The organism is Streptomyces virginiae (assembly GCF_000720455.1).
Classification (GTDB): Bacteria; Actinomycetota; Actinomycetes; order Streptomycetales; family Streptomycetaceae; genus Streptomyces; species Streptomyces virginiae.
On sequence record NZ_JOAK01000017.1, the window covers coordinates 1 to 57671 of the forward strand.

Here is a 57671-nt window from a genome sequence, read left to right on the forward strand (position 1 = left end):
TGGACATAAGCCGCCATCGATCGCTGCCCGCTCCTCCATCACGCGTCCGCAAGCCGTCCGGGGCTGGTCGCAAGCCGCAGAAACCTTCCGCCACCCCCCGTGGACGGCGTCCGGCCCCTGCGTGGGGAGGGAAAGCGTCAGATGACGGCTGGGGCGATGCCAATCCATGTCTGGGTGAGTGTGCGCCTCAAAGAGCCCTCAATATGACCCAATTGCCCCTGTCTGTACCGGGGGGTGGGGTCTCACCGTGGTCTTGATGGGGGTTGGCATCGGCTGAGCCGATGGATGCCCCCTCCGCGTCCCTCGTATCGCCCTTCTCAGCCCCAGACGGGGGCCGGACGCGGTCGTCGAGAAGCGCGTAGCGATTGGTGGCGGCCTATGCCCGGCCCAGGGGGCTCGCAGGCGCCGTCCGGCAGGAGCGCGTAGCGATTTGGGGCGCCCCGGGCTCCGGCCGCGCATCGCTGGCCGCCCGTCCCTGAATCTGGAACCGGCCCGTTCCTTTGGGGGTTTCCCGGCTGTCCTCGTATGTCCGTGGCGGGGCGGGCGGTCAAGGGTGGCCGAAGGCCATCGCGTAGCGACGCGACGAAGGAGCGCCCTTGAGGGGCCGGCCCGACGCGGAGAGACGATGGGACTGACGGGAAACCCCCAGGACTTCTCTGACCGCCGAGTCTGTGCATCCCGCCCCCCGAAGCCCCCCCGCGGGTCTTGGGCATGGGGGTGCCCCCGGGGTTCTCCCGTGGCCGTGGCCGTGGCCGTGGTCGTGGCTCGGGAAGCCCGCTCCTTTCACCCAGCTCGGCTGCATTTCGCAGGAATTGACATCCAATGGTCGGCGAGGCCGCGGCCGTGCGTGTCCTTGAGCGGTGAACTCGCCCTCCAGGGGCCCCAGTCGAGACGTCCGTGCAGCAGGACACGCCTCGGAAACAATTCTGCAATCTCTTGCGCAAAGTCTTGCAGGGCTCCTACCTGGCACCTACGGTCGCTCCAATCCCCACCTCTCCCCCCAGGAGGACCCCGCATGCCTGCCAGGGCCGTCAGAGCTGCAACCCTTTTCAGTACCGCCGCCGCACTCGCCACCGCCGCCACGCTCACCGCCGTCGCGCCGCAGGCCGCCGCCACGCCACCCGGCGACAAGGACGTGACGGCCGTCCTCTTCGAGTGGCGCTTCGACTCCGTGGCCAAGGCCTGCACCGGCAGCCTCGGCCCCGCCGGGTACGGGTACGTCCAGGTGTCGCCCCCGCAGGAGCACGTGCAGGGCAGCCAGTGGTGGACCTCGTACCAGCCCGTCAGCTACAAGATCGCCGGCCGGCTGGGTGACCGTACGGCCTTCAAGGCCATGGTCGACACCTGTCACGCCGCGGGCGTCAAGGTCGTCGTCGACTCGGTCGTCAACCACATGGCGGGCCCGGCGGACGCGGGCGCCACCTTCACGGGGACGGGCGGGAGTTCGTACACGAAGTACAACTACCCGGGGATCTACTCCGGTTCCGACCTGGACGACTGCCGGGCGGCGATCTCCAACTACCAGGACCGCGGCAACGTCCAGAACTGCGAGCTCGTGCAGCTCGCGGACCTGGACACGGGCGAGGACTACGTGCGGGGCCGGATCGCCGGCTACCTCAACGACCTGCTGTCGCTGGGCGTCGACGGCTTCCGCATCGACGCCGCCAAGCACATGCCCGCCGCCGACCTCGCCAACATCAAGTCCAGGCTGACCAACCCCGGGGTCTACTGGAAGCAGGAGGCGATATACGGGGCCGGGGAAGCCGTCCAGCCGAGCGAGTACCTCGGCAGCGGTGACGTGCAGGAGTTCCGGTACGCCCGGGACCTCAAGCGCGTCTTCCAGAACGAGAACCTGGCCCACCTGAAGAACTTCGGCGAGGCCTGGGGGTACATGCCCTCCGCCCAGAGCGGCGTCTTCGTCGACAACCACGACACAGAGCGCGGCGGGGACACGCTGACCTACAAGGACGGGTCCGCCTACACCCTCGCCAGCGTCTTCACGCTGGCCTGGCCCTACGGCTCCCCCGACGTGCACTCCGGCTACGAGTGGACCGACAAGGACGCCGGCCCGCCGAACGGCGGCACGGTCAACGCCTGCTACACCGACGGATGGAAGTGCCAGCACGCCTGGCGGGAGATCTCCTCGATGGTCGGCTTCCGCAACGCGGCGCGCGGTCAGGGCGTCGTGAACTGGTGGGACAACGGCGGCGACCAGATCGCCTTCGGGCGCGGCTCCAAGGCCTACGTCGCGATCAACCACGAGGGATCGGCCCTGACGAGGACCTTCCAGACCTCGCTCCCCGCCGGCGACTACTGCGACGTGCAGAGCGGGCGCACCGTCACCGTCGGCTCCGGCGGCCAGTTCACCGCCACGCTCGGCGCCGGGACCGCCCTCGCCCTGCACGTCAACGCCCGTACGTGCGCCGGTACCCCCGCGGGCCCCGGCGGCGCCGCCTTCGCCGTCAACGCCACCACCGTGCCGGGCCAGAACATCTACGTCACCGGCGACCGCGCCGAGCTCGGCGGCTGGAACACCGGCGCCGCGCTCAAGTTGGACCCGGCCGCCTACCCCGTGTGGAAGCTCGACGTCTCCCTCCCGGCCGGCACGTCGTTCGCGTACAAGTACGTCCGCAAGGACGCCGCCGGGAACGTCACCTGGGAGAGCGGCGCGAACCGTACGGCCACCGTCCCCGCGAGCGGCAAGGTCACGCTGAGCGACACCTGGCGCAACTGAACCCGCCCCACAGACCAGGGCCGCCCGGCACCACCTGCCCCGCCCCCGCCGGGCGGCCCTCATCCATGCGACACGTACACAAGGAGACCCGCCTTGATACGCCCTGCCGCAGGAGTGCTCGCCGCCGCGCTGGCCGTGACGCTCCTGCCCGCCCTCCCCGCCGCGGCCGCCGAGGCCAAGGTGCCCGCCCCGCCGTCGGACGCGAAACTGGCCGGCGAACCGGCCCGCAACGACCTGACCCGCGAGCAGTTCTACTTCGTGCTCCCGGACCGGTTCGCGAACGGTGATCCGCGCAACGACCGGGGCGGACTGACCGGCTCCCGCCTGGAGACCGGTCTGGACCCCACCGACAAGGGCTTCTACCAGGGCGGCGACCTCAAGGGGCTCACCGACCGGCTCGACTACATCAAGGGGCTCGGCACCACGGCCATCTGGATGGCGCCGATCTTCAAGAACCAGCCGGTGCAGGGCAAGGGCGACGACGTCTCCGCCGGTTACCACGGCTACTGGATCACCGACTTCACGCAGGTCGACCCGCACTTCGGCACCAACGCGGACCTGGAGCGGCTGATCGACAAGGCGCACGCGAAGGGGATGAAGGTCTTCTTCGACGTCATCACCAACCACACCGCCGACGTCGTGGACTACCGGGAGGCCTCCTACTCGTACCTGTCGAAGGGGGCGTTCCCCTACCTGACGAAGGACGGGGTGCCGTTCGACGACAAGGACTATGCCGACGGGAAGGGGAAGTTCCCCAAGGTGGACGGAGAGTCCTTCCCGAGGACCCCGTTCGTGCCGGCCGCGAAGAAGAACCTCAAGGTGCCCGGCTGGCTCAACGACCCGACGATGTACCACAACCGGGGTGACTCCACCTTCGCCGGCGAGTCCTCCGAGCAGGGCGACTTCTTCGGCCTGGACGACCTGTGGACCGAGCGTCCCGAGGTCGTCAGCGGGATGGAGAAGATCTACGAGAAGTGGGTCAAGGACTTCCGGATCGACGGCTTCCGCATCGACACGGTCAAGCACGTCAACACGGAGTTCTGGACCCAGTGGGCGACGGCCCTCGACGCGTACGCGGCCGAGCGCGGACGCGACGACTTCTTCATGTTCGGCGAGGTCTACTCCGCCGACACCGCCGTCACCTCGCCGTACGTGACGCGCGGCCGCCTGGACGCCACCCTGGACTTCCCGCTCCAGGACGCGATCCGCGCGTACGCCTCCCAGGGCGCGGCGGCCTCCCGGCTGGGCTCCGTCCTCGCCGACGACTACCGCTACACCTCGGGCAAGGCCAACGCCTACGAGCAGGTGACCTTCCTCGGCAACCACGACATGGGCCGCTTCGGTGCCTTCCTGAAGCAGGACCGGCCCGGCGCCGCCGAGCAGGAGCTGCTGGGCCGCTACCGGCTCGCCAACGAGCTGATGTTCTTCTCCCGGGGCAACCCGGTGGTCTACTCCGGTGACGAGCAGGGCTTCACCGGCGCGGGCGGCGACAAGGACTCGCGCCAGCCGCTGTTCGCCTCGAAGGTCGCCGACTACCTGGACGACGACCAGCTCGGAACGGCGCGCACGCACGCGAGCGACGCCTACGATCCGGAGCACCCTCTCTACAAGGAGATCAGTGCTCTCTCGAAGCTGACCAAGGCCCACCCGGCGCTGCGCGACGGCATCCAGAGTGAACGATTCTCCGATGGCTCCGTGTACGCCTTCGCCCGTACCGACGCCCGTACCCGTACCGAGTACCTGGTGGCCGCCAACAACGGCGCCGAGTCCCGCACCGTCGAGATCGACGCCCCGGCCGGCACCCAGTACCGAACCCTGTACGGCGGCACCGCCCTGATCCGCGCCTCCGCCGCGGGCAAGCTCACCGTCGTCGTCCCCGCCCTCGGCTCGGTCGTCCTCCGGGCCGTCGCCCCCCTCGCCGCCCCCACCGCCAAGCCCGCCCTGACCCTCAAGGCCCCGGCCCCCGGCGCCGCCGGCACCGTCGAGCTGTCGGCCGACGTCAGCGGCGGCGGCCTGAACCGGGTCGTCTTCGCCGCGCAGACCGGCAACGAGAAGTGGCAGGTCCTCGGCTCCGCCGACCACGCCCCCTACAAGGTCACCCAGCACGTCACCGCGCCCGCCGGGACCCCGCTGCGCTACAAGGCCGTCGTCGTCGACTCCGCCGGCCGCACCGCGAGCGCCCTCGCCGCGTCCGTCGCCGGCCAGGCCCCGCCCGTCGAGGTGCCCACCGCCACCCAGCGCGACTACGCGGTCGTCCACTACAACCGGCCCGACGGCGACTACACCGACTGGCGGCTGTACGCCTGGGGCGACATCGCGGACGGCGAGGCCACCCCGTGGCCGGCCGGCCACGGCTTCACCGGCCGCGACGCCTACGGCGCCTTCGCGTACGTCAGGCTCAAGCCCGGTGCCTCCTCCGTCGGTTACCTCGTCATCGACAAGGACGGCAACAAGGACGTCGCCGCCGACCGCACCATCGACGTGACGAAGACCGGCGAGATCTGGCTGGAGCAGGGCAAGGAGCCCGCCCGCACCGACCGCCCCGCGTACCCGCCGCAGGACCAGGGCAAGGCCGTCCTGCACCACCGGCGCCCCGACGGCGCCTACGACGGCTGGGGCCTGCACGTCTGGACCGGGGCCGCGACCCCGACCGACTGGTCCAAGCCGCTGCTCCCGGCCCGTACCGACGCCTACGGCGCGGTCTACGAGGTCCCCCTCGCGGCCGGCGCCACCAGCCTCAGCTACATCCTGCACAAGGGCGACGAGAAGGACCTGCCCACCGACCAGTCCCTGGACCTGAAGGCCACCGGCCACGAGGTGTGGATGCTGGGCGGCCAGGAGAAGTACCTCCTGCCGCAGCCCGCCGGCTCCTCCGCCGCCCTCGACCTCACCAAGTCCCAGGCCGTCTGGATCGACCGCGACACCGTCGCCTGGAACGCCCCCGCGGCCGCCGCGTCCGTCCAGCTCCTCGCCTCCCGCGACGGCGCCGTCAAGGCGGAGAACGGCACGCTGACCGGCCCGGCCCAGTGGCTGCGCCTCGGCCGCTCCGAACTGACCGCCGCCCAGAAGCAGAAGTTCCCGCACCTCGCCGCGTACGCCGCGTTCAGCGTGGACCCGCGCGACCGCGACCGCGTACGGGAGGCCCTGCGCGGACAGCTCGTCGCCTCCGCCCGCGCCGCGAACGGCGCCGTGCTCGCCGCCACCGGCGTCCAGCTCGCCGGCGTCCTCGACGACCTGTACGCGACGACCGCCGCCCTCGGCCCGGTCTTCAAGGACGGCCGCCCCACCCTCTCCGTCTGGGCGCCCACCGCCCAGCAGGTGTCCCTCGAACTCGACGGCCGCACCGTCGCCATGCGCCGCGACGACACCACCGGCGTCTGGTCGGTGCGCGGCGAGCGCTCCTGGACCGGGAAGCCGTACCGCTACGCGGTGACCGTGTGGGCCCCCAGCACCCGCCAGGTGGTCCGCAACCTCGTCACCGACCCCTACTCCACCGCCCTGACCGCCGACTCCACCCACAGCCTGGCCGTCGACCTCGCCGACCCCAAGCTCGCCCCGCCCGGCTGGAAGACCCTGCGCAAGCCCGCGGCCGTGCCCTTCACCTCCGCGCAGATCCAGGAGCTGCACATCCGCGACTTCTCCGTCGCGGACCGCACCAGCGGCCACCCCGGCCAGTACCTGGCCTTCACCGACACCGCCTCGGCGGGCATGCGCCACCTGCGCGACCTCGCCACCGCCGGCACCTCCTACGTCCACCTCCTGCCCGCCTTCGACATCGGCACCATCCCGGAGAAGGCCGCGGACCGCACCGAGCCCGCCTGTGACCTCACGGTGTACGCGCCGGACTCGCAGGAGCAGCAGGCGTGCGTGGCGGCCGCCGCCGCGAAGGACTCCTACAACTGGGGCTACGACCCGCTGCACTACACCGTTCCCGAGGGCAGCTACGCCAGTGACCCGAACGGCACGGCCCGCACCGTCGAGTTCCGCAGGATGGTCCAGTCCCTGAACGGGTCCGGGCTGCGCACGGTGATGGACGTCGTCTACAACCACACCGTCGCCGCCGGGCAGTCGGACAAGTCCGTCCTCGACCGCATCGTCCCCGGCTACTACCAGCGCCTGCTGGCCGACGGCAGCGTCGCCACCTCCACCTGCTGCGCGAACACCGCCCCCGAGAACGCCATGATGGGCCGCCTCGTCGTGGACTCCGTCGTCACCTGGGCGAAGGAGTACAAGGTCGACGGCTTCCGCTTCGACCTGATGGGCCACCACCCGAAGGCCAACATCCTGGCGGTCCGGGCCGCCCTGGACGCCCTGACGCCCGCCAAGGACGGCGTCGACGGGAAGAAGATCGTCCTCTACGGGGAGGGCTGGAACTTCGGCGAGATCGCCGACGACGCCCGCTTCGTGCAGGCCACGCAGAAGAACATGGCCGGGACGGGCATCGCCACCTTCTCCGACCGGGCGCGCGACGCGGTCCGCGGCGGCGGCCCCTTCGACGAGGACCCGCGCGTCCAGGGCTTCGCGTCGGGCCTGTTCACCGCCCCGAACGACTCGCCGGCCAACGGCACCCCCGAGCAGCAGAAGGCCCGCCTCCTGCACGCCCAGGACCTGATCAAGGTCGGCCTCTCCGGCAACCTCGCCTCGTACGCCTTCACCGACACCTCCGGGCGCCGGGTCAAGGGCTCCGAGGTCGACTACAACGGCGCCCCCGCCGGCTACGCGGCCGCCCCCGGCGACGCCCTCGCCTACGCGGACGCCCACGACAACGAGACCCTCGCCGACGCCCTGACCTTCAAGCTCCCGCCCGCCACCGCCCACGCCGACAAGGCCCGCATGCAGGTCCTGGCCATGGCGACGGCCACCCTCTCCCAGGGCCCGTCCCTGTCCCAGGCCGGCACGGACCTGCTGCGCTCGAAGTCCCTGGACCGCAACTCCTACGACAGCGGCGACTGGTTCAACGCCATCCAGTGGGACTGCCGCGCCGGCAACGGCTTCGGCCGCGGTCTGCCCCCGGCCGCCGACAACGCCCCGAAGTGGCCCTACGCGAAGCCGCTCCTGACGGGACCGGCGCCCACCTGCACCGACATCAACGCCACCGCGGCGGCCCACCGCGACCTGCTGAAGATCCGCACCACCGAGCCGGAGTTCGCCCTCGCCACGGCGGAGGCCGTCCAGTCCCGGCTGGCGTTCCCGCTCTCGGGCCGGGAGGAGACCCCGGGCGTGATCACCATGACCCTGGGCGACCTGGTGGTGGTCTTCAACGCCACCCCCACCGCCCGGCCCCAGCGCGTCAGCGCCCTCGCGGGCACCGCCTACCGCCTGCACCCGGTGCAGGCGGCGGGCTCCGACGCCACCGTCAGGCAGTCCGCCTACGACGTGACGACAGGAGAGTTCACCGTCCCGGCGCGCACCGTGGCCGTCTTCACACGACGGTGAGCCGGTCGAGCCGCTTCTCCAGCAGGATCACCCCGTAGGTCCTGCCGTCCTTCCCCCGCTTGTCGGGGAGCTCCCCGACCACCCGGTAGCCCGCGTCCAGGTAGTACGCGAGCAGCCGGGGGTTGGTGGAGACGCAGTCCAGTCGCGCCCGCTCCCGCCCGGTCCTGGCCGTCCGCCGCTCGGCATGTTCGAGCAGCCGGCGCCCCGCCCCGGCGGGAGCGGTCTCGCGCGACACCATCAGCCGGTGCACGTAGCCCGCCACGGGCGGCTGGATCCCCCAGGCCTCCTCGTCGGACCACCACAACTCGTAGGCCCCGCACACCCGCCCGTCGGCATCGCCGGCGAGCCACACCTCTCCGTCGTGCATCTTCGACCGGAAGTGCGCGGCGTCCTTGTCGCCGGGCTTCCACTGCTCGATCCCGTGCTTCACCATCCAGCGGGCGGCCTCGTCGTACAGCCGCACCAGGGTGCCGGCGTCCTTCTCCACGGCCGGCCGGAACAAGATCCCGTCGTCAATGATCACGCGGGCATTATCGGTGATCACCACCGGTCGTGATCAAGAGAGGGCGCGGTATGCGCGCCCCTTCACACGACGGGGGCCGCGCCACCCGGAACGAGCCCCACCAGACGCCCGACCAGCTCCCCGAAGGGCCCCTCGGCGGGCTCGTCGGCCAGGATCCGTACGAGGATCCCCGCCATCTCCGCGTCGTAGGCGGCGCTCACCGCGGCCAGCGCCGCGAAGTCGTGCACCAGCTGCAGCTCCAGCTCGCCCCGCGGGATCCGGCGCCCGTCCAGCCAGATCAGCGCCGTGGACTCGGCGAGCGACACCCAGGAGCGCACCACGAGTTCGAGCCGGGCCGGCACCTCGTCGAGTCCGATCCCCAGGTGCGTGAGGATCTGCTCGTACGCCGCCTGCCGGACCTCGTCGATCATCGCGTTGGCTCGGCTGCTGCCGGCGGCGGGACCGCCCCGCATCAGAGCCGAGAAGCCCGGCCCGTGGTCCTCGACGAACGCGAAGAACCGCCCCATCACCCGCAGCAGGCGCGCCCCGAGGGGCCCCTCCCGCGGCTCCACGAACCGCTGCGCCAGCTCGTCGGCGGCCCGCCGCAGCGCCGCCTCGTACAGGCTGAGCTTGCCGGGGAAGTAGTGGTAGACCAGCGGCCGGGATATCCCCGCGGCCGCCGCGATCTCGTCGATCGACACATCGTCGGGCGACCGGTGGCTGAACAGCTCCAGGGCAACCCCGATCAGCTGTTGCCGCCGCTCCTCGACACCCATCCTGCGCCGCACTCCGGTCGTCATGCGGACACCCTACTGGGGAGCGTTCACAGGTCCAGGGCGAGGCGGTCCCCCTTCGCGCGCGAGACGCACAGCAGCATCGACTCCCCGCGCTCCTGGTCGGTGAGCAGGTCGTCGCGGTGGTCCACCTCGCCCGCGAGGACCCGGTGTTGGCAGGTCCCGCAGAAACCCTGCTCGCACGAGTACGGGGTGTCCGGCAGCTCCCTGCGCACCGCGGCGAGCGTGCTCTCCCCGGCGCCGACCTCGACGGCCCGTCCCGAGCGGCGCAGTTCGACCGTGAAGGCCCGCGCCGGACCGGGCGCGGCCGACGGTGCGAAGCGTTCCAGGTGCACGGCCGCCGGATCGTGGGCGGCCTCCGTGACGGCCCGCATCAGGGGTTCCGGCCCGCAGCAGTAGACCAGGGTGCCGGGCGCCGCCCCGGCGAGCGGGGTCAGGTCCGGCAGGCCCACCTCGTCCTCGGGATGGACCGTGACCCGGTCCCCGTAGGCCGCGAGGTCGTCCAGGAAGGGCATCGAGTCGAGGGAGCGGCCCCCGTACAGGAGGGTCCAGTCGGCGCCCGCGGCGGTGGCCGCGCGGAGCATCGGCAGGATCGGGGTGATGCCGATGCCGCCCGCGACGAACGCGTACGACGGCGCCGGGAGCAGCTCGAAGCGGTTGCGCGGAGGGCGCAACTCCAGCTCCGCGCCCTCGACGAGCTGTGCGTGCGCCTCGCGGGAGCCGCCGCGGCCGTCCTCGACCAGCCGGATCGCGAGCCGGTAGCGGCCCTCGTCCGCCGGGTCGCCGCACAGCGAGTACTGGCGCACCAGTCCCGAGGGCAGGGTGACGTCCACGTGCGCGCCCGGCGTCCACGCGGGCAGCTCCGGGGATTCCAGGGTCAGTTCCAGAACGTCCTGCGCGGGCTGTGTACGGGAGACGATCAGCGCACGCAGTGCGCGGCGCGGGGAGTGGCCCGAGACCGGGACCTCCAGGGCCGGCAGCGGCCACAGCGGGGATCGCCCGATGCGGCGGTTCAGGGCCCGCCGCGCCGCCCAGGCCGCACCCGCGACCGCCGTGGCCGTCGTGACCGCGAGGGCGCGCCTCATGCCCGCACCCCGCCGTTCGCGCCGGGGGAGGAGGCGAGGTAGGCCACCGCCTGGGCGGTCGAGCCCTCCTGCGAGGGGTGGTACGTACGGGAGAGGTACTTCGGGATGGACCTCAGCATGGAGCCCGTCGACGGGAGTACGCCCTGCCGCCCGGCGAGGAAGAACTGCCCGAAGGAGGCCTTGCCGCCGACGAGGTGGGGGTCGTTCTCCATGAAGAAGCGCACCCCGCGCTGCCAGAGGAAGACCAGCGCCGAGAAGGCGGTCGCCCAGGTCCGGGCCCGGCGCCGGTAGCCGCCGTCGAGGTGCATGAAGAGGTCGAAGGCCACCGAGCGGTGCTCGACCTCCTCCGCGCCGTGCCAGCGCAGCAGGTCCAGCATGGTGGGGTCGGCGCCCCGCCGGTCGAGGGCGTCGGCGTTGAGTACCCAGTCGCCCAGGAACGCCGTGTAGTGCTCGATCGCCGCGATCATCGCGACCCGCTCCATCAGCCACCAGTGCCGGGCCCGGCCCGGCGGCAGGGTCCGGTCCCCGAGCAGCTTCTCGAACAGCCAGTCCACCTGGGCGGTGTAGGGCGTCGGGTCGAGCCCCAGCCGCTTCAGGTGCGGGAGGACGTCGTCGTGGGCGGCGGCGTGCATGGCCTCCTGGCCGATGAAGCCGACGACGTCCTCCCGCAGCCGCTCGTCCTCGATGTAGGGGAGCGCCTGCTTGTAGACGTGCACGAACCACCGCTCGCCGGCGGGCAGCAGCAGGTGCAGCACGTTGATCATGTGCCCGGCGAAGGGTTCGCCGGGCAGCCAGTGCAGCGGGGTGTCCTCCCAGCCGAAGGACACGTTCCGGGGCCTGAGGTCCACGTGTTCCGACGCCACGGGGGCGGGCGCGAGCGGCGTATTAGACATGGCGTCAATGTACTGATGGGTACAGGGGGTGAGAAGACCCCTGCGCCGACTTCTCGCGCCCGCCGCGGTCCGGTCCGGCGGGTGGACCCGTCCGGCTACCGCCCGGTGCTGCCGCTCGCGAGTGCCCACTCGCGGTTCAGGGCGCCCAGCGGGATCCTGCGCTCGAAGGCGGGCGTGCCGAACAGGGAGAGCTGCAGCTGGAGCTGGCCGCTCAGGTCGAACCCGCCGTACAGCGCCCAGGCCCCGCTGACGGAGGCCTTGCCGTCGCTGGACGCGGTCGCCTTCACGTCGGCCTCGCCGCGCAGGTACGGGGCGAAGTCGCCGGTGACGCCGACGGCACCGTAGAGGCCGACGGACGCCTCGGCGCCGAGCGCGCCCTTGACCTTCCCGGCGGCGGTGACGGTCGCCTGGACCGGCGTGCTCTTCACGTTCGAGGAGCTGACCGGGGTCCAGCCCTTGCCGAAGGCGTAGCTGCCGCCGACCTTGAAGTCGCCCTTGACGTCCTGCTGGACGTCGAGGGTGACCTTGCCGTCGGCCTCCACCTGGATGTAGCAGGTCAGGCCGAGGTTGACGACGACCGGCACCGGGCCGACCTGGATGACCGGGGAGCTGTGCAGCTTGGCGAAGGGGATCCGCTTGGGTGCCCCGGTGCTCGCGGCGGCGCGGCCCTGGAGCTTCCACTGCGAGGACCAGTCGCCGCTCATCCCGAGGAACGCGCCGCGCGGGCCGGAGCCGCCGCCCTGGGTGCCGTCGTACTGGAACTCGACCTGCGGGGCGAGCTGGACGAAGCCGGAGACGGAGGCGCCGGCCGAGGCGGGCGCGTCCGGGGCGGTGTCGACGGAGGCGTTCACGTCGAGCCGGAGGTTCCCGAGCGGAAGCTTGGCGCCCTCGGGACCGAACTTCAGGCCGTCGCCCTTGGCCCAGGAGAAGGTGACGCCCTTCATCAGGGGCTCGACGACGACCGACGACGGGTCGACGGGGACCTTGCCGTCGGCCTTGTCGTCGTTGAGGACGGCGGCCAGTGTCGTCGAGGCGGTCTTGACCTCGGTGCCGCGGTCGGTCTTGCCGACGACCTCGGTCACCTTGGCGAGCAGGCCGTTCGGGGCGCCGGGCGCCGGGGCGCTGGCGATGACGTCGCCCGCCGCGACGGGCTTGTCGGCCTCGGGTGACTTGTCCTTCGAGGGTGCTTCGGAGGGCCCCTTCGGCGGGGCCTTGGCTATGACGGCCCGTCCGGTGGCCGCGTCGTACGAGGCGACCTTCAGCGTGGACTTCTCCGTCCGGCCCTTGGGGCCGCCGCGGGCGACGGCCGCGGGGGTGGGCTCGCCCTGGGGCGCGGCGGCCACGTCCAGCTGCTGCGACGTGCCGTCGGCGGACGGGGTGAGGGGGGCGGGCGCGGCCGGTTCGGCGGCGCCGGTGTGGGATGTCGAGGCGCAGCCGGTGGCGGTGAGCGCGAGGGCGGTCAGACCGGGGAGGAGGAGGCTGCGGGCAAGCGTGCGCACGTGGTGGACCTTCAAAAGGGGCAGGGATGTGGGGGATTACCGAGCGGTAACCGGAATCCGATCATGCCATGTGTGCGCAGTGGCCGTCATGCCCGGATCCCGCCAACTCCCTTCAGCCGCTTGGTCGTTGAATCTTCACACGACTTCGCGGCTGTTCCGCCCCGGCCCCGGCCGTCAGCGCAGCACGCCCGCCTTCGTCCCGTCCGTGAGCTTCCCCGACAGGTCGACCTGAGCACCCGCAGGCGCCTTGACCGCCAGCCGGTTGCCGTTCGCCGAACCGTTCACCCCGCCGCCCGACACCGACAGCGAGGCGAACTGCGCGCTGCCCGCCGCCAGGACGTACCACTGGCCCGCCCGCGACTTCCACAGCACGCCCGCCAGCACCCGCGGCTCCCGGGGCCCGCAGGCGGCGGCCCCTTCCGCGGCCGCCGCCTGCGCCGCCGCGGCCGAGCCAGGCGCCAGGAACTGGGCCTGCACGCGGTCCGCCGCGCCCTGCCAGGTCTCGGCCCGCGTACAGAGCCAGGTCGCCGTCCCGTCGCCCTCCGGCAGCGGCTGCTTCGCGTACGTCCAGGCGTTGACCGTACGGACCCCGTGCGAGCGGACCGACGGCAGCAGGCAGGCGATCCTCGACCAGTCCGCGAGCTCCGCGGCCTCCGTCACGTTCCGCTCGGCCCCCGGCGCCCCCGAGGTGAGCCGGGCCGGGGTCAGCTCGCCCAGGTCGGTGATCAGCCGGGTGGCTCCGTCCCCGGTCAGCGACAGGGCGTTCCAGCTCGTGCAGTCGCCCGTCGGCGCCGGACCCGGCACCGGCGGGGTCACGCCGTCCTGGGTCGGCTTCAGCGCCGTCGCCGGGCCGCCGGGCTTGAGCAGGTCCCGCAGGGCCGCCCCCGTCACCCAGGGCGCGGTCAGATAGCGGACGTTGCCGTCGACCCGGCTCACGACCAGCGCGGTCGCGGTGTCCGCGGAGGCGCCGTCGGTCCGGGCGAAGTCCAGGGCCGCGCCCGCCGATCCGGAGCGCGGTTCGGCGTAGCGGACCACGCGCAGACCGTCGTACAGCAGGACCACCACGGCCTGGTCGACGGCACCCGCGAACAGCAGCTGCGCCGGCCCCATCGGCGGCCCGGACGGGGTCCCCGGGGTGGCCGAGACGACCACGGACGTGCCGGGCCGCGCCCAGACGGCCAGCGCCCGGCGCAGCAGCGCGGTGTCGTCCGCGCGGTCCCCGCGGGCCGGCCAGGTCGAGAAGTCCGTACGGGAGGACGTGTGCCAGAGCGCGGGCGCGGCCCGGACCAGCTTCGCCGGATCCAGGGCCAGTTCGGCCGCGGCGTTGCGCGCGTACGGCGGAGCGGCGGCCCCGTCCGCGCCCCAGCCCCCGCCGGGCAGCGCGAGCAGCGCCCCGCACACGGCGAGGGCGGCCGCGGCGGCCAGCGCGGCCCGCGTCAGGCGGCGGCGCCGCAGTAGGTCGGTGGGCCGGGCCTGGAGCACGCACGGGTCGAACTCGGGGGAGGCGAACAGCGCGTCGTTCGCCGGATCCCCGGACTCCCGGACCGCCGCGGCCGGGTCCGGGACACCGGCCTCGTCGAGCACCCGGAGCACCTCCGGCTCGGACAGCCGCTCCAGGGCCCGCAGCACGCAGGCGGCCCGGCCGGGGCCGTCGAGGGTGGCCAGCCACTGGTCGAGGGCGAGTTCCTCGGCCCCGCCCGAGCGGGGGAACAGCCGCAGGCCCCACACCTGGGGCAGCGCCGGGGGGAGCTGCGCACGCCGGGGCAGCGCCCGGAACGTCAGCGGGAGCCCCGCCTCCAGGGCGGCGCGGAGCACCCGCAGCCGGACGTACGCGTACCCGGAGTCCTCGGGCCCGCCCCGCTGCCCCGGGACCCCGCCCTGTACGGCCGCGGCGCCTGCCGCCGCGTCCCGCCGCCCGCGCGGCAGTGCCCGCTGGACCAGGGAGTGCGCGGTGAGCACCCGCCGGTTGCGGCCGAGGGTGGGGGGCAGTACCAGATAGGCGAGCCGCACCAGCCGCGGGTAGTGCTCGACGATGGCGGCCTCGGCCTGCTCGACGTCCGGCGGCACGGGAGCCACGGGGGGCAGGGGGCGGGTGGCGGTATCCGGCGCAGTCACGTTCAGCAGAACGAGCGAATCGTCGGATGGTCACCCCCCTGCCCGCCTGCGGCGGGCTCAGCCCACCAGGCGGGCCCGGAGCGCCTCGACCGTCTCGTCCGGGACACCGAGTCCCTCGCGCACGTACTTCTCCATGGAGCCGTAGCGCGTCTCGACCTCGTCGAGGGCGGCCTCCAGGTAGGAGGGGAAGACCCCGATCAGCGCGAGCGCGATGTCCGGGTCGCCGCCGGCCGCGGTGAAGCCCTCGATCATCGGGGCGAAGGCCTGCTTGACCGCCGGGTTCACGGAGAGGTACTCGGCCATCAGGGTGTCGTCGTCCGCGCCGAGCAGCGCCAGGATGACGGTCGCGCCCCAGCCGGTGCGGTCCTTGCCGGCCGTGCAGTGGAAGAGCAGCGGGCCCGCCTGCGGGTCGGCGGCCTCGGTGAGCAGCATGCGGTAGGCGGCCTGCGCCGAGCCGGAGTGCACGAAGGACCGGTAGGTGTCGGCGAAGAGGGCCTGCGCCTTGCCGCCGCCCAGGTGCTCCTCGGCCACCACCGGGTCGGAGAGCAGGTCCTTGAGCTGCGCGGCGGCGGGCTTCTTGCCGGCGGCCCGCAGCTTGTCCGCGAGGACGTCGCCGACGAGGAGCCGGGCCCCGGCCGGTATGCGGTCGGGGTGGTCGGCGCGCTCCGCGTCGGTGCGGAAGTCGATGACCGTACGCACGCCCAGCGCCGCCACCACCGGGTCGGCGTCGAGGTCGAGCCGGTCGAGCTGGCCGGAGCGCAGGACCAGGCCGGGGCGGACGGTGCGGCCGCCGGAGAGCGGGGTGCCGCCGAGGTCGCGGAGGTTGGCGACGGTGGTGGACGGGGTGGCGGTCATCGTGGCGGCTCCAGCGGTGTTCGAGTTACTCGTGTCATGCGGTGATGCGGTGACGCGGTCGTGGTCGTGCGGTCGTGGTCGTGCGGTTTGTGTGCGTGGTGTGCGGCGCGGCGGTGTGTCGATTCAGGCTATTTTCTGATGTTTCGTACCGGGGAGGCAATCGAGGGCCAGTGAGACCCCCATGCCGATCCCGAGCGCCGCGAGGTGCCCCGCGTCGGTGAAGGTCCGGCCCCGCTTGAGGACCGGCGCCGCCGCGAGCGCCAGCAATCCGGCCCGGGCGGCCGTGCGGACGGCCCCGCGGGGCAGGGCGGAGGTCAGCGCGCCGAGGACGGCGTTGAACCCGTAGCTCGTCCCCACGTCCAGGGCGCGCCGGGTCGCGGAATCGGCGCGCCCGCGCAGCGCCCCGTACACGAGGAGGGTCGCCGCGGCGTGCCCGAAGAGGAACACCGCGGCCGTCCACCAGGCCCCGTACGCGTATTCGGCGTAGCCGAGCACCGCGACCAGCAGCAGCGCGTACGGCAGGGGCATCGGTTCTTCGACGACGAGAGCGCTGCTCAGCAGCGTCTCCCAGCGCCCGGCGGCGAGATTGTCGACGTTCGTCGAGCAGTCCCGGAGCAGCCGCTCCCGATCGGCCGGTCCGGTGCGCTCCAGGGCGTACGCCCCGAGCTGGACTCCGCCGGCGTACACCGCGCCCCATGGAATTGGATTCACATGCTCATGATCGGATAAGCCTCTGGCGGAAGCCAAGGGGCGTCGTGCGAACATGTCCCGGCCATGTTCGAATCCTTCGCGCCATTGCGTGCCACCCGAGCCGCCATGTTCGCGGCGGTGTGCGTCGCCCTGGGCGCGGTGGGGCATTCGTACATGTCCGGCACTGACATCCCCTTCTTCGGCCTTCTGGGTGCTTTCGCGGTGACCCTCGGCCTCGCCTGGCTCGCCGCCGGACGACGGCGGGGACCCGTGGGGATCACCCTGGCGGTACTCGCCGTACAGGGCGTGCTGCACCTCCTCTTCTCCGGCAGCCAGGCGGCGAAGAACGCCACCGGGCCCGCCGCGATGCAGCAGCACCACCACGTGCCCGCGGCCGACGCGGGCCTGACCGCCGCCGAGGCCCCCGGTGTCGCCGACATGGCCGGTATGGCCGGCCACGGCGGCCTCGGCATGATCGCCGCGCACGTGCTGGCCGGGCTGCTCTGCGCCGCCTGGCTCGCGCGGGGCGAGGCCGCGGTCTTCCGGCTGGCACGGGTCCTGGGCGCCGCAGCCCTGCACGCCGCCCGGCCGCTGGCCCGCGCGCTCGACCTGGTGCGGGCCCGGGCGGCGGCGGTACCGGCCCCGCCCGCTTTCCGCGCCCGGCACCCCCGTCGGCGGGCGCGCCGGCTGCGCGGAGCGGTCCACGCCCACGCCGTGGTGCGCCGCGGGCCGCCCCGGGGCGGCAGCGCACACCGTTTCACGGCCCCCGGCCGTCCTGCCCGCGCCTGATCCGGCGCACCTCCACGGCGCAACCGTGCGAGGGAGGCGAGGTCCGGGGCCGCAGTCCCCATGCCTTCGCCAACCCCGAGGACCGACATGTCCCTTGACGAGGTTCAGGACGTCCGCACCCCGGACTCCGACCCGCCCGCCACCTCCAAGAGCCGCGGCGGCAACTGGGCGGCCATACGCCCGCTGCTCCTGCGCATGCACTTCTACGCGGGCCTGCTCATCGCCCCGCTGCTGTTCCTCGCCGCCGCCACCGGGCTGCTGTACGCCGCCTCCTGGCAGGCCGAGAAGATCGTCTACGCCGACGAACTGACCGTCGCCCGCGTCGGCGACGGCGCCCTGCCCCTCAGCGCCCAGATCGAGGCCGCCAAGGGCGCCGCGCCGGAGGGCGAGGTCGTGTCCGTCTGGCCCGGCCCCGACGCCGAGGCCACCACCCGTGTGATCATGGAGAGTTCGGGCCTCGCGGAGGGCGAGACCCTCACCGTGTTCGTCGACCCCTACACCGCCGAGGTGCGCGGGCAGCTGACCACCGTCGGCGACGCCCTGCCGCTGCGGGCCTGGCTGAGCACGTTCCACTCCAACCTCCAGCTCGGCGAGTTCGGCCGCAACTACAGCGAGATGGCCGCCAGCTGGATGTGGGTGGTCGCGCTCGGCGGCCTCGCCCTGTGGATCGGCCGCCGCCGCAAGCGCAAGGCGCAGCTCGTCCTCCCGGACCGGGGGGCCACCGGGCGGCGCCGGACCCTGTCCTGGCACGGAGTCGTCGGCCTCTGGTCCGTCGCCGGCCTCGTCGTGCTCTCCGCCACCGGCCTGACCTGGTCGAAGTACGCCGGTGAGAACATCGGGCAGCTCCAGGACGGCCTCGGCGGGGCCACTCCCGCCGTCTCCGCCAAGCTGAACCCGGGCGCGGAGGCCGGCGGCGCCGACGAGCACGCGGGCCACCACATGCCCGGGGGCGCGCAGACACCCCCGCCCGCGCCCACCGCCGACGTCGGCATCGACCGGGCCGTGGCCGCCGCCCGTGACGCCGGCGTCACCGAGGCGATCCGCGTGACCCTGCCCGCCAAGGGCAAGGGATACGTGATCAAGGAGCAGGACAAGCAGGTGCCGGTGCACTTCGACACGGTCGCCGTCGACCCCGCCGACGCCCGCATCATGGACGAACTGCGCTTCGCCGACTACCCCGTCCTCGCCAAGATGACCCGCTTCGGCATCGACCTGCACATGGGCCAGACCTTCGGCCTCGTCAACCAGATCGTGCTCGCCGCGCTGGCCGTCGCCCTGATGTTCCTCGTCTTCTGGGGTTACCGCATGTGGTGGCTGCGCCGGCCGACGAAGGACCGCACGCTGTCGGTGGGCCGCGCGCAGCCGCGCGGCGCCTGGCGGAAGCTGCCCGTGACCGTGGTGCTGCCGCTGGCCGCGGTCACCGCCCTGGTGGGCTGGTTCATCCCGCTGCTCGGGATCAGCCTGGCCGCCTTCCTGGTGGTGGACCTGCTGCTCGGTTTCGTGGCACGGCGTCGGGCGGCGGCGGCCGCGGCCGCGTAGCCCGGGACCGGTGAACGCGGTGGGCCCGTACTCCCCGGGGGAGTACGGGCCCACCGTCGTCTTCGGGTCGGTCCGGGGCCGGGCGTCAGGGGGCGTACTTGTAGCCCACCCGGCGCACGGTCTGGATCGCACCGCGGTGGGACCCGCCCAGCTTGCGCCGCAGCCGGGCGATGTGGACGTCCACGGTCCGGCCGTCGCCGACATGGCCGTAGCCCCAGACCGTGGTGACCAGCTGGTCCCGGCTGTGCACCCGGTGCGGGTGCTGCACGAGGTGGGCCAGCAGCTCGAACTCCAGGTACGTCAGGTCGAGTACGCGCCCGTCGACCTCGGCCGTGCGCTGCGCCGCGTCGATCCGGATCAGGGCGTCGTCGTCCTGGTCGGGGGTTCCGGCCGGGCCGGGGACGGGCTGCACCGGGGCGGCCACGGCCTGCGGCGCGAAGGCGATCGGAGGCTGCTGGTCCGCCGGTACGAGGACCAGGTAGCCGACCATCGGCGGCTGGCCCGGCAGCGCCGGAAGGGTGTGCTGGGGCGCGGGCAGCCAGGTGGCACCGGGCGGGAGGAAGTCCACGACCCGGGCCACCTCGTCCCGGTCCACGGCGCGCAGCCGGTGGCGGGGACTGGGCGGATAGGCCGGGGAGGTGGCGGTCGCAGCGGAGGTCAGGGAGCGGGTGTTCGCCATGAGTGGTCAGCTCTTTCACGCGGAGTGGTCGGCAGGAGACGTACGTGCGTCATCGATGTCGTACCGCGCAGACCGAAGGCCTCGGGGAAACCCGGAGGAGAGGTCCCGGAGGCTTTAGAGGGCCGGCGCGTTCTTCGCGCGGCAACACTCACGATCGAAGTCGTGGTCCTGACGGGACGGCCAGAACGGCTCGAGGTCGCTGCGACCTGACGAGGTGTGCGGGTGGCTGGCCATGGCCCCATTCAAGCAGAAGTGCCGGCTCCGGGGCAGGCCGTGTCTCGTATCGCGGACCAATGTCTCACCATCCGGTCCTCCTGCCCGGCAAACCGGGACAATCCATCAACTCGCCAACCGCTTCCGCCAGTCCGGTCCCGTCACCCGTATCGCATCGTGGGCGGAGTCTCCCCACGCCCTCCCCGCGCCCACCCCGGCCCCCGAGCGGGTGTCGTGACGACCTCCCGGCCGTCGTGGCCGCAGCGCCGCCGTCCGCGGACCGCCTCCGTCAACTCCCCTTCACCTGCGGATCGAGCGGCGGTGCGTCGGCGGGCTCCGGCTCCGGCGGGAAGTCGAGGCGCTCCCAGTGGGGACCGGTGTCCCAGTCCTTCTCCCCGCGGGCCCAGCGGGCCATGTAGGCCGCCACCTCGGCCGCCGTGGGCAGATACGTCCGGAAGTGCCGGTCGGCGGAGCCGGCGCGGTGCTCCAGTTGGTAGTCCTCGCCCTCGTCGTGCCACACCTGTACGTACTCGTCCGGATCCGCCGTCAGCCGCTCGACGATGACGAAGTGGTCCCCGTCCGCGCCGATGCGCGCCACGAGTTCGGAAAGAAAGCCGAGCGCGGGCCGTTCGCGGGACTCGCCGCGCTCCGTGTGGATCCTGATCGCCAACATGGGTCCACCGTGCCACCCGGCACTGACAACGCCCGCCGGGCCTCGGGAGGCTCGACGGGCGTCGGTGTCGGTGTCGGGCGCGGTCGTCAGACCAGGCCGTCCTTCTCCAGGCCGGTGCAGCAGGTGTCCGTGATGAGGCGGGTCACCACGTACGGGTCCACGTTCGCGTTCGGGCGGCGGTCCTCGATGTAGCCCTTGCCGTCCTTCTCCACCTGCCACGGGATGCGGACCGAGGCGCCGCGGTCCGAGACGCCGTAGCTGAACTCGTTCCAGGGGGCGGTCTCGTGCAGGCCCGTCAGGCGCTCGTCGATGCCGGCGCCGTAGTTCTTGACGTGGTCGAGCGGCTTGCTGCCCTCGCCCAGCGCCTCGCACGCGGAGATGATCGCGCGGTAGTCCTCGCGCATCGCCTTCGTGGAGAAGTTGGTGTGCGCGCCCGCGCCGTTCCAGTCGCCCTTGACCGGCTTCGGGTTCAGCGTCGCGGAGACGTTGAAGTCCTCGGCGGTGCGGTAGAGCAGCCAGCGCGCGATCCACAGCTGGTCGGACACCTCCAGCGGGCCGACGGGGCCGACCTGGAACTCCCACTGGCCGGGCATGACCTCGGCGTTGATGCCGGAGATGCTCAGGCCCGCCGCGAGGCAGTGGTCCAGGTGCTTCTCGACGATCTCGCGGCCGAAGATCTCGTCCGAGCCGACACCGCAGTAGTAGCCGCCCTGCGCGGCCGGGAAGCCGCCCACCGGGAAGCCCAGCGGACGGGCGCCGTCGAAGAAGGTGTACTCCTGCTCGATGCCGAAGATCGGCTCCTGGCCCGCGAACTTCTCGGCGACCGGACGCAGCAGCGCGCGGGCGTTCGACTCGTGCGGGGTCATGTCGATGTTCAGGACCTCGCACAGCACCAGGACGTTCTCCCCGCCGCGGATGGGGTCCGGGCAGGAGAACACCGGCTGCAGGACCCGGTCGGACGCGTGACCCTCGGCCTGGTTGGTGCTCGATCCGTCGAAGCCCCAGATCGGCAGCTCGGCGCCGTCGGCCAGGATCTTCGTCTTGGAGCGAAGCTTCGCCGTCGGCTCGGTGCCGTCGATCCAGATGTATTCAGCCTTGTAGCTCACGGGCCCCATCCTCAGACTCTGCGGGTGCTGCTGGACGCTGCTTCATCGCTGCGGTGTTGACCGCAGCGTGCCCGCCCGCGATTTCTCTTCCGTTGCCCGTGTGTGAACCCCGTGTTACCGAGGTTTACGCCGCTGGTCGGGCGGCATGTGCGGGTTGGCGGTCGAGCACCCGTCCGGGTGGGGCAGACTGACCGCGTGAGCATTTCGTCTGATTTGAGCCCCGCCGGAGACCGTGCCGGAGATCCCGCCGGGTCCGCCGCCGAGACCATCGCCGCGACCGCCGCCGGTCAGGCCCCCGTAGGTTCCCGCCCCCGGGTCGGGCTGCTGGGCACCGGCCCCTGGGCGCACCGCACCCATGCCCCCGCCCTCGCCGCCCACGCCGGCTCCGAGTTCGCCGGAGTGTGGGGGCGCCGGCCCGAAGCCGCTGCGGAGCTGGCGCACGAGTACGGCGTGAAGGTGTACGAAGACCCCGACGCGCTGTTCGCCGACTGTGACGTCGTCGCCTTCGCCCTGCCGCCCGACGTCCAGGCCCCGCTCGCCGTGCGCGCGGCCGCCGCCGGATGTCACCTGTTGCTCGACAAGCCCGTCGCGACGACGCCCCGGGACGCCCGGGCCGTCGCCGACGCGGTCGACCGCCACCAGGTCGCCTCCGTCGTCTTCCTCACCCTGCGCTTCGCCGAGCCCACCGCGGGCTGGGTCGCCGAGCAGGCCGCCCGCACCGGCTGGTTCACGGCGGCCGCGCACTGGCTCGGCGCCGTCTTCCCGCCCGACGGCACGCCCAGCGCCTACGCCGACTCGCCCTGGCGCAAGGCCAAGGGCGGGCTGTGGGACGTCGGGCCGCACGCCCTGTCGGTCCTGATCCCGATCCTCGGGGACGTCACCGGGGTCAGCGCCACCCGCGGCCCCTCCGACGTCGTCCAGCTGGCGCTGCGCCACGCCTCCGGCGCGGCCAGTACCGCCGTGCTCAGCCTGGGCGCGCCGCGCGCGGCCGCCGGGGTGGGGCTGGAACTGCGCGGCACCGAGGGCGTGCACGAACTGCCCGGCTGGAGCGACGTGCCGGGTGCCTACGGGCGGGCCCTCGACGCGCTGCTCACCGCCGCCCGGACGGGCGTGCCCGATCCGCGCGGAGCGGAGTTCGGGGCGCGGCTGACGGAGATCCTGGCGCAGGCGGAGGCGCAGCTCCCCGTGTGAGGTCCGGCCCGCTATTTGATGAGGGCGTTGGCGACGATGATGGCGAGGCCGATGGTGGCGTCGGCCAAGCCGATCAGCAGGGCCGAACCGGGCCGGTAGCCCACGCGGAGCGCCACGACCGAACCCCAGGCGAACAGCAGGGCGGTGTTCAGGCCGAGGCCGACGGCCGTCACCCCGTACGAGTCCCAGTCGAAGATCCCGGAGACGATCAGCAGCAGGACGGTGGGCAGGGCGGCCACGATCAGCGGCCACTCGTTCCACAGCGCCACGGCCAGGAGTCGCCACCGGTGCCCGGCCGAGCCCTCCTCGTGGGACGCCATGTGGTGGGCGTAGCCGTGGGCGAGCCCGGCCGTGGCCGCCGTGACGAGCACCCAGCTGGCGTCGTAGTACGGGGTGAAGTCCCCGCCCTTCTGGTCGAGCGCGGCCAGTAGCCCGCTGGCCAGGACCGTCCCGTACACCCCGCCGAACATCCAGTCGACCCCCCGCCGGGACGGGGGGAACGGGTGCGCGCCGGGGGCGGTTTCCTGCGGCTGCTGCTCGGTCACGGCGAGTCCTTTGGTGCGGTACGTCCCACTTCGGTGCTCCGGGCCACCCTACGAGGTGCGAGGTGGGGGCGAGATGAAGGCGACCGACCGGGCCGCCCCCGGAGTGCCGGCTTCCGGCTACCGGCCCGCCGCCGCTCGGCGGGCCACCTCCGCCAGGGCGTCCAGGGCGCGGCCGAAAGCGGAGTCCGGGGGCGCCGCGTAGCCGACGACGAGACCCTCGCGGGGCGGGTTCCGGTCGGCGGGGTGCCGGTAGGAGGAGAGGCCGTCCAGGGCCAGCCCGGCGGCGCCGGAGGCCGTGAGTGCCCGGGCCTCACAACCCGGCGGGAGTTCCACCACGGCGTGCAGGCCGGCCGAGATGCCGGTGACCCGGACCTGCGGGGCGCGCGTGGCCAAGACGGAGACCAGCTGGTCGCGGCGGCCGCGGTAGCGCAGGCGCATCCGCCGCACGTGCCGGTCGTACGCCCCGCAGTCGATGAAGTCGGCGAGGGCCAGCTGGTCCAGCGCGCTCGCCCACGACTCCCGCAGCCCCTTCGCCGCCACGACCTGCCCGACCAGGTGGTCCGGGAGGACCAGCCAGCCCAGGCGGAGCGCGGGGGAGAGGCTCTTGCTGAGCGAGCCCGCGTAGACCACGTGCTCCGGGGCCAGCCCCTGCACCGCGCCGACCGGTTTGCGGTCGTAGCGGAACTCCCCGTCGTAGTCGTCCTCCACGATCACGCCGCCGGTGCTGCGGGCCCACTCCACGGCGGCGGCGCGCCGGGCGGGCAGCAGGCGGCCCCCGGTCGGGAACTGGTGCGCCGGAGTGAGCAGCAACGTGCGCGCCCGCAGGGGGAGTTCCTGGGTCCGGGCGCCGTCCTCGTCGACCGCGACGGGGTGCGGCCGGACCCCGGCGGCGTCGAGGATGCCGTGGTGGAAGGGGAGTCCGTACGACTCCACGGCCCAGTCCCGGGGGCGCAGGGACGCGAGGAGCCGCAGCCCGTTGGCGAAGCCGGAGCAGATCACGATGTTCTCGGGGCCGGTGCGCACGCCCCGCGTCCGGGACAGGTAGCCGGCCAGAGCCCGCCGCAGCTCGGGGCGGCCCCGTGGATCGCCGGGCCCGAAGGCCTCGGTGGGCGCCTCGGCCAGGGCCCGCCGGGCGCTGGTGGCCCAGGGGCCCCGCGGGAAGGAGGCCGGATCCGGTTTGCCCTGGAGCAGGTCGTGCCGGGGCGGTTCGGGCGGCGGTCCGGTCCCGGCGGCCGGCGCGGGCGGACTCGCCACCCCTTCCGCGACCCGGGTGCCGGAGCCCTGCCGGGCCGTGAACCAGCCCTCGGCGACCAGTTCGGCGTAGGCGTCGGCGACCGCGTTGCGGGCCAGCCCGAGGTCGGCGGCCAGCGCCCGGTACGGAGGCAGCCGCGTCCCGCCGGCCAGCCGTCCGCTGCGCACGGCGGCGCGCAGGGCCTGGGCGAGGGCGGTGCGCCGGGGGCCCTCGGCGGGCAGATCCAGGTGCAGGTCGGCGCCCGAGCCGGACTCGGGGTCGGGGGTGGGGGCGGTCACGGGCGCGGCTCCGACGCGAAGACGGCGCGGGCGGACGTCAGGAAGCGGCGGACGGTGTCCCGTTCGGAGGGGTCGAAGGAGTCCAGCACCCTCAGCACCCCGTCGATCAGCGGCCCGAAGAACTCCCGGCCCAGGCGGACCGCCCCCGGCTCCACCCGCAGCAGGATCCGGCGCCGGTCCTGGTCGTCCCGGATCCGGGCCACGTGGCCGAGCCGCTCCAGCCGGTCGATCACGGCGGTGGTGCCCGCCGAGTTGAGGCCGAGCCGGGCGCCGAGCAGGCCCGCCGTGGCCGGCTCGGCCGCGCGGTCCGCGTCCAACAGGCAGATCAGGGCCCGTACGTCGGTGGGGTGCATGCCGTTGCGGGCGGCGAACTCCGCCTGGCGCAGGCCGAAGTCGACGGTCACCGCCCGCAGCAGGTGCACCAGCTGAAGGTTGTCCGGCTCGCGGCCGAGTGGACCGGGACCACCCGGCTCGTGGTTGTCGTGCACATCGCCTCCCACGTAATATCTCGTTCAGCGAGATTATCGCCCGGCGAGACATAGGAGCAGCCCGTGTCCTCTCCCCACTGCTCCTCTTCTTTCCGTGCCGCCTACGACGAGGTGCTCGCCGGATGGCCCGGCCCCGTCGAGGCCGTCGACCTGCCGACCCCCTACGGGACCACCCGCGTCACCAGCTGCGGCCCGGCCGACGCCCCGCCGCTGGTCCTGCTGCCGGGCGGCGGGGCCACCTCCGCGGTGTGGGGCGCCTGCGCCGCCGCCGGAGCCGCCCGCACCCACCGCGTGCACGCCGTGGACCTGCTGGGCGAACCGGGGCTCAGCGTCCCGGAGCCCGGGCGGGCCCCGCGGACCGCCGAGGACCTGACCGACTGGCTCGACGCGGTGCTCGACGGGCTCGCCCCGCACGGACCGGTGACCCTCGGCGGGCACTCGTACGGGGCCTGGATCGCCGCCCACCACGCCGCCCGGCGGCCCGCCCGGCTCGGCCGCCTCGTCCTGCTCGACCCGACCCAGGTCTTCGCGGGACTGCGCCCCGGCTACGTCCTGCGCGCCCTGCCCGTGCTGCTGCGGCCCACCCCGCGGCGGATCCGCTCCTTCCTCGCCTGGGAGACCCGCGGGGCGGCCCTCGATCCGGCCTGGCTCCGGCTCCAGGACGAGACCGCCCGCTTCCCGACCGGCCGGCCCGTCACCGGACCGCGCCCCGACCTCGGCGCGCTCGCGAAGCCGCCCGGTGGGCGGGCGGGGGTCCGGGTGGACGTCCTCTTCGCCGGGCGGGCGCGCTGCCACGATGCCGTCCGGGCGGCCCGCGCCGCCCGCGAGGCGCTGCCGGGTGCGCGGGTCGACGTACTGCCCGGGGTCTCGCACCATGGCCTGCCCCTGACGGCCGCCGCCGAGATCGCCCGCCTGCTCGCCGACCAGGAACCCGCGCGTCAGCGGCGCATCGACCCGTAGAGTCGCTATTTTCCTGATATGTCCGCCGGTCAGGCCCTAGCGGCCACTTCCGCCACCGTCCCGCTCGCGTCCCCCCAGCCGCGCCTGCTGTACGACGCCTGCCCGCTCTGCTCCGACGCCGGCATCTCCGTCCTGAGGACCGGGGACTGCTCGCGGCACCCGCTCTACAAGCCCGTCGTCGCACCGGTCATGACCTGGATGCGCTGCGCCGCCTGCGGGCACGTCTTCACCGACGGCTACTTCTCGGACGAGGTCTCGGCCGAGATCTTCTCCGCGACCAACCCGAACCAGCAGCCCGGTGCGGGCTTCGAGCAGAACCGCTACACCTCGGCGCGCATCGTCGAACGCGTCGCGCGCTTCGCGGCGGACGGCCGCTGGCTCGACGTCGGCTTCGGCAACGGATCACTGCTGTTCACCGCCGAGGAGTGGGGCTTCGAGCCGCACGGCCTCGATCTGCGGCCGTCGACGGCGGAGGGGCTGCGCCGGCTCGGCATCGAAGCGCACTGCGCCGACCTCACGGCACTCGACGCCCCCGGCCGGTACTCCGTGATCAGCCTGGCCGACGTGCTGGAGCACATGCCGTACCCCGGCGAGGGCCTGGCCGCAGCGCACCGTCTGCTGCGCGACGGCGGCGTGATCTTCGCGTCGATGCCCAATTACGACTGCTCGGTCTGGCGCCTGCTCGACGCGGGCGAGGCCAACCCCTACTGGGGGGAGCTGGAGCACTTCCACAACTTCAGCCGCCGGCGCCTCTACGAGCTGATGGAGGAGCACGGCTTCGAGCCCCTCCACTACGCGGTCAGCGAGCGCTACCGCGCCTGCATGGAAGTCATCGCCCGCCGCGTCTAGACCGTGTCCGCAACGCCCCGCCTGCCCGGCGGGGTCCGGCTACTTTGCGGACACTGGCTAGCCATTGCGGGACAGGGCGTCGCGGACGGCCTCTTCGGAGCGGGCGACCACGGCCGTGCCGTCCTCGGCGGTGATGATCGGGCGCTGGATGAGCTTCGGGTGCGCGGCCAGGTGGGCGATCCACCGGGCCCGCGCCGCGTCCGACTCCTCGCGCGGCAGGTCCCGCACGCCGGTCTCCTTGGCCAGCGGGTCCGAGGTGCGCGTGATGTCCCACGGCTCCAGCCCGAGACGGCCCAGCACCTCGCGGATCTCGTCCTGCGACGGCACGTCCTCCAGGTAGCGGCGCACGGTGTAGTCGGCGCCCTCGGCGTCCAGCAGGGTGAGCGCGCTGCGGCACTTGGAACAGGCGGGGTTGATCCAGATCTCCATGGCCCCAACCCTACCCAGGGCCCGTCTGGCCAGGGGCTTTTGTCAGTGGTCCCCGGTAAAATCGAGGGAGAACGACAGGAAGCCAACTACCGTTTGGGAGGCTGTAGATGGCCACTGCCAGCACCGTCCGGCCCGTCCAGAAGAAGCCGCTGCCGGCGGGCCTGCCCCGCGAGTGGTACGAGAGCCACAACCGCCGTCTGAAGGCGATGCGGCTGGCGATATCCCTGCTCGACTCGGGGACGTATGACGCCAGGCGCGCCACCAACCGGAAGATCCGGACGATGGCCGTCCGGACGGGGATCCACCGCCCGTCCAACGTCACCTGCAAGATGGTGCGCGCGTTCATCAAGGAATCGTGACGGCTCGTCACCGCATGCCCCGGCCCCGCCCCGCCCCTGACCTCGGGCGGGGCGGGGTCCGGGCCGGTCACGGGCGGCCGTCGGGGGAGAGCAGCAGCAGGGCCACGTCGTCGCCCGGTCCGCCGTTCGTGAAGGCCGACAGGTCCCGCCACACCGCCCCGACCAGGCCCACCGGGTCCCGGGACAGGACGGGCACCCGGGTCGCCAGAGGGTAGAAGTGCCCCGCCGCGTCCCGGGCCTCGGTCGCGCCGTCGGTGTGCAGCAGGAACTGGTCCCCGGGCAGCACCGGCAGCTCCACCACCTTCGGCGGATCAGGTCCCGCGAGCCCCAGGCCCAGCGGAGGGCCCGGCTCCACCGTCACCTCGTCCACCGCCGCCCCGCGCAGCCTCAGCGCCGGCGGATGCCCGCACGACACGAACCGTACGAGGTCCAGCCCCGGCGGGAACTCCACCAGCACCGCCGTCGCGAACAGTTCCGGATGGTCCACATGGGCGTCCGCCGCGTCCGCCAGCAGCCGCCGGTCCAGCCGCACCGCCACCGCCGCCAGCTCCGCGTCGTCGAGCACGGCCTCGCGGAAGGCCCCGAGCAGCGCCGCCACCGTGGCCACCGCCGCCAGGCCGTGCCCCTGCACGTCCGCGACCAGCGCCCGTACCCCGTACGGCCCCACCCGTACGTCGTACAGGTCGCCGCCCACCAGGGTGCCGCGCTGCGCCGCCCGGTAGAGGCCCGAGCAGCGCACCGCACCCACCCGGTCCGGCACCGGCGGCAGCACCGCCAGCTGGGCCGCCTCCGCGACGGTCCGCACGCTGACCAGCTGTTCGTCCCGGCGCTGGCGGACCCAGGCGATGACCACGCTCAGCAGCCCGACGACGGCCACCGTCGCCAGGTCCGTGCCCCGGGCATGGGCGACGCCGATGTCGTGCACCCCCAGCAGCAGCAGGACGATGGCGGCGAAGGCCGCGGTCCCGGCCGCCCCGTACGCGAACGCGGCCACCGGCGGCAGACCCGCCAGGAAGAAGCCCAGCTCCACGTCGGTGGTGAGCGCCTGCGCCAGGACGAGGGCCACCAGAGCCGCCGCGGGCGCGATCCGGGCCCAGCGCGGCGGTGGCTCGCCGCGCAGCCCGCCCGGCTCATCGCGTCCGCGTCTCACCCCTCCACCCTGGTACGGGGGCCGGGCCCGCGCACCCCGGACCGGCCCGCCGGGTGGCTTCGTACGCTCCGCGCGGCCACAGTGGTGGCGTGACGGGAAACGAAGGCCCCGGGCGGGCGCCCGGCCGTGCCCACGTCGAGGCGCACGGCGCCGGTGACGGGGCGGCGAGCGCACAGATGAGCACGCGGCTCAACTGGCTGCGCGCGGGGGTGCTCGGCGCCAACGACGGGATCATCTCCACCGCGGGTCTCGTGGTCGGTGTGGCCGGGTCCACCACCTCGCGCGCGACGATCCTGGCGGCGGGCGTCGCCGGGCTGCTGGCGGGCTCGCTGTCGATGGCGGCGGGGGAGTACGTCTCCGTCAGCTCCCAGCGCGACTCCGAACGGGCCGCCCTCGACATGGAACGCCGGGAGCTGGCCGAGGAGCCCGAGGCGGAGCTGGAGGAGCTCACCGACCTCCTGGTGGAGCGGGGCCTGAGCCGGGGCGTCGCCCGGGAGGCCGCCGAGCAGCTCACGGAACGGGACGCGCTGCGCGCCCACGCCCGGGTGGAACTGGGGATCAACCCGGACGAGCTGGCCAACCCGTGGCACGCGGCCTTCGCGAGCCTCATCGCCTTCACGGTGGGGGCGCTGCTGCCGCTGCTGGCCATCATCCTGCCGGGGCCGTCGTCGCGGGTGCCGGTGACGGTGGTGGCGGTCCTGGCGGCGCTCACGCTGTGCGGGGTGCTCAGCGCACGGCTGGGCGGTGCGCCGGTACCGCGCGCCGTCGCCCGCAACGTGGCCGGCGGCGCGCTGGCCATGGCCGTCACCTACGCGGTCGGCACCTGGCTCGGCACCGCCACCGCCTGACGGACCGGGCTCCGGAAAGCAGCCCCGCCGGCGTTCGGGGCGCGGGCGCGGAGCGCCGTGTCGTGACGCCCGACGGGCGCGCCCGTCCGGCGAAGGACGACGACGCGCCCCGAACAGCCCGAACACAGCGCAGCGACCCGGCAGGATGGGGACATGCGCATCGCAGTCACCGGGTCGACCGGGCTCATCGGCAGTGCACTCGTGCGGTCCCTGCGGACCGACGGCCACGAGGTGGTGCGGTTCGTGCGGCGGGAGCCGGCCGGCGCGGACGAGGCGCGGTGGGATCCGGAGCGCGGCCACGTCGACCGGGCCGCCCTGGCCGGCTGCGGCGCCGTCGTGCACCTGGCCGGGGCAGGGATCGGCGACCACCGGTGGACCGCCGAGTACAAGCGGAAGATCCGCGACAGCCGGGTGCTCGGCACGGCCGCGCTCGCGAACGCGCTCGCCGGACTCGACGCACCGCCCGGCGTCCTGGTCAGCGGCTCCGCCGTCGGCTACTACGGGGACACCGGCGACCGCGTCGTGGACGAGGACGCCCCCGCCGGGCACGGCTTCCTGCCCTCCGTCTGCCTGGAGTGGGAGGCCGCCGCCGCCCCGGCCCAGGAGGCCGGGATCCGCACCGCGTTCGCCCGTACCGGACTGGTCGTCGCCAAGGAGGGCGGGGCCTGGGGCCGGATGTTCCCCCTCTTCCGGGCCGGCGTCGGCGGCCGGCTCGGCGACGGCCGCCAGTACTGGCCGTTCATCTCCCTCCACGACGAGGTCGCGGCCCTGCGCCACATCATCGACACCCCGGCCCTCAGCGGCCCCGTCAACCTCACCGCCCCCGAACCGCTGACCAACCGCCAGGTCACCGCCGCCATGGCCCGGGTGCTGCGCCGGCCGGCGGTGCTGCCCGTACCGGCCGTGGCCCTGCGCGTCGTGCTCGGGGAGTTCTCCGAGGACGTGCTGGGCGGTCAGCGGGCCCGCCCCGCCCGGCTGCTGGGGTCCGGCTTCGTCTTCCGCGATCCCGGCATCGAGCAAGCCATCCGAGCCGCACTCCGATAGTCGGCGTGCGACCGTGTGCGACCGTTCGTGACCCGGATGCGACCGTCGTGCGACCGGAGTTGTCCGTAATACCCGGCCGAACTCGGGTTCCCCCGCAGCCGGTTGAGGGAAGGAGGATCCCCACACAGCCGCGCCGACCTCGGGGAGGGGCACGTGCTCAGCAGCGCACCCAATGCCGCACACCATGCGGACGTCGTCATCGTAGGAGCCGGAGTCTCAGGACTCGCGGCCGCGCACCACCTGATCGCAGCCGGGGTCACGGTCACCGTCCTGGAGGCCGCGGACGACCCCGGCGGGCGGATGGCCACCGAAACGGCCGACGGGTTCCGGCTCGACCGGACGGCCCAGTTGCTCAACACCGCGTACAGCGAACTCGAACGCACCCACGCACTGCGCGCCCTGGTCCTGCGCCCCTTCACACCGGGGGTCCTCGTCCACACCGACGGCAGGCAGCTGCGGGCCGGGTCCCTCACCCCCGCCCGCGCCCTGGCCAGCGGATCCCTCGACCAGGCCCGGCTCAGCGCCGCCCTCGGCAGGCTCGCCGCGCTGCCCGAGGACAAGCTGCTCGCCCGGCCCGAACGCACCGCCTCCGCCGCCCTGCGCACCCGCGGCCTGCCGCAGCGCACCCTGGGCGGCGTGCTGAGGCCACTGCTCGCCGCCCTGCTCCGGGACCCGGAACTCACCACGTCGAGCCGGGTCGCCGACCTCGCCCTGCGCACCTTCGCCCGCGGCCGCCTCGCCGTGCCCGAGGGCGGCGCCGCGGCCCTGCCCGACCTGCTCGCCTCCGGGCTGCCGCCCGGCACCGTACGGACCGGCATCAGGGTCCGGTCGGTGGCCACCAACCTGGTCACCACCGAGGAGCACGGCGACTTCCGCTGCCGCTCCGTCCTGCTGGCCACCGGCGCCCGCGCCGCCGCCGAGCTCCTGCCCGGCCTGCGCGTGCCCGCGTTCCACGAGGTCACCGTCCTGCACCACGCCACCGCCACCCCCCTGCCACGGGACGGCTCGCTGATCCTGGACGGGGACCCCCACTGGCCCGTCTGCCACACCGCCGTCATGAGCGCGGTCGACCCGACGCGGGCCCCCGCCGGCCGCAGCCTGGTCACCACGACCGTGCTCGGACCGCCGCCGCCCGTGCGCACCGTCGCCTCGCGCCTCGCCCGCCTCTACGACACCCCCACCCGCGAATGGGAGCTGCTGGCCGTCCACCACACCCCGGAGGCCGTCCCCGCCATGCCCCCGCCGCACGACCGGCGCCGCCCGGTCCGGGTCCTGGCCGGGCTCTACGTGTGCGGTGACCACCGCGACACCAACACCGTCCAGGGGGCCCTGCACTCGGCCCGCCGCGCCGGCGGCGCGATCCTGCGCGACTTCGGCATCCCGCTCCCGGTCGCCCCGGAGCCCGCACTCCCGGTGGCGGCCTGAGAACCACAGAGGCCACAGGGGCCCGGTCCACCGCCTCGGGACCGGGCCCCTGTCACGCCCCGGCGGGGCCGGTCCCGCTAGGACAGCGCCGCCACCCGGTCCCGGTACGTCCGCACGGCCGCCGCGTCCCGGTACGGCTCCAACCGCCGCTCGAAGTCCCGTACGTACTCCACCGCCCGCACCGACCGCATCTCCATCGCCTGCTGCGCCGCCTCCGCACCCAGCGCGCACGCCTGGTCCAGCTCGCCCAGCCCCAGCCGGGCCGTGGCCAGCACCACCCGGCAGAACAGCCGCGACCGCGCGAACCCCGGCGCCCTCAGCTGCAGGGACCGCTCCGCGTGCTGCGCCGAGGCCCGGTACTGCTGCAGGTCCCGGTGACAGTGCCCGAACTCGTCCGCCAGCTGCGCCTCGTCGTACAGGCGCGCCCAGTGCGGTACGTCGTCCCCCGGACGGGCGGCGCCGAGCGCACGCTCGGCCCGCACCAGCGAGGCCGTCGCCGCCCGGACCTCGCCGAGGACCGCGTGCCCCCGTGCCTCCGCCGCGTGCAGCATCGCCTGCACCACCGGCGGCGGGCCGGAGCCGACGCCCTGCTGGGCCACCCGGGCCAGCTGCACCGCCTCCCGGCCGTGCCCGAGGTAGACCGCCTGCCGGCTCATGGTGATCAGCACGTACGAGCCGTAGGGGCGGTCCCCGGCCGCCTGCGCCAGCCGCAGGGCCTGTACGAAGTACCGCTGTGCGAGCCCGTGCGCGGCGATGTCGTACGAGGTCCAGCCCGCGAGCCGGGTCAGGTCCGCGGCGGCCGCGAACAGCCGCCGCCCCGTGGTCTCGCCGTAGGTGCCCCGGAGCATCGGCTCGGCCTCGTGCTCCAGGTACCGCACGAGCGCCTGGCGGGCGTGCCCGCCGCCGTAGGCCTGGTCCAGGGTCCGGAAGAGGTCGCTCACCGATCTCAGCGCGGCGATGTCGCCGGCCGTCACGCGCTGCCCGGGGCCACGGTCGATCTGCCGCTGCCGCGGCACCGTGGCCCGGCCCTGGAGCGGGATCCGGGCGGCCGCCGGCTCCGCGCCGCGGGCCACGCGCTCGTCGGGCCGCCCGATCAGCCAGTCCCGGCTGGGGACGACCAGGCCGGCCGGGGTGAAGGCGATCTTCCGGAGTTCGGCGTGGGATCCGGAGTCCTTGCGCCACAGGCCGCTCGCGATGTCCACGGCCTCCTCGGGGGTGGCCGCGAACTCCAGCCCCGCGTAGACCGGGGCGCAGGCGTCCAGACCCAGGTCCTGCGCGGAGAGCCGGCGGCCCAGCCGCCGGGTGAAGACCTCGGCGATCAGCGCGGGGGTGGTTCCGCGGGGTTGCTGGCCGCGCAGCCAGCGGGTCACGGACGTCTTGTCGTACCGCAGGTCGAGACCGTGTTCCAGGCCGAGCTGGTCGACGCGTCGGGCGAGCCCGGCGTTGGAGAACCCGGCTTCCGCGATCAGCGCCGCGAGCTGCCGGTTGGGGACACGCTGGGCAGGTCGTTCCGTCATCGGCTCCACGGTTTCCTGACGTGACGGACCGGAGTCCCGGCCCTTGAACGGCGTGAATGTAGCGGCGAACTCCGCTCATGCCGCCCTCTCTGCCCCACATTCATCCGATCGTGTGCAGAATCGGTAGGGCTCTTTACGGACTCGCCCCCTCCGCCCGCGTACGCTGCGGGCCATGACCCGCCGGCCCCACCGGTCGCACCTCCCCGAGGAGCGGCCCGATTCCACCGCTCCGCTGCCCGCGCCCGAGCTCACCGAGGCCGAGTGCCGGCGCTGCGGCACCTACATCGCGGGGCTCGACGGGCGCTACGCGTGCGGCGTGTGCGGCTGGGTGAACGACCACTCGGAGGGCCACCGGCGGCTGCCGCGCGCGGACGAGGACCCGGACCGCCCGCCGAAGGGCCGCCGACGGCCGAAGCAGCTGCCGTGGCGCATGCCGGAGCCCGGGCCGGAGTCATGGCCGGAAGCCGGGCCGGAGGCCCGCCCGGAGCCCCGGCCGCGGCCGGACACGGGGCCCTGAAGGGGCCCGTACGGGCAGCCGTACCCTTGCTCAGTGAAGTACGTGCACACAGCAGGTTCAATGAGGAGGCGCTGCGGTGGCTGAGCTTGGGTTTGTCCGTCTGGGCTTCGGAGCTGAATCCGTCGAGTACACCCGGGCCTGGGAAGAGCAGCGCAGGGTGCACGCGGCCCGCTTCGCGGACGAGATCGAGGACACCTGCCTGCTGCTGGAGCACCTGCCGGTCTACACGGCGGGACGGCGCACCGACCCCAGTGAGCGCCCTTTGGACGGCACCCCCGTCGTGGACGTCGACCGCGGCGGCAAGATCACCTGGCACGGCCCCGGCCAGCTGGTCGGCTACCCGATCATGAAGCTGCCCCGCCCGGTGGACGTCGTGGCCCACGTCCGCCGTCTGGAGGAGGCGCTGATCCGCACCGCCGCCGAGTTCGGCCTGGAGACCACCCGGGTCGAGGGCCGTTCCGGCGTCTGGGTGCTCGGCGACCCGGTGGAGGAGCGCCCGAAGATCGGCGGACTCTCCCTGGAGCTGGACCCCCGCCTGCACGACGAGGAGTTCGACCCCCGCCTCAACGGCCCCGAGTACGCCCCGTCCAACGCCGGCCAGCGCCGCGAGGACCGCAAGCTCGCCGCCATCGGGATCCGGGTCGCCAAGGGCGTCACGATGCACGGCTTCGCGATCAACGTGAACCCGGACAGCACCTGGTTCGACCGGATCATCCCCTGCGGGATCCGGGACGCCGGTGTGACCTCGCTCTCGTACGAACTGGGCCGCGAGATCACCATCGCCGAGGTGCTCCCGGTCGCCGAGCGCCACCTGAAGGACGTACTGGAGCACGCCGAGTTGCGGCCCCGCGAGATCGAGACCGCCTAGCCGTCCGGGAAGCCCCGGGAGCCCCCGGGAATGCGTCCGGCCGCTCGCAGGTTGGGCGACGTAAGAGCGTACGAAATTACGGGCGTACCCTGGTGGGCGCCCGAACAATCGAAGTCACAGGGAGCCGGTCGTGTCCGCAGTCGCACCCGACGGACGCAAGATGCTGCGCCTGGAGGTCCGGAATGCCCAGACCCCCATCGAGCGCAAGCCCGAGTGGATCAAGACGCGGGCGAAGATGGGTCCCGAGTACACCAAGATGCAGGCCCTGGTGAAGGGCGAAGGACTGCACACGGTGTGCCAGGAGGCCGGATGTCCCAACATCTACGAATGCTGGGAGGACCGCGAGGCCACCTTCCTCATCGGCGGTGACCAGTGCACCCGGCGCTGTGACTTCTGCCAGATCGACACGGGCAAGCCCGAGGCGCTGGACCGCGACGAGCCGCGCCGCGTCGGCGAGTCCGTCGTCACGATGGACCTGAACTACGCCACCATCACCGGCGTCGCGCGCGACGACCTCGCCGACGGCGGTGCCTGGCTGTACGCCGAGACCGTGCGCCAGATCCACCAGCAGACGGCGGGCCGCGAGGCCGGCCACACCAAGGTCGAGCTGCTGGCCCCCGACTTCAACGCGGTGCCGGAGCTGCTGGAGGAGGTCTTCGCCTCCCGCCCCGAGGTCTTCGCGCACAACGTCGAGACGGTGCCGCGGATCTTCAAGCGGATCCGCCCCGGCTTCCGCTACGAGCGCTCGCTCGACGTGATCACCAAGGCCCGCGCCTACGGCCTGGTCACCAAGTCGAACCTGATCCTCGGCATGGGCGAGGAGCGCGAAGAGGTCTCGCAGGCCCTGAAGGACCTGCACGAGGCCGGCTGCGAGCTCATCACCATCACCCAGTACCTGCGGCCCTCGCCTCGTCACCACCCCGTCGAGCGCTGGGTGAAGCCGGCCGAATTCGTGGAGCTGGCGAAGGAGGCCGAGGAGATCGGCTACTCCGGCGTGATGTCCGGCCCGCTCGTCCGCTCGTCGTACCGGGCGGGTCGTCTGTACCAGCAGGCGATGGAGAAGCGCAGCAGTGGCGAGGCCGATCTCGACCGGGAGAACGAGAAGCGCGCGACCCTCTGACGAGGAGCGCAACCGTGCGTGTGAAGTCGCGCACAAAGTGCTACCAACGGGTAATCCCGCACCGACGCGGCCCCTAGGCTCTTTCCTGAGGAAAGAACCCGGCGGGCCGCGTCGGCGTATGCAACGTGTCAATCACATTTGACCGGCCGGTCACGCCCTGGTAACACCAGTCAGTGACGCTTGGTCCACGCACCGTACACACCGCCCACCTCCCCCCAGACGTGAGCATCGCGAAAGGGATCGACATCATGCAGGCCGCGCCAGTACGCGCAATCGCCATCCCGACGCTCTCCGACGCCTTCCGCGGCATCGAGTCCCTCCTCATGAGCGGGGCCCGCCGCAACGCCTGGACGGCCGTCCTGGAGGATCGCAAGAGGGCCAAGGACCGGGTCGAAACCGAACACGTACTTGAGGCCGCGGCTACCCGAACCCCGCAGGCCACGTAAACTTCGCTGTATGGCGAGGAAGTCAAACGCAGAGACTGCTGCGAACCCCGGGCGACTGAAGCAGATCGCCCTGACGTACAAGATGACGCGCAAGGCCGACCCGAAGGTCGGTCTGATCGTCGCGGGCGTGGGAATCGTCACCTTCGGTGTCTTTCTTGCGATCGGCTTCCTGATCGACCACCCGGTCTACCTGGGCATCCTGGGCTTCCTGGTGGCGTTCCTCGCGATGGCGATCGTCTTCGGGCGACGGGCCGAGCGGGCTGCCTTCGGGCAGATGGAGGGACAGCCGGGAGCGGCCGCGGCCGTACTGGACAACGTGGGACGGGGCTGGACGACCACCCCGGCCATCGCGATGACCCGGCAGCAGGACATCGTCCACCGCGCCGTGGGCAAGGCCGGCGTCGTGCTGATCGCCGAGGGCAACCCCAACCGCGTGAAGCCGCTGCTCGCGAACGAGAAGAAGAAGATGGCCCGGATCATGCCGGACGTGCCGGTCCACGACTTCATCGTGGGCACGGGCGAGGGCGAGGTGCCGCTCAAGAAGGTGCGCACCACCCTGCTCAAGCTGCCGCGCGTCCTGGCGGGCCCCCAGATCACCCAGGTCAACGACAAGCTGCGGGCCATGGGCGACCTCATGAGCAACATGCCGCTGCCGAAGGGCCCCATGCCCAAGGGCATGAAGATGCCGCGCGGCGGAAAGATGCGCTGACACGCCGACGCGCTCAGCTGATTTTCGTATACGAGACGGGGGTGCCCCCGAGCCGGCCGGCTCGGGGGCACCCCCGTCTCGTACCGCAACGTGTCAGATGCGGACCTGGACGGCGCGCGCGAGGCGGTCGTGGAGGCCGCGGCCGTCGCGGTCCCAGATCAGTGCGGGGATGACGAGGGCCAGCAGCAGCGTGCGCACGACCACCCGGACGATGCCGAGCCGGCCGCCGTCCTCGGCGACGACCCGCAGGCCCAGGGCCCGCTTGCCGGGGGTGAAGCCCACGGTGCCGACCGTCAGGATCGTCAGGGCCACGAAGAGCCCGAGGGTCCAGTTGCCCGCGGCGCCCAGGTTCCCGCCGGTGATCAGCCCGTACGCGATGAGCTGGCAGCCGATCCAGTCGAGGGCCACGGCCGCGATCCGGCGCCCGAACCGTGCCACCGAGCCGGGCCCCTCCTGCGGCAGGCCGAGCCGCTGGCCCGGATAGCCGAAGTCGACACCCATCTCCTCGGCGGCCGCCTTGGGGCCGGAGAGCCAGGATCCGATTGCCTGTCTGTTGTCCACCCGACCACGGTACCGGTGGCGCCTCACGGCACTCCGGCCGGACCCTGGTTAACTTGTGCGAAACAAATGGGTCATGCTTGGGAAATCCCGTCTGCTTATGGTCGGGTCAGCGTGCGGCACCGCACTGACGCACCACGAGCTATAAAGCCCGTCCCTCCCCCGGGGCCGGGAGTAGGAGGAGTTGGATGTTCCAGAACGCCGACGAAGTCAAGCAGTACATCGAGGAGAACGACGTCAAGTTCGTCGACGTCCGCTTCTGCGACCTGCCTGGTGTGATGCAGCACTTCACGATCCCGGCGCGGGCATTCGACCCGGCGGAGGAGCTCGCCTTCGACGGATCCTCGATCCGCGGCTTCCAGGCGATCCACGAGTCCGACATGGCGCTGCGCGCCGACATCACCACCGCGCGCCTGGACCCCTTCCGTCGCGACAAGACGCTGAACATCAACTTCTTCATCCACGACCCGATCACGGGTGAGGCCTACAGCCGCGACCCGCGCAACATCGCGAAGAAGGCCGAGGCGTACCTCGCCTCCACCGGCATCGCCGACACCGCGTTCTTCGGTCCCGAGGCCGAGTTCTACATCTTCGACAGCGTGCGCTTCGCGACCACCGCGAACGAGGGCTTCTACCACATCGACTCCGAGGCCGGCGCCTGGAACACCGGTTCCGAGGAGAACAACCGCGGCTACAAGGTCCGCTACAAGGGCGGCTACTTCCCGGTCGCCCCGGTCGACCACTTCGCGGACCTGCGCGCCGAGATCTCCCTGGAGCTGGACGCCCAGGGCCTCCAGGTCGAGCGCCAGCACCACGAGGTCGGCACCGGTGGCCAGGCCGAGATCAACTACAAGTTCAACACGCTGCTGGCCGCGGCCGACGACCTGATGCTCTTCAAGTACATCGTGAAGAACGTCGCCTGGAAGAACGGCAAGACCGCGACCTTCATGCCGAAGCCGATCTTCGGTGACAACGGCTCGGGCATGCACGTCCACCAGTCGCTGTGGGCCGGCGGCGAGCCCCTCTTCTACGACGAGGCCGGCTACGCGGGCCTGTCGGACACCGCCCGCTACTACATCGGCGGCATCCTCAAGCACGCCCCGTCGCTGCTCGCCTTCACCAACCCGACGGTGAACTCCTACCACCGCCTGGTGCCGGGCTTCGAGGCGCCGGTCAACATGGTGTACTCGCAGCGCAACCGCTCCGCCGCCATGCGCATCCCGATCACGGGCTCGAACCCGAAGGCCAAGCGCGTCGAGTTCCGCGCGCCGGACCCGTCCTCGAACCCGTACCTGGCCTTCTCGGCCCTGCTCCTCGCGGGCCTCGACGGCATCAAGAACAAGATCGAGCCGATGGAGCCGATCGACAAGGACCTCTACGAGCTCTCCCCGGACGAGCACGCGAGCGTCCCGCAGGTCCCGACCAGCCTCGAGGACGTCCTCAAGGCCCTGGAGGAGGACCACGAGTACCTCCTGGCCGGCGGTGTCTTCACCCCCGACCTCATCGAGACCTGGATCGACTACAAGCGCACGCACGAGATCGCCCCGATCGCGCAGCGCCCGCACCCGCACGAGTTCGAGCTGTACTTCGACCTCTAAAAATGCCTGATGGGAGGCCCCCCGCCACGCTCCACGGAGCGAGGCGGGGGGCCTTTCCGCTTTGACAGGCCGCCCGGGCGGAGTAAGGGTGGAAATGACCTAAAGGCCTCATAAGCGAGACATGTTCGGAGGTGCATGAGAATGCGCCGTAGGATCGTTGCGGCAGCCATGACCGGAGCCGCAGGTATAGCCATCGGTCTGCTGCCCGTCGCCGCCTCGGCCGCGGTCGTCACCGGTGGTGGCGGCGGCGGGAACGGCGGCTACGACTGCTACCGGTACCCCTCGAACCGCTCCGACGCCCGGTGGGACTACTGCTGCAACCGCGACTGGCGCGACCGGCCCAGCTGGTGCTGGGACAACGCGGGTGTGGGCGGCGACCGCGGTTACTGGCGCGACAGCAACTGGAACGACTCCGACTGGCGCCGCAACAACTGGCACGACGCGAACTGGAACGACTCCGGCCGCGGCGGCAACGGCAACTGGAACGACTGGGGCAACGGCCGCGGCGGCAACGGCGACTGGGGCAACGGCCGCGGCGGCGACGGCAACGGTGACTGGGGCGGCCGCGGCGGCGGCGGCAACGGTGACTGGGGCGGCGGCAACGGCGGTGGCGGCAACGGTGACTGGGGCGGCGGCGGTGGCGGCGGCAACGGTGACTGGGGCGGCGGCAACGGCGGCGGTGGCGGCAACGGCGGCGGTGGCGGCTGGGGTGGCGGCCGCTGAGCCCCTGACACCCGTCTGACCACGGAGGGCCGTGGGACCGGGGCGATGCCCCTGCTGCGCTGGTTCAGCGCAGCAGGGGCATCGCTCCTGTGAGGTCGCGCAGGCACAGGACCGCGAGCTCGGCGGGGGAGCCGGGCCCCGAGACCGGGGCGTCCGTCGCCGACCACAGCTCCAGCGCCACCCGGATGGCGTCCGTGGCCGCGGCGGCCAGCAGCCGTACCTCCCGCAGGTCCGCGTCCGGCCCCGCCAGCCTGCCGATCACCGGCACCAGGCCCTCCTCGGAGTCCTGGTTCACGCGGTACCAGACCGCGCGCAACGCCTGGTCGCCCGCCGCCGCGCGCAGCAGGCCGCGGGTCACCTCCAGGCCCTCCTCGACCGCCTGCGGGCCGCTCAGCGACCGGGTGACGGCACGCTCCAGCGCCTGGGCGAGGGGGGTTCCCGGATCCTCCTCCGCGAGCAGCGCGCGCCAGGCGTCGCCGCCGCCCGCCAGCAGCGGGGCCACGGCCTCCTGCTTGTTGCGGAAGTAGCGGTAGAAGGTGCGCAGCGCCACGCCCGCGCGGTGGGCGATGTCCTCGGCGGTGGTGCCGTCGGGGCCGTGCTCGGCGAACAGCTCGCAGGCGGCGCGGGCGATGTCGAGCTGCGTCGCCGCCTTGCGTCGCTCGGTCAGCGACTGGGCTCCGGGGCCGGCCTGGGGGGCGTACGGGCGAGGGGATTTCACGGGTGCAGCCTACCGTTCGCCTCTCTCAGGGAAGGCATTTTTTGTCAGCATGACAAAACGTGCCACTCCTTCGGTACGCTCACGCCATGAACCGTTACGAAGGACGACGCGTCCTCATCACCGGCGGCGGCTCCGGCATCGGCCGCGCCACCGTCCACCGCCTGCTCGCCGAAGGCGGCCGGGTCCACGTGGTCGACGTCAGCGAGGCCGGCCTCGCGGCCACCGCCGAACAGGCCGCCGCGGCGGGCCACGCCGACCGGCTCACCACCGCGCTCCTCGACATATCCGACGAGAACGCCGTCAGGGAAGGCGTCGCCGCCGCAGCCCGCGCCCTCGGCGGGATGGACGTACTCGTCAACGCGGCGGGCATCCTGCGCTCCGCGCACACCCACCGGACCACGCTCGACCTGTGGAACCAGATCATCGCGGTCAACCTGACCGGCACCTTCCTGATGATCCGCGAGTCCCTCCCGGCGCTGCTGGAGGGAGACCGGCCGGTCGTCGTGAACTTCAGCTCCACCTCGGCGTCCTTCGCCCACCCCTACATGTCCGCCTACGCGGCCAGCAAGGGCGGCATCCAGTCCATGACCCACGCACTGGCCGCCGAGTACAGCAAGCAGGGCCTGCGCTTCGTCAGCGTCGCACCCGGCTCCATCGAGAGCGGCATGACCACCGGCACCGGCCCCGGCCTGCCCGAGGACACCGACTGGTCCCTCTTCGCCAAGCTCGCCCCGGCCATCGGCCAGGGCTTCGCCGGCCCCGAGGCCGTCGCCGGCGTCGTCGCCATGCTCGGCTCCGAGGACGGTGCCTTCATCACCGGCACCGAGATCCGCATCGACGGCGGCACGCACTACTGACCGGGCGCGCCCTCAGGCACGGAACCGGTCCCACAGCCGGGGGAAGCGCTCCGCGAGCACGGCTTCGTTCTCGAAGTCCAGCGGGGCGCCCTCCGGCTCCGCCGCCTGCAACGGCACGCCCAGATCCGGGGCCACCGCCCCGGTCAGCTGCTCGTACGCCTCGTCGGCCGCGTACCCGAGCTCCTCGCCGTCCCCGTCGATCTCCTCGTCGAAGTCGCCCAGCAGCTCCGCGAGATGGTCCGGGTCGTGCACACCGCCCTCGAAGACCTCCCGCCCCTGCCCGATCAGCCAGCAGCGGAAGTAGTCGAAGGCGTCGTCGCTCGCCCCGTCGAGCAGCACCCAGGCCGCGCCCCACAGGTCCCACGTGTACGCCCGGTTGTACCGGGACTCGAAGTGCCGGGCGAAGTCCAGGACGGAGTCCGGATCGAGCTGCACCAGCCGCTCCACGAGCAGCTCGGCATGCTCCTCCGCGTCGCCGTCGGCGGCGTCGCGCGTACGGTCCACGATCTCCCAGAACTCCGTCTCGTCCATCACGGGATCCAGCATCATGGGTGGGGGCGCGCACCGCCACCGCGAGATTCCGCCGCGGGGGGCGGGGCCGGGGTGAGGGGGACCGATGGAAGGGACGACGCTCGGTGGCCGCTACCACCTGAAGCGCCGGCTCGGCAGTGGCGGGATGGGCGACGTCTGGGCCGCCGAGGACGAACGGATGTGCCGGCCGGTCGCCGTGAAACTCGTACGCATGGCGCCCGGCGCGGAGGCCGAGGAGGCCGAGCGGCGGTTCGCCCACGAGGTCCGCTCGCTGGGCAACCTGCCCCACCGGCACACGGTCACCGCGCACGACTGGGGCGAGGCCGCCCTGGCGGGAGGCCGCGTGCTCTACCTCGTGATGGAGCTCCTCCGCGGGCGGACGCTGGCCCAGGTGTTCCGGGAGGACCGGCCGCTGCCGTGGTACGACCTGGTGAACTGGGGCTGCCAGACGGCCGAGGCGCTGGCCGCGGCGCACCGCCGCGGCATCCTGCACCGGGACATCAAGCCGCAGAACGTCCTCCTCACCGAGACGGGCGTCGTCAAGGTCCTGGACTTCGGCCTCGCCAAGATACTGACCGACTCGCTCAGGGTCGGGCGGAGCACCGCGGACGGCAGTGCGATGGGCACCTTCGCCTACACGTCACCCGAACAGTGCGCCGGGTACGCCGACATCGGCCCCCGGACCGACCTCTACAGTCTGGGATGCATGCTGTACGAGGGGCTGACGGGGCGGCCGCCCTTCGCCGGGGAGCGGATCGCGCTGCTCTTCCAGCAGGTGCACACGCCGGCCCCGCCGCTGACCGCGGAAGCTGTCCCGGGCGTCCCCGAAGGCGTCATCGCGCTGGTGATGCGTCTGCTCGCGAAGGACCCGGCGGAACGCCCCGAGAGCGCTGCCCAGGTCGTGGCCGGATTACGTGCGCAACTGGACGCCCACGGCCCCGCCGAGGGGCACCTCCCGCCGGCTACGGCGCGGCTGCGCCGCCGGGCCGAGGAGGAGGCGGCCGTTCTGCGCGGCGAGGCCGAGAGGACCGCGGCGGAGATCCGCGAGAACGCGGAACGCGCCGCCGAGGCCCTGCACGAGCAGGCCCGGGCCGTTCTCGCACAGGCGCGTTCCGCCGCCGTCCGGGCCGTCGACGCCGCCGAGGAGGCCGTGCACGAGGCGCGCGCCCGGCGCGCCGAGGCGGAGGAGACGGCCCGCCGCACGGTGGCGTCCGCGCGCCGACGGGCCGACACCATCCTCGGGCGGGCCGTCGTCGGGGCCGTCGGCACCAGACTGAGGGCGTTGATCGAGGTGTGGGTCCGGCACCAGGAAGACGGTGCGCCGGGCAGCGGCCTGTGGGACAAGAAGCCCTCCCCTTCCGCCGTACGGCCCGGGGACGAGTCGGCGCCCCCGCCCCCGGAAGCCGGCGAGTACGCACGCAGGCTCCACGTCCGGATGCGGCACGGAGCCGTCCGCGCGGGCCTGCGTCGCCAGGGCGGCAGCCGCTCCGCGACGCCGCCGACCGGCACCGGGGGCACCGCGCGGGGAGAACCCGCCGAAACGCCGTGAGGCGGCCCGTCCCCTCCTGGGCGGGCCGCCTCACGGGCGGGTCGTACCGGTCTGGCGAGGCCTACAGGCCGTAGCGCTCCCGGGCCTCCTTGACCGCGGAGGCCGGAACCTCGCCGCGGCGGGCGAGCTGGGCCAGCGCGGCCACCACGATCGACTGGGCGTCGACGCCGAAGTGGCGGCGGGCACCCTCACGGGTGTCGGACAGACCGAAGCCGTCCGTGCCCAGCGAGGTGTAGTCCTGCTCCACCCACTGGCTGATCTGGTCCGGGACCTGACGCATCCAGTCGGACACGGCGAGGACCGGGCCGGCCGCGCCTTCCAGCGCGCGGGTGACGTACGGGGTGCGGACCTCGCCGCGCAGCAGCGCCTCGTCGCACTCCAGCGCGTCGCGGCGCAGCTCGCCCCAGGAGGTGGCGGACCAGACGTCGGCGGCCACGTTCCAGTCGGCGGCGAGCAGCTTCTGCGCCTCCAGGATCCAGTGGATCGCCGTACCGGAGGCCATCAGCTGGATCTTCGGGGCGTCCGCGGCCGGGGCCGCCTCCGCCAGGTCCGCCGCCGTGTTGAAGCGGTAGAGGCCCTTGAGGATGCCCTCTTCGACGCCCTCCGGCATCGCCGGCTGCACCTTCGGCTCGTTGTAGACCGTGAGGTAGTAGAAGACGTCCTCGGGGGTCTCGCCGTACATGCGGCGCAGACCGTCCTTGACGATCACCGCGATCTCGTACGCGAAGGCCGGGTCGTAGTTGAGCGACGCCGGGTTCGTGGACGCGATCAGGTGCGAGTGGCCGTCCGCGTGCTGCAGGCCCTCACCGGTCAGCGTGGTGCGGCCGGCGGTGGCGCCGACGATGAAGCCCTTGCCGAGCTGGTCGGCGAGCTGCCACATCTGGTCGGCGGTGCGCTGCCAGCCGAACATCGAGTAGAAGATGTAGAACGGGATCATCGGCTCGCCGTGCGTCGCGTACGACGTGCAGGCGGCGATGAAGTCGGCCATGGCGCCGGCCTCGGTGATCCCCTCGTTGAGGATCTGGCCGTCCTTGGCCTCCTTGTAGTACATCAGCTGGTCGCGGTCGACCGGCTCGTACGTCTGGCCCAGCGGCGAGTAGATGCCGGCCGACGGGAAGAGGGACTCCATACCGAAGGTACGGGCCTCGTCGGGGACGATCGGCACCCAGCGCTTGCCGGTCTCCTTGTCCCGCATCAGGTCCTTGACGAGCCGGACGAAGGCCATGGTGGTGGCCATCTCCTGCTTGCCGGAGCCCTTGAGCAGCGGGGCGAAGGAACGGTCCGCGGGGGCGGGCAGGGCCACGTGGTGGACCTTGCGGGCCGGGGCCGGGCCGCCGAGGGCCGCGCGTCGCTCGTTCAGGTACTGCACCTCGGGGCTGTTCGCGCCCGGGTGGCCGTACGGGACCTGGCCGTCGGCGAAGGCGCTGTCCGGGATCGGGAGTCCGAGCAGGTCGCGCATGCCCTTGAACTCGTCGATCGTCAGCTTCTTCATCTGGTGGTTCGCGTTCTTCGACTCGAACCCGGCGCCCAGCGTGTAGCCCTTGACGGTCTGCGCCAGGATGACCGTCGGCGCGCCCTTGTGCTCCAGGGCGGCCTTGTACGCGGCGTAGACCTTGCGGGGCTCGTGGCCGCCGCGCGAAGTGTGGAAGCACTCGGCGATCTTCGCGTCGGAGAGCAGGCCGCCGAGGGCGACGAGCTCGGCGTTGGCGCCGAAGAAGTGCTGGCGGATGTAGGCCACGTCGCGGGTCGCGTACGTCTGGAACTGCGCGTCCGGTACCTCGCGCAGGCGGCGTACCAGGGCGCCCGTGGTGTCGAGCTGGAACAGTTCGTCCCAGGCCGAGCCCCACAGGGTCTTGATGACGTTCCAGCCGGCGCCGCGGAACTGGGCCTCCAGCTCCTGGACCACGCGGAAGTTGGCGCGGACCGGACCGTCGAGGCGCTGCAGGTTGCAGTTGATGACGAAGGTCAGGTTGTCGAGCTGCTCGCGGGAGGCCAGGGCCAGGGCGGCGGTCGACTCGGGCTCGTCCATCTCGCCGTCGCCCAGGAAGGCCCAGACGTGCGAGTTGGCGGTGTCCTTGATGTTCCGGTTCTGCAGGTAGCGGTTGAAGCGCGCCTGGTAGATCGCGGAGAGGGGGCCGAGGCCCATGGAGACCGTGGGGAACTCCCACAGCCACGGCAGGCGCCGCGGGTGCGGGTAGGACGGCAGGCCGTTGCCGCCGGACTCCTGGCGGAAGTTGTCGAGCTGCTGCTCGGAGATGCGCCCGTCGAGGAAGGCGCGGGCGTAGATGCCGGGGGAGGCGTGGCCCTGGATGTAGAGCTGGTCGCCCGATCCGTCGGCCTCCTTCCCGCGGAAGAAGTGCTGGAAGCCGGTCTCGTACAGCCACGCGGCGGAGGCGAAGGTGGCGATGTGGCCGCCGACGCCGTACTTCGAGCCGCGGGTCACCATGGCGGCCGCGTTCCAGCGGTTCCAGGCGGTGATCCTGGCTTCCATCGCCTCGTCACCCGGGAACTCGGGCTCCGCGGCGGTGGGGATGGTGTTGACGTAGTCCGTCTCCAGCAGCTTCGGCAGGGCGAGGCCGGCGGCCTCGGCGTGCTGGAGCGTGCGGCGGAGCAGGTATTCGGCGCGGCGCGTACCGGCGGCCTGTGCGACGGCGTCGAGGGAGGCCGCCCATTCGGCGGTCTCCTCGGTGTCGCGGTCCGGGAGCTGGTCGAGCTCGCTCGGAAGCTTTCCTACGGGGTCGGACATCGCTGTGCGCCGCCTTCCGGACAAAGGAGAGGTGGTGAAGAAAATCCCTGACGGGGCAGGACAGGGTCGATGGACCTGGTTGAGGTCCGCGACGACTGTAAATCCCTGATCGATGATCGATCAAATAAAAGTGACGAAGAAACGTCGATCCGACAAAAGTCGGCACCGGGTGCCAGCGAAACGGGCACGCGGTGCCGGTCAAACAGGGGTAAAACGGTCACTCAGGCGCGGGGTGCGCACCCCAGGACGTGCCGCTTCACCAGCACGCCGATGTCCGGATCCCGACTGCGGAAGGCCTCGACGAGCGCCTCGTGCTCCTCCGCGTAGGACTTCTGGACGGTCCCCAGCCAGCGGATGGACAGGGCCGTGAACACCTCGATGCCCAGGCTCTCCCAGGTGTGCAGCAGCACGCTGTTCCCGGCCGCCCGCACCATCTCCCGGTGGAACCCCACCGTGTGCCGCACCTGCGCCGTACCGTCCGAGCTGCGGTCGGCCTCCCACAGGGCCGCCACGTGCGGCTCCAGCGCCGAGCAGTCGGCCGCCAGCCGCGGCGCCGCCAGCTCTGCGGCGATCTGCTCCAGACCGGCCCGGACCGGGTAGATCTCCTCCAGGTCGGCGGCGGAGAGGTTGCGTACGCGCACGCCCTTGTTCGGCGCCGACTCGATCAGCCGCAGCGTCTCCAGCTCGCGCAGGGCCTCCCGTACGGGGGTCTGGCTGACCTCCAGCTCCACGGCGATGCGCCGCTCCACGATCCGCTCACCGGGCTTCCAGCGCCCGCTGACGATCCCCTCCACGATGTGCTCGCGGATCTGCTCGCGCAGCGAGTGCACGACGGGTGGGGTGATCATCGGGGCTTCATCTCCTGGTGGGTGTGCAGGGACACGGCGGGGCCTGATGCGTAGACAATACGGCGGCGCCCCCGCCCGGGAGTATCCCGGACGGGGGCGCCGACAGTGAGGCTGGTTACAAGCCGTTCGGCTCAGAGACCGAGCTCGACCTCGAACTCGCCGGCCTCGAGGATCGCCTTGACCGCGGTGAGGTACCGGGCCGCGTCCGCGCCGTCCACCAGACGGTGGTCGTAGGACAGGGTCAGGTACGTCATGTCGCGGATGCCGATGTTGGTGCCCTCGGCGGTCTCGATGACCACCGGGCGCTTCACCGTGGCACCGATGCCCAGGATGGCGACCTGGTTCGGCGGCACGATGACCGTGTCGAACAGCGCACCGCGCGAACCGGTGTTGCTGATGGTGAAGGTCGCGCCCGACAGCTCGTCCGGCGTGATCTTGTTGCCGCGGACCTTGGCGGCCAGATCGGCGGTCGCCTTGGAGATGCCCGCCAGGTTGAGGTCGCCCGCACCCTTGATGACCGGGGTCATCAGGCCCTTCTCGGAGTCCACGGCGATGCCGATGTTCTCCGAGTCGAAGTAGGTGATGGTGCCCTCGTCCTCGTTGATCCGGGCGTTGACGACCGCGTGGGCCTTCAGCGCCTGGGCAGCGGCCTTGACGAAGAACGGCATCGGGGACAGCTTGACGCCCTCGCGGGCGAGGAAGCCGGCCTTGGCCTTCTCGCGCAGCTTCATGATCTTGGTGATGTCCACCTCGACCACGGAGCTGAGCTGCGCCTGCGAGTGCAGGGCCTTCATCATGTTGTCGCCGATGACCTTGCGCATGCGGGTCATCTTGACCGTCTGACCGCGCAGCTCGGACACCGCGGCGGCCGGGGCCTTGGCGGCGGGAGCGGCAGCGGCCGGAGCCGGAGCGGCGGCAGCGGCCTTGGCGGCCTCGGCGGCGGCCAGGACGTCCTGCTTGCGGATACGGCCACCGACGCCGGTGCCCGAGACCGCGGACAGGTCCACGCCGGACTCCGAGGCGAGCTTGCGCACCAGCGGGGTCACGTACGCGGCCTCGTCACCGGCGGACGCCGGGGCGGCGGCCGGAGCGGCCGGGGCCGCGGCCGGAGCCGGGGTCACCGGAGCCGGAGCGGCCACCGGGGCGGCGGCCTGGACCGGAGCCGGGGCGGCGGCCGGAGCGGCCGGGGCGACCGGAGCCGGAGCAGCGGCGGGAGCCGGGGCGGCGGCCGGAGCCTCGGCCGGAGCCGGAGCGGCGGCCGGAGCGGCAGCGGCAGGGGCGGCACCCGCAGCGCCGATCACGGCCAGGACGGTGCCGACCTCGGCGGTCTCGTCCTCGTTGATCCGGATCTCCAGCAGCGTGCCGGAGACCGGCGCGGGGATCTCGGTGTCGACCTTGTCCGTGGAGACCTCCAGCAGCGGCTCGTCGGCCTCGACCGACTCGCCGACGGCCTTCAGCCAGCGGGTGACGGTGCCCTCGGTGACGGACTCGCCCAGGGCGGGGAGCACGACGTCCGTGCCGGAGGCGGCAGGGGCGGCGGCCGGAGCCTCGGCGGCCGGAGCCGGGGCCGCGGGGGCCTCGGCGACGGGGGCCGGAGCGGCCGCGGGGGCCTCGGCGGCGGCCGGCTCGGCGGCCGGAGCCGCAGCGGCCGCCGGAGCGCCGGAGCCGTCGTCGATGACGGCCAGCTCGGCGCCGACCTCGACGGTCTCGTCCTCGGCGACCTTGATGGAGGCCAGGATGCCGGCGACGGGCGACGGGATCTCGGTGTCGACCTTGTCGGTCGAGACCTCGAGCAGCGGCTCGTCGGCCTCGACGCGCTCGCCCTCGGCCTTCAGCCAGCGGGTGACAGTGCCCTCAGTGACGCTCTCGCCGAGCGCCGGAAGGGTTACGGAAACCGACATGGTTTCTGTTGCTCCTTACGAAAGTGCGGAAGTGGTCGTCGCGCCCGGGACGAACTAGTCGTGGGAGTGAAGCGGCTTGCCGGCCAGGGCCAGGTGGGCCTCGCCGAGCGCCTCGTTCTGGGTCGGGTGCGCGTGGATGAGCTGCGCGACCTCGGCCGGCAGGGCCTCCCAGTTGTAGATCAGCTGGGCCTCGCCGACCTGCTCGCCCATCCGGTCACCGACCATGTGGACGCCGACCACGGCACCGTCCTTGACCTGGACGAGCTTGATCTCGCCCGCGGTCTTCAGGATCTTGCTCTTGCCGTTGCCCGCCAGGTTGTACTTGAGGGCCACGACCTTGTCCGCACCGTAGATCTCCTTGGCCTTGGCCTCGGTGATGCCGACGGAAGCGACCTCGGGGTGGCAGTAGGTGACGCGCGGGACACCGTCGTAGTCGATCGGGACGGTCTTGAGACCGGCCAGACGCTCGGCGACCAGGATGCCCTCGGCGAAGCCGACGTGCGCGAGCTGGAGGGTCGGGACGAGGTCGCCCACGGCCGAGATCGTCGGCACGTTGGTCTGCATGTACTCGTCGACCAGGACGTAGCCGCGGTCCATCGCGACGCCCTGCTCCTCGTAGCCCAGGCCCTGCGAGACCGGGCCGCGGCCGACGGCGACCAGCAGCACCTCGGCCTCGAAGGTCTTGCCGTCGGCCAGCGTCACGCGGACGCCGTTCTCCGTGTACTCGGCCTTGTCGAAGAAGGTGCCGAGGTTGAACTTGATGCCGCGCTTGCGGAAGGCGCGCTCCAGCAGCTTGGAGCTGTTCTCGTCCTCGACCGGCACGAGGTGCTTGAGGCCCTCGATGACGGTGATGTCGGAGCCGAAGGACTTCCACGCCGAGGCGAACTCGACGCCGATGACGCCGCCGCCCAGGACGATCGCGGACTCGGGCACGCGGTCCAGGACCAGCGCGTGGTCCGAGGAGATGATGCGGTTGCCGTCGATGTTCAGGCCCGGCAGCGACTTCGGCACGGAGCCGGTCGCCAGCAGGATGTGGCGGCCCTGGATGCGCTGGCCGTTCACGTCGACGGAGGTCGGCGAGGAAAGGCGGCCCTCACCCTCGATGTAGGTCACCTTGCGGGAGGCGACCAGGCCCTGCAGGCCCTTGTACAGGCCCGAGATGACCTCGTCCTTGTACTTCTGCACACCCGCGATGTCGATGCCCTCGAAGGTGGCCTTCACACCGAACTGGGCGGCCTCGCGAGCCTGGTCCGCGATCTCACCCGCGTGCAGCAGAGCCTTCGTGGGGATGCAGCCGTTGTGCAGGCAGGTGCCGCCGAGCTTGTTCTTCTCGATCAGGGCAACGTCCAGACCCAGCTGGGATGCGCGCAGCGCCGCGGCGTAACCGCCACTGCCACCGCCGAGGATCACTAGGTCGAAAACGGTGCTGGCGTCGTTCGCCACGTCACGTCCTCCATGCATGTGCGCCGGGCACCGGTCCTCTGTGACCGGGCGGCGGCTGGTAATCGGCCGCTGTTTCTTCGGCCCTGTGGTGGGGGCCCTGTCCTGCCGAGAACCCATCTTCGCATTTGTCGGGGGAACGCGGGACGCCGGGCCCACGTTGTGAGAGGGCGTTCTCTCCGAAGCGCGGGTTACCGCTGCGTAGAAACCTACGGATTTCGTTGTCGGCAGAACGCACCCCGGGACCCGACCGGGTCCCGGGGTGCGGTACGCGTCACACCGGGTGCGTCAGCCCAGGTCGCCCGTGGCCGTGCGCTCGGCCAGCCGCACCAGGGTGCGCACGGCCGAGCCGGTGCCGCCCTTGGGGGTGTAGCCGTGCGGAGCGCCCTCGTGGAAGGCGGGGCCGGCGATGTCGAGGTGGGCCCAGGTGATGCCCTCGCCGACGAACTCCTGCAGGAAGAGACCGGCGACCAGGCCGCCGCCCATGCGGACACCCATGTTCGCGATGTCGGCGGTGGGGGAGTCCATGGTCTTGCGCAGCTCGGCGGGGAGCGGCATCGGCCAGGAGGACTCGCCGACCTCCTCCGCGATCTCGTGGATCGAGGTGCGGAAGGCGTCGTCGTTCGCCATGATCCCGAAGGTGCGGTCGCCGAGGGCCAGCACCATGGCGCCGGTCAGGGTGGCGACGTCGACGATCGCGTCCGGGTTGTCCTCGGAGGCCTTGGTCAGCGCGTCGCCGAGGACCAGGCGGCCCTCGGCGTCCGTGTTGAGGACCTCGACGGTCTTGCCGCTGTACATGCGCAGGACGTCACCGGGCTTGGTGGCGGAACCGGACGGCATGTTCTCGGCGAGCGCGAGCCAGCCGGTGACGTTGACCCGCAGGCCCAGCTTCGCGGCCGCGACGACGGAGGCGAAGACGGCGGCGGCGCCGGCCATGTCGCACTTCATCGTCTCGTTGTGGCCGGCCGGCTTCAGGGAGATGCCGCCCGAGTCGTAGGTGATGCCCTTGCCGACGAAGGCCAGGGTCTTCTCCGCCTTGGGGTGCGTGTAGGTGAGCTTCACCAGGCGCGGCGGGTTCTCGGAGCCCTTGCCGACGCCCATGATGCCGCCGTAGGCACCCTTGACCAGTGCCTTCTCGTCCAGGACCTGGACCTTGATGCCGTTCTCCTTCGCGGCCGCGGAGGCGACCGCGGCGAAGGCCTCGGGGGTCAGGTCGTTCGGCGGGGTGTTCACCAGGTCACGGGCGACGTTGACCTCGGCGGCGACGACGGCGGCGCGCTCGGCGGCGGCCTTGTGCTCCTTGTCGCGCGGCTTGGCACCCAGCAGGGCCACCTCGGCGAGCGGCTGCTTCGGACCGGAGTCCTTGCCGTTGCCGGCCTTCTTCTCGCCGCCTTGGTAGGCGGTGAAGGCGTACGCGCCCAGCAGCGCGCCCTCGGCGACGGCGGTGACGGCGGAGGCGTCCTCCAGCGGGAGGGCGAAGCCGGCCTTCTTGCTGCCGTGCAGCGCGCGGGCGGCGGCGCCGGCGGCGCGGCGCAGCACCTCCTCGTCGAACGACTCGTCCTTCTCCGGGACGGAGCCGAGCCCCACCGCCAGCACGACCGGGACCTTGAGGCCTGCCGGGGCCGGCAGCTTGGTGACCTCGCCTTCGGCACCCGAGGCGCCGAGTGCGTCGAGGACACCGGCGAGCTTGCCGTCGAACGCCTTGTCCACGGCCTCGGCGCCCGCGGCGACGATCGCGCCCTTGGGGCCCTTGGCGACACCGACGACGAGGGCGTCGGCGCGCAGCGTCCCCGCGCCGGCAGTGCTGAGAGTCAGAGCAGTCACGGTGGTGAAGTCTCGCTTCCGTTTGTGTGTGTGGGCCGAGTGGGTGGACGGCCATCCGTAGCGATCGTATTCGGGGCCCGACGGCCGCCTGAAAGGAGCCTACGCGCACGGACTCGCCCGTACGTCACTCGAAGGTTTGGCAAGTTGTTCGATCAAGCAGCCATCAGGTTCACCCATCCGTGGACTCTGCTCCAGGTTTGCCCCGTAGACCTGACGAGGTCCGAAAGACTCGGTCCACTCTCGCAAGGGGACGCGGGGTTCCTTTGCATGATTTCCACAGTGCCTCCCCGGCCCGGCCGACCGCCAAGGGCCGTGTCGAGGGATGCCTGCGGGGGGAAAGGCCGAAATGGTCAACAAGAACCGGATGAACAGGCTGGCCGCCGTCATGGCCGCGGCTGCCCTGGTGTCCGTGGCAGTACCCGCCGCGACCGCCCAGGCGGCCGTGACACCACCGCGGATCGACCTCAAGGTGCTCGTCGTCGACGACGGCGGCAGCTCGGTCGAGGCGATCACCGCGGAGCTCCGGGACACCGGAGTGCCCTACACCCGCGTCCAGCTGGGCAGCGCGGGCCGTCCCGTCATCAACGCGGCGTTCCTCAGCGACACCGTCGACGGCCGGCCGCGCGCCAAGTACCAGGGCGTGGTCCTGCCCAACGAGAACCCCTTCGGCGAGGGCTCCGCCGAGATGGCCGCGCTCGCCGCGTACGAGACGACGTACGGGATCCGCCAGGTCGACGCCTACACCTGGGCGCACCCGGGCGTCGGACTGGAATACACCGACAACGGCGGCTACAGCGGACAGCTCGACGGCACCCAGGCCGCCGTCACCACCGCCGGCAAGGCCGGCCCGTTCGCCTACCTCGGCGGACAGGTCACCTTCGAGGACAATTCCGCCCTGGTCCCCGAGAGCTACGGGTACATGGGCAAGCCGCGCCCCGGCTACACCAGCTACGTCGACGCCCCCGTCGGCTCCGGCCGGGCCTCCCTCGTCGGCGAGTACGCCCACGACGGACGCAGCGAACTGGTCGTCACCTTCGGCTACAACCAGTACCAGCAGCAGTTCCGGCTGCTCGCCCGCGGCATCGTCGACTGGCTGACCCAGGGGGTGCACCTCGGCCAGAGCCGCAACTACTTCGCGGTCCACGTCGACGACGTCTTCGCCCCCGACGCCCGCTGGAACAAGGACCTCAACTGCACGCCCGGCGACTACGCCTGCGCGGGCGGCGAGGGCAAGGAGAGCACCATCCGGATGTCCGCCGCCGACGCCGTGTACGCGGCGCAGTGGCAGACCTCCAAGAACTTCAAGCTCGACATGCTCTTCAACGGCGGCGCCGGCGAGGAGTGGAAGGCCGAGAACGGCGGCGTCGACGCGCTGACCGCCCAGCTCGTCGCCGACCGCGCCAAGTACCGCTGGATGAACCACACCTACACCCACCCGTTCCTCGGCTGTGTCCAGAACACCGCCGTCACCCCGTGGACCTGTACGAAGAACGCCCAGGGTGCGATCCAGTACATGAGCCGCGCCGAGATCTCCGCCCAGATCCGGGACAACAACAACTGGGCGGCCTCCAAGGGCATCACTCTCGACAAGAGCGAACTCGTCACCGGCGAGCACTCCGGTCTCAAGACCGCTCCGCAGCAGCCCGTGGACAACCCCAACCTGGCGGGCGCCCTCGCCGACAACGGGGTCAAGTGGGCCGGCAGCGACAACTCCCGCGAGCCCGCCCAGCGAGCGGTCGGCGCGGCCCTCACCGTCCCCCGGCACCCGATGAACGTGTACTACAACACGGGCACCAACGCCGAGATGGCCGACGAGTACAACTGGATCTACACCAGCCGCGCCCACGGTGGAAGCGGCGTCTGCGAGGACAACCCGGCGACCTCCACCTGCCTGGCCGCCCCGCTGGACGTCAACACCGGCTACGTCAACTACATCGTCCCGGCCGAGGCGCGCACCGCCCTGCGCCACGTCCTGGCCAACGACCCGCGGCCGCACTACGTCCACCAGTCCAACCTCGCCGAGGACCGGACCCTCTACCCCGTCCTGAACCAGGTCCTCGACACCTACCGCGCGCTCTACGCTCCCAGCGCGCCGATCGTCAACCAGTCCATGAAGGACACCGGCGTCGAGCTCCAGCGCCGCGCGGCCTGGGACAAGGCCCTCGCCGACGGCAAGGTCACCGCCTACCGCATCGGCACGGACGTCACCATCAAGGCGCCCTCCGGAGTCGTCGCCCCGGTCACCGCCCCCAACGGCACCAAGAAGCAGATGCTGCTCGGCACGGCGGACTTCGGCACCGCCTACGCCGGCAACCGCTCCACCTGGACCGGCCCCGAGCTGCTGCAGAGCGCCGTCACGCTCAAGCTGCCCAGCTGACCGTCCAGCACGACACCACCGAGTAGCACCCAGCGCCGGCGCTCCGCGAACCCACGGGCGCCGGCCCCTTTTCCGTCCTGGGGGGACACACCGCATGAGTCATGGGCGTCACGTCACCATGCTCACCGAAGGCACCTATCCACACGTCCACGGGGGCGTCAGCACCTGGTGCGACCAACTGGTCCGCGGCATGCCGGAGGTCGACTTCAACGTCATAGCCCTGACCGGCTCCGGACGCGAGCCGGTCACCTGGGAACTGCCCCGCAACGTCTACCGGCACACAGCCGTCCCGCTCTGGGGTCCGCCCCCCGGACGCGGCCGCCGGTCCACCCTGCGCGGCAGGGCCCACCGCCGCTTCACCCAGGTCTACGAGAGCTTCCTGCTCTCCCTGCTCGACCCGGCGGCCGACCCCGCCGACCGCACCTTCTCCGAGGCCCTGCGCGAACTGGCCGTCCTGGCCCGCGCCGGGAAACTCGCCCCGGCCCTGCGCTCCGAATCGGTTCTGCGCCTCCTGATGAACGTCTGGACCCGGCCCGGACTGTCCACCGCCGAGGCGGCACCCACCATCCACGACGCGCTCACCGCGACCGACCTGCTGGAACACGCGCTGCGCCCGCTCGCGGTGCGCATCCCGCCCGACAGCGTCGCGCACGCCGTCAGCAGCGGCCTCGCCACCCTTCCCGCCCTCGCCGCCAAACACCTCGACGGGGTGCCCTTCCTCCTCACCGAGCACGGCATCTACCTGCGCGAGCGCTACCTCGGCTACCGCACCGCCGAACAGCGCTGGCCCGTCAAGGCCCTCATGCTCGGCTTCTACCGCGAGCTCAACACCGAGGGCTACCGCCAGGCCGACCTGATCACCCCCTGCAACCAGTACAACCGCCGCTGGGAGGAGCGCGGAGGCGCCGACTCGACACGGATCCGCACCGTCTACAACGGCGTCGACCCGCACGCCTTCCCCGAGGCCGGCCCCGAACCGGACGTGCCCACCCTCAGCTGGTGCGGCCGCATCGACCCGATCAAGGACCTCGAAACCCTGATCCGGGCCTACGCCTTCATGCGCGAGGAACTGCCCGCCCTGCGACTGCGCCTCTTCGGTCCCGTCCCGGCCGGCTGCGAGGACTACAAGCTCCGCCTGGAGAAGCTCGCCGCAGAACTCGGCGTGACCGACGGGATCACCTACGAGGGCCGCATCGAGCAGGTGGCGCAGGCCTACGCGGCCGGCAGCGTCGTGATGCTGTCCTCCATCAGCGAGGGCTTCCCCTTCAGCATCATCGAAGCCATGTCCTGCGGCCGCACCACCGTCTCCACCGACGTCGGCGGGGTCCGCGAGGCCGTCGGCGACACCGGCCTCGTCGTCCCGCCGCGCGAGCCCGAGACCATGGCACGCGCCACCCTCGCCCTGCTCCGCGACGACGAACGCCGCGCCGAACTCGGCCGGATGTCCCGAAGGCGGGTCGTGGAGAAGTTCACCCTCCACCAGTCCGTGGACGGCTTCCGCCACATCTACCGGGAACTCGCCGGCCAGCCCGTCCTGCCCGTCCACGCGGGCGACGCCTGGACCCAGCGGCTCGCCGACCCCTGGTACCGCGAACTCGCGGCCGACGGGAGCCTGTGGTGAGCGGATCCCTCTGGCTCAAGCCGCCCGGACCCGGCTCAGGACCGGGCTCCGGCTCCGGCACGCTCCCGGCGATCCCCCGGCCGCGCACCGGGGACCCCGGGCCCGCCGCCGACCCGATGGACGAACTGGCCGAACGCCTCGACGTGTTCATCGCCTCCGCCGTCCACCCCGACGAGATCGCCGCCGTCCTCGAATCCGACGGCATGACGGACGAGTACATCCGGCTCACCTACGGCCGCGACGACTCCTTCGCCCTCGCCGAGGAGCTCTACGCCCGCGTGCCCCGCTCCTTCCCGGAGCCGGGGCCCGCCCCCGACCCCTGGCGGGTCTCCCTCGCCGCCTGCCTGCTGCGCGGGGTCATCTTCGCCCTGCCCGGCCTGGCCTACCTGCTGGGCGCGCCCCTCCTCGAAGGCCCCCAGGACCGGCTCGGCCTGCCGGCCGGGACGCTGACCCTGCTCGCCGGGGCGCTCATCGGCTGGGTCTGGGACCAGACCCTGTCCCACCGCGCCTACTCCTGGCTCGGCCTCGGCGACCGGGCCGCCGCCGGGCGGACCCTGCTCGTCGGCGCCCCCGTCGGAGCCCTGCTGGGCACCGCCGCGGCGCTGGCCGTGCCCGGCGGGCCGCCGTTCTCCTACGCCTTCGCCGCCGGACAGGCCCTCTACGTGGGGGCCGCCACCGTCCTGCTGGTCCTCGGCCGGGAGCGGCTGCTCCTCGCCGCCCTCGCCCCGATGGCCGTCGGCGCCCTGGCCGTGCTCGTCGTCGACCTGCCCGTGCCGGTCCGGG

48 protein-coding genes (1 of these 48 running past the window's edge) are annotated in these 57671 nt (G+C 72.6%); 23 read left to right on the top strand and 25 right to left on the bottom strand.

From position 1 onward, the window contains the following. Positions 1–1015: 1015 nt before the first annotated feature. Both IG86_RS0124160 and pulA read left to right on the top strand, forming a co-directional pair. A complete protein-coding gene (locus IG86_RS0124160) occupies positions 1016–2734 on the top strand; it encodes a carbohydrate-binding module family 20 domain-containing protein (protein WP_030828556.1) in 1719 nt (572 codons plus the stop codon). Positions 2735–2827: 93 nt separating this feature from the next. Further along, complete coding sequence (gene pulA, locus IG86_RS0124165) at positions 2828–8170, top strand: pullulanase-type alpha-1,6-glucosidase (RefSeq protein ID WP_107051942.1); 5343 nt, start codon at positions 2828–2830, stop codon at positions 8168–8170. Here the strand turns inward: pulA and IG86_RS0124170 are convergent. The 8 genes from IG86_RS0124170 to IG86_RS0124205 form a co-directional block, all read right to left on the bottom strand. Next, positions 8157–8693 (bottom strand): GNAT family N-acetyltransferase, encoded by a 537-nt coding sequence (locus IG86_RS0124170; RefSeq protein ID WP_030828561.1) that lies wholly within the window; start codon positions 8691–8693, stop codon positions 8157–8159. The two genes, pulA and IG86_RS0124170, sit on opposite strands and share 14 nt — an antisense overlap. A gap of 62 nt (positions 8694–8755) precedes the next feature. Beyond that, positions 8756–9472, bottom strand: coding sequence for a TetR/AcrR family transcriptional regulator (locus IG86_RS0124175; protein WP_030828564.1), 717 nt, complete (start codon positions 9470–9472; stop codon positions 8756–8758). A 23-nt stretch (positions 9473–9495) separates the two neighbouring features. Beyond that, positions 9496–10551 (bottom strand): PDR/VanB family oxidoreductase, encoded by a 1056-nt coding sequence (locus IG86_RS0124180; RefSeq protein WP_030828567.1) that lies wholly within the window; start codon positions 10549–10551, stop codon positions 9496–9498. Then, positions 10548–11444, bottom strand: coding sequence for a metal-dependent hydrolase (locus IG86_RS0124185; RefSeq protein ID WP_030828570.1), 897 nt, complete (start codon positions 11442–11444; stop codon positions 10548–10550). Before IG86_RS0124185 ends, IG86_RS0124180 begins: the two co-directional genes overlap by 4 nt. Before the next feature lie 95 nt (positions 11445–11539). Beyond that, complete coding sequence (locus tag IG86_RS0124190) at positions 11540–12943, bottom strand: hypothetical protein (protein WP_030899569.1); 1404 nt, start codon at positions 12941–12943, stop codon at positions 11540–11542. Between the two features lie 174 nt (positions 12944–13117). Continuing rightward, positions 13118–15058 carry a hypothetical protein gene (locus IG86_RS0124195; RefSeq protein ID WP_030899572.1) on the bottom strand — a complete coding sequence of 647 codons (1941 nt, stop codon included), beginning with the start codon at positions 15056–15058 and terminating at the stop codon, positions 13118–13120. A 57-nt stretch (positions 15059–15115) separates the two neighbouring features. Further along, positions 15116–15913: a tyrosine-protein phosphatase gene (locus IG86_RS0124200; protein ID WP_030828579.1), complete on the bottom strand. Its 798-nt coding sequence runs from the start codon at positions 15911–15913 to the stop codon at positions 15116–15118. A 123-nt stretch (positions 15914–16036) separates the two neighbouring features. Beyond that, complete coding sequence (locus tag IG86_RS0124205) at positions 16037–16624, bottom strand: rhomboid-like protein (protein ID WP_234348885.1); 588 nt, start codon at positions 16622–16624, stop codon at positions 16037–16039. A 63-nt stretch (positions 16625–16687) separates the two neighbouring features. On the opposite strand from IG86_RS0124205, the gene IG86_RS0124210 reads away from it, so the two are divergent. After that, complete coding sequence (locus IG86_RS0124210; protein ID WP_244306051.1) at positions 16688–17392, top strand: hypothetical protein; 705 nt, start codon at positions 16688–16690, stop codon at positions 17390–17392. An 87-nt stretch (positions 17393–17479) separates the two neighbouring features. After that, positions 17480–18931: a PepSY-associated TM helix domain-containing protein gene (locus IG86_RS0124215; protein ID WP_030828585.1), complete on the top strand. Its 1452-nt coding sequence runs from the start codon at positions 17480–17482 to the stop codon at positions 18929–18931. A gap of 85 nt (positions 18932–19016) precedes the next feature. Here the strand turns inward: IG86_RS0124215 and IG86_RS0124220 are convergent, their stop codons facing one another. The 3 genes from IG86_RS0124220 to glnII form a co-directional block, all read right to left on the bottom strand. Next, entirely contained in the window at positions 19017–19610 is a 594-nt protein-coding gene (locus IG86_RS0124220; RefSeq protein WP_030899581.1) for a winged helix-turn-helix domain-containing protein, read from the bottom strand. A gap of 502 nt (positions 19611–20112) precedes the next feature. Continuing rightward, entirely contained in the window at positions 20113–20496 is a 384-nt protein-coding gene (locus IG86_RS0124225) for a hypothetical protein (protein ID WP_051785382.1), read from the bottom strand. An 86-nt stretch (positions 20497–20582) separates the two neighbouring features. After that, positions 20583–21602, bottom strand: coding sequence for a glutamine synthetase (gene glnII / locus IG86_RS0124230; protein WP_030654759.1), 1020 nt, complete (start codon positions 21600–21602; stop codon positions 20583–20585). Between the two features lie 267 nt (positions 21603–21869). Between glnII and IG86_RS0124235 the strand changes: the two genes are divergently transcribed. Then, positions 21870–22793 carry a Gfo/Idh/MocA family protein gene (locus tag IG86_RS0124235; protein ID WP_030899587.1) on the top strand — a complete coding sequence of 308 codons (924 nt, stop codon included), beginning with the start codon at positions 21870–21872 and terminating at the stop codon, positions 22791–22793. A gap of 11 nt (positions 22794–22804) precedes the next feature. On the opposite strand, the gene IG86_RS0124240 is transcribed toward IG86_RS0124235, so the two are convergent. From IG86_RS0124240 to IG86_RS0124250, 3 genes are all read right to left on the bottom strand, one after another. Beyond that, positions 22805–23338 (bottom strand): hypothetical protein, encoded by a 534-nt coding sequence (locus IG86_RS0124240; protein WP_078658702.1) that lies wholly within the window; start codon positions 23336–23338, stop codon positions 22805–22807. A gap of 117 nt (positions 23339–23455) precedes the next feature. Beyond that, a complete protein-coding gene (gene pdxR / locus IG86_RS0124245) occupies positions 23456–24868 on the bottom strand; it encodes a MocR-like pyridoxine biosynthesis transcription factor PdxR (protein WP_107056273.1) in 1413 nt (470 codons plus the stop codon). Further along, the gene (locus IG86_RS0124250) at positions 24865–25368 is read right to left on the bottom strand and encodes a MarR family winged helix-turn-helix transcriptional regulator (protein WP_385872925.1); all 504 of its coding nucleotides are present in this window, start codon (positions 25366–25368) and stop codon (positions 24865–24867) included. Before IG86_RS0124250 ends, pdxR begins: the two co-directional genes overlap by 4 nt. A gap of 51 nt (positions 25369–25419) precedes the next feature. Between IG86_RS0124250 and IG86_RS0124255 the strand changes: the two genes are divergently transcribed. Further along, positions 25420–26316, top strand: a complete 897-nt coding sequence (locus tag IG86_RS0124255; RefSeq protein WP_051785383.1) for an alpha/beta fold hydrolase — start codon at positions 25420–25422, stop codon at positions 26314–26316. 18 nt (positions 26317–26334) lie between these two features. Next, on the top strand, positions 26335–27165 hold the full coding sequence (locus IG86_RS0124260) for a class I SAM-dependent methyltransferase (protein WP_078848257.1): 831 nt from the start codon (positions 26335–26337) through the stop codon (positions 27163–27165). Positions 27166–27222: 57 nt separating this feature from the next. Here the strand turns inward: IG86_RS0124260 and IG86_RS0124265 are convergent, their stop codons facing one another. Beyond that, positions 27223–27594: an ArsC/Spx/MgsR family protein gene (locus IG86_RS0124265; protein WP_030899595.1), complete on the bottom strand. Its 372-nt coding sequence runs from the start codon at positions 27592–27594 to the stop codon at positions 27223–27225. Between the two features lie 107 nt (positions 27595–27701). On the opposite strand from IG86_RS0124265, the gene IG86_RS0124270 reads away from it, so the two are divergent. Continuing rightward, positions 27702–27953, top strand: a complete 252-nt coding sequence (locus tag IG86_RS0124270; RefSeq protein WP_030828613.1) for a hypothetical protein — start codon at positions 27702–27704, stop codon at positions 27951–27953. Between the two features lie 67 nt (positions 27954–28020). Here the strand turns inward: IG86_RS0124270 and IG86_RS0124275 are convergent, their stop codons facing one another. Continuing rightward, positions 28021–29103 carry a PP2C family protein-serine/threonine phosphatase gene (locus IG86_RS0124275; RefSeq protein WP_030654786.1) on the bottom strand — a complete coding sequence of 361 codons (1083 nt, stop codon included), beginning with the start codon at positions 29101–29103 and terminating at the stop codon, positions 28021–28023. Between the two features lie 176 nt (positions 29104–29279). On the opposite strand from IG86_RS0124275, the gene IG86_RS0124280 reads away from it, so the two are divergent. From IG86_RS0124280 to IG86_RS0124290, 3 genes are all read left to right on the top strand, one after another. Beyond that, positions 29280–29951: a VIT1/CCC1 transporter family protein gene (locus tag IG86_RS0124280; protein WP_030828616.1), complete on the top strand. Its 672-nt coding sequence runs from the start codon at positions 29280–29282 to the stop codon at positions 29949–29951. Positions 29952–30104: 153 nt separating this feature from the next. Beyond that, positions 30105–30995: a TIGR01777 family oxidoreductase gene (locus tag IG86_RS0124285; protein WP_030828619.1), complete on the top strand. Its 891-nt coding sequence runs from the start codon at positions 30105–30107 to the stop codon at positions 30993–30995. 153 nt (positions 30996–31148) lie between these two features. Then, entirely contained in the window at positions 31149–32420 is a 1272-nt protein-coding gene (locus IG86_RS0124290; protein WP_030828622.1) for an NAD(P)/FAD-dependent oxidoreductase, read from the top strand. Positions 32421–32497: 77 nt separating this feature from the next. On the opposite strand, the gene IG86_RS0124295 is transcribed toward IG86_RS0124290, so the two are convergent. Next, a complete protein-coding gene (locus IG86_RS0124295) occupies positions 32498–33937 on the bottom strand; it encodes an NsdA family TPR-like regulatory protein (protein ID WP_030828624.1) in 1440 nt (479 codons plus the stop codon). 172 nt (positions 33938–34109) lie between these two features. On the opposite strand from IG86_RS0124295, the gene IG86_RS0124300 reads away from it, so the two are divergent. The 5 genes from IG86_RS0124300 (at position 34110) to IG86_RS0124320 (ending at position 37597) form a co-directional block, all read left to right on the top strand. Next, entirely contained in the window at positions 34110–34454 is a 345-nt protein-coding gene (locus IG86_RS0124300; RefSeq protein WP_037942960.1) for a hypothetical protein, read from the top strand. A gap of 76 nt (positions 34455–34530) precedes the next feature. Continuing rightward, the gene (gene lipB, locus IG86_RS0124305; protein WP_030828639.1) at positions 34531–35322 is read left to right on the top strand and encodes a lipoyl(octanoyl) transferase LipB; all 792 of its coding nucleotides are present in this window, start codon (positions 34531–34533) and stop codon (positions 35320–35322) included. 130 nt (positions 35323–35452) lie between these two features. Continuing rightward, on the top strand, positions 35453–36442 hold the full coding sequence (gene lipA, locus IG86_RS0124310; RefSeq protein ID WP_051785384.1) for a lipoyl synthase: 990 nt from the start codon (positions 35453–35455) through the stop codon (positions 36440–36442). Positions 36443–36690: 248 nt separating this feature from the next. Next, positions 36691–36888, top strand: a complete 198-nt coding sequence (locus tag IG86_RS0124315) for an SCO2195 family GlnR-regulated protein (protein ID WP_030010916.1) — start codon at positions 36691–36693, stop codon at positions 36886–36888. A 10-nt stretch (positions 36889–36898) separates the two neighbouring features. Beyond that, positions 36899–37597: a DUF4191 domain-containing protein gene (locus tag IG86_RS0124320; RefSeq protein WP_030654812.1), complete on the top strand. Its 699-nt coding sequence runs from the start codon at positions 36899–36901 to the stop codon at positions 37595–37597. Positions 37598–37690: 93 nt separating this feature from the next. Here IG86_RS0124320 and IG86_RS0124325 read toward each other — a convergent pair whose 3' ends face one another. Further along, a complete protein-coding gene (locus IG86_RS0124325) occupies positions 37691–38158 on the bottom strand; it encodes an RDD family protein (RefSeq protein ID WP_030654814.1) in 468 nt (155 codons plus the stop codon). Positions 38159–38343: 185 nt separating this feature from the next. Here IG86_RS0124325 and glnA point away from each other — a divergent pair, with 185 nt between their 5' ends. Both glnA and IG86_RS43075 read left to right on the top strand, forming a co-directional pair. Continuing rightward, a complete protein-coding gene (glnA, locus tag IG86_RS0124330; protein ID WP_030654817.1) occupies positions 38344–39753 on the top strand; it encodes a type I glutamate--ammonia ligase in 1410 nt (469 codons plus the stop codon). 168 nt (positions 39754–39921) lie between these two features. Continuing rightward, positions 39922–40476 carry a hypothetical protein gene (locus IG86_RS43075; protein ID WP_157854877.1) on the top strand — a complete coding sequence of 185 codons (555 nt, stop codon included), beginning with the start codon at positions 39922–39924 and terminating at the stop codon, positions 40474–40476. Positions 40477–40540: 64 nt separating this feature from the next. Here the strand turns inward: IG86_RS43075 and IG86_RS0124340 are convergent, their stop codons facing one another. After that, positions 40541–41194, bottom strand: coding sequence for a TetR family transcriptional regulator (locus IG86_RS0124340; protein WP_030899606.1), 654 nt, complete (start codon positions 41192–41194; stop codon positions 40541–40543). 86 nt (positions 41195–41280) lie between these two features. Between IG86_RS0124340 and IG86_RS0124345 the strand changes: the two genes are divergently transcribed. Then, complete coding sequence (locus tag IG86_RS0124345; RefSeq protein WP_030899608.1) at positions 41281–42051, top strand: SDR family NAD(P)-dependent oxidoreductase; 771 nt, start codon at positions 41281–41283, stop codon at positions 42049–42051. A 12-nt stretch (positions 42052–42063) separates the two neighbouring features. On the opposite strand, the gene IG86_RS0124350 is transcribed toward IG86_RS0124345, so the two are convergent. Next, the gene (locus tag IG86_RS0124350) at positions 42064–42582 is read right to left on the bottom strand and encodes a DUF4240 domain-containing protein (protein WP_030828653.1); all 519 of its coding nucleotides are present in this window, start codon (positions 42580–42582) and stop codon (positions 42064–42066) included. Positions 42583–42667: 85 nt separating this feature from the next. On the opposite strand from IG86_RS0124350, the gene IG86_RS40115 reads away from it, so the two are divergent. After that, positions 42668–44131 (top strand): serine/threonine-protein kinase, encoded by a 1464-nt coding sequence (locus IG86_RS40115; RefSeq protein ID WP_051785385.1) that lies wholly within the window; start codon positions 42668–42670, stop codon positions 44129–44131. Between the two features lie 61 nt (positions 44132–44192). Here the strand turns inward: IG86_RS40115 and aceE are convergent, their stop codons facing one another. The 5 genes from aceE to IG86_RS0124380 form a co-directional block, all read right to left on the bottom strand. Next, positions 44193–46877 (bottom strand): pyruvate dehydrogenase (acetyl-transferring), homodimeric type, encoded by a 2685-nt coding sequence (gene aceE, locus IG86_RS0124360; protein WP_030899612.1) that lies wholly within the window; start codon positions 46875–46877, stop codon positions 44193–44195. 221 nt (positions 46878–47098) lie between these two features. Next, complete coding sequence (locus IG86_RS0124365; protein WP_030654838.1) at positions 47099–47722, bottom strand: GntR family transcriptional regulator; 624 nt, start codon at positions 47720–47722, stop codon at positions 47099–47101. Positions 47723–47856: 134 nt separating this feature from the next. Further along, positions 47857–49626, bottom strand: coding sequence for a 2-oxoglutarate dehydrogenase, E2 component, dihydrolipoamide succinyltransferase (gene sucB / locus IG86_RS0124370; RefSeq protein ID WP_030899615.1), 1770 nt, complete (start codon positions 49624–49626; stop codon positions 47857–47859). A 54-nt stretch (positions 49627–49680) separates the two neighbouring features. Beyond that, entirely contained in the window at positions 49681–51069 is a 1389-nt protein-coding gene (gene lpdA / locus IG86_RS0124375) for a dihydrolipoyl dehydrogenase (RefSeq protein ID WP_030765666.1), read from the bottom strand. Between the two features lie 285 nt (positions 51070–51354). Continuing rightward, entirely contained in the window at positions 51355–52890 is a 1536-nt protein-coding gene (locus IG86_RS0124380; protein WP_030828679.1) for a leucyl aminopeptidase, read from the bottom strand. Between the two features lie 346 nt (positions 52891–53236). Between IG86_RS0124380 and IG86_RS0124385 the strand changes: the two genes are divergently transcribed. The 3 genes from IG86_RS0124385 to IG86_RS0124395 form a co-directional block, all read left to right on the top strand. After that, positions 53237–55267, top strand: a complete 2031-nt coding sequence (locus tag IG86_RS0124385; RefSeq protein ID WP_045936638.1) for a hypothetical protein — start codon at positions 53237–53239, stop codon at positions 55265–55267. A gap of 94 nt (positions 55268–55361) precedes the next feature. Beyond that, positions 55362–56888 carry a GT4 family glycosyltransferase PelF gene (gene pelF, locus IG86_RS0124390; RefSeq protein ID WP_030828685.1) on the top strand — a complete coding sequence of 509 codons (1527 nt, stop codon included), beginning with the start codon at positions 55362–55364 and terminating at the stop codon, positions 56886–56888. Next, a protein-coding gene (locus IG86_RS0124395) for a hypothetical protein (protein ID WP_030828687.1) crosses the window boundary here: on the top strand, positions 56885–57671 show its 5' portion. Its footprint extends 770 nt past the window's final position; 787 of the gene's 1557 nt are visible here — the first part of the coding sequence; the start codon lies at positions 56885–56887; its stop codon lies beyond the right edge, outside the window. Before pelF ends, IG86_RS0124395 begins: the two co-directional genes overlap by 4 nt.

Coding starts and splice junctions, on each gene's coding strand:
- IG86_RS0124300 (WP_037942960.1), top strand. CDS start 34,110: ATGACCCGCCGGCCCCACCGGTCGCACCTCCCCGAGGAGCGGCCCGAT.
- IG86_RS0124260 (WP_078848257.1), top strand. CDS start 26,335: ATGTCCGCCGGTCAGGCCCTAGCGGCCACTTCCGCCACCGTCCCGCTC.
- IG86_RS0124185 (WP_030828570.1), bottom strand. CDS start 11,444: ATGTCTAATACGCCGCTCGCGCCCGCCCCCGTGGCGTCGGAACACGTG.
- pelF (WP_030828685.1), top strand. CDS start 55,362: ATGAGTCATGGGCGTCACGTCACCATGCTCACCGAAGGCACCTATCCA.
- IG86_RS0124160 (WP_030828556.1), top strand. CDS start 1,016: ATGCCTGCCAGGGCCGTCAGAGCTGCAACCCTTTTCAGTACCGCCGCC.
- IG86_RS0124200 (WP_030828579.1), bottom strand. CDS start 15,913: ATGACCGCCACCCCGTCCACCACCGTCGCCAACCTCCGCGACCTCGGC.
- IG86_RS0124385 (WP_045936638.1), top strand. CDS start 53,237: ATGGTCAACAAGAACCGGATGAACAGGCTGGCCGCCGTCATGGCCGCG.
- IG86_RS0124210 (WP_244306051.1), top strand. CDS start 16,688: ATGTTCGAATCCTTCGCGCCATTGCGTGCCACCCGAGCCGCCATGTTC.
- IG86_RS0124180 (WP_030828567.1), bottom strand. CDS start 10,551: ATGAGGCGCGCCCTCGCGGTCACGACGGCCACGGCGGTCGCGGGTGCG.
- IG86_RS43075 (WP_157854877.1), top strand. CDS start 39,922: ATGACCGGAGCCGCAGGTATAGCCATCGGTCTGCTGCCCGTCGCCGCC.
- IG86_RS0124215 (WP_030828585.1), top strand. CDS start 17,480: ATGTCCCTTGACGAGGTTCAGGACGTCCGCACCCCGGACTCCGACCCG.
- IG86_RS0124280 (WP_030828616.1), top strand. CDS start 29,280: ATGAGCACGCGGCTCAACTGGCTGCGCGCGGGGGTGCTCGGCGCCAAC.
- IG86_RS0124285 (WP_030828619.1), top strand. CDS start 30,105: ATGCGCATCGCAGTCACCGGGTCGACCGGGCTCATCGGCAGTGCACTC.
- aceE (WP_030899612.1), bottom strand. CDS start 46,877: ATGTCCGACCCCGTAGGAAAGCTTCCGAGCGAGCTCGACCAGCTCCCG.
- IG86_RS40115 (WP_051785385.1), top strand. CDS start 42,668: ATGGAAGGGACGACGCTCGGTGGCCGCTACCACCTGAAGCGCCGGCTC.
- IG86_RS0124320 (WP_030654812.1), top strand. CDS start 36,899: ATGGCGAGGAAGTCAAACGCAGAGACTGCTGCGAACCCCGGGCGACTG.
- IG86_RS0124270 (WP_030828613.1), top strand. CDS start 27,702: ATGGCCACTGCCAGCACCGTCCGGCCCGTCCAGAAGAAGCCGCTGCCG.
- IG86_RS0124350 (WP_030828653.1), bottom strand. CDS start 42,582: ATGGACGAGACGGAGTTCTGGGAGATCGTGGACCGTACGCGCGACGCC.
- IG86_RS0124295 (WP_030828624.1), bottom strand. CDS start 33,937: ATGACGGAACGACCTGCCCAGCGTGTCCCCAACCGGCAGCTCGCGGCG.
- IG86_RS0124225 (WP_051785382.1), bottom strand. CDS start 20,496: ATGTTGGCGATCAGGATCCACACGGAGCGCGGCGAGTCCCGCGAACGG.
- IG86_RS0124315 (WP_030010916.1), top strand. CDS start 36,691: ATGCAGGCCGCGCCAGTACGCGCAATCGCCATCCCGACGCTCTCCGAC.
- IG86_RS0124265 (WP_030899595.1), bottom strand. CDS start 27,594: ATGGAGATCTGGATCAACCCCGCCTGTTCCAAGTGCCGCAGCGCGCTC.
- IG86_RS0124220 (WP_030899581.1), bottom strand. CDS start 19,610: ATGGCGAACACCCGCTCCCTGACCTCCGCTGCGACCGCCACCTCCCCG.
- glnA (WP_030654817.1), top strand. CDS start 38,344: ATGTTCCAGAACGCCGACGAAGTCAAGCAGTACATCGAGGAGAACGAC.
- sucB (WP_030899615.1), bottom strand. CDS start 49,626: ATGTCGGTTTCCGTAACCCTTCCGGCGCTCGGCGAGAGCGTCACTGAG.
- IG86_RS0124175 (WP_030828564.1), bottom strand. CDS start 9,472: ATGACGACCGGAGTGCGGCGCAGGATGGGTGTCGAGGAGCGGCGGCAA.
- IG86_RS0124345 (WP_030899608.1), top strand. CDS start 41,281: ATGAACCGTTACGAAGGACGACGCGTCCTCATCACCGGCGGCGGCTCC.